This window comes from Marisediminitalea oceani, from assembly GCF_003731635.1.
In the GTDB taxonomy this organism is placed as follows: Bacteria; Pseudomonadota; Gammaproteobacteria; order Enterobacterales; family Alteromonadaceae; genus Alteromonas; species Alteromonas oceani.
The window spans coordinates 92671-150341 of record NZ_RCUA01000065.1; the positions used below are offsets into that span (position 1 = coordinate 92671).

Below are 57671 nucleotides of genomic sequence, written 5' to 3' on the forward strand. Positions count from 1 at the left end.
TAGTGTGGCCGAATCGCCTGTAAGGCTCATTTTGTGGTGCGTGTGTAATCGCGTTATCGATATCAGTACCACAGTGTTACTCGATTACGATACTGATCCGGTTACCGACAGCGACATTCATGCCCTGATCAAGCATTTTGGCAAGATCTTCGGCCCGGTACGGGTGAATGCCATTCCACGGGAAGCCCTGTTAAGCCCGATGCAAATAAAGGCCTGTATGGCGGTGGTCAATTTTACCTCCAGTCGCCTCAAGCCCACCGTGGATGAAGTGACCGTTATCTATACCACCACATGGGGTGAGACTTACGTGGTGCCCGGAAAAGAGTCGCTGGATAAGTTGTGGTTTGAGTTGCAGGAGTCTGTACCTCGTCCGCCTTGCTACATTTTTGTGCCGGAAAGTTCGCAGCGAAAACGTATTTATCAGGCCTTTATCGACGACGCTGAGCAGGATTTTGAGTTACTCAACTACTGGTAGTTACGAGTGCAAAAAAAGCTTACCCGGGCTTTAGCTATGCTGCCCGGGCTCACATATCGCTTTTATCAATGCGGAGCTATTTAACGGAAGTCAGGTGATCACGCACCAGCTGGGTAAATTCGCGACTCGACTCCAGCGAAGGCACATGGCCGGTTTGTTTAAGCTCGGCAACAGGTTGGTTGAGTGCTTTACCCAGCGCGATAAGATCTGAGGTTGGGGTCGCCACATCGTCTTCACCGGCAATCAGTAGTACCGGAATATCGGTGGCTTTCAGAGACTTGCTCATATCCTGTTCCCCCAACCAGGCACACAATAACCCGTAGGAATGATCGTCAGTCCTGGCCAGCAGGGAAGCCCATTGAGACAGCAGGTTAGGGTAACGTTCTGAACTTTGTGGGCTGAACCAGCGGGTTACCAGGCTCGGGGCCAGGGTGCTAAGACTTTGCTGCATCACCTTGGCCTGGCGGTCCAGCCAGCCCTCCCGGCTACCAATTTTCATACCCGTGTTAGTTAACGTGGCGCTAAGCAGGCGTTCACTGGCCGACGCCAATAGCTGCTGACCTAACATGCCGCCAATAGAGGTTCCCACAAAGTGAAAGGTTGCTATGCCCAGCTCATCGCAAAGCTGTAGCAGATCATCAACCAGGCGTGAGTCTTCCAGACTGGTGGTATCGGCACTGTATGGCGTGCTGTCACCGTGTCCGGCTAGGTCAAAGCGCAGAATGCTGAAATTGGTGGTCAGGTCGGGCACCAGGTAATCCCACACGTGCATATTCATGCCCAGCGGGTGGGCTAATACCACCGTTGGTTTGCCTGGATTGTCGATAAACTGGTAATGAATACCTTGTTGCGTTGATACTGGCATAACGATGTCCTAAACCCGTTTTAAAAGTGTGGCGATACCCTGACCCACGCCAATGCACATGCTGCATAAGGCGTACTCGGCAGATGATTCTTCAAACTGCAGCGCTGCCGTTTGCAGTAAACGTGCACCAGACATGCCCAGCGGATGGCCCAGAGCAATCGCACCGCCGTTAGGGTTTACGCGACTGTCATCAGCACTCAGCCCCAGCTCCTGCAAACAACCAAGCGCCTGTGCGGCAAACGCTTCGTTTAGTTCTATTATGCCGATATCGTCAAGGCTTAGCTGCTGTTTAGCAAGTAATTTCTGCACTGCCGGTACAGGGCCAATGCCCATCACCGACGGTTCAACACCGGCCGTCGCCATGCCCTTGATTTGCGCAACAGGCACCAGGTTGTAGCGTTTTACTGCACTTTCACTGGCGACCAGCATAGCCGCAGCACCATCGTTGATGCCGGAGGCATTGCCCGCGGTTACACTGCCATTTTCCCGGAAGGGCGCTTTCAGTTTTGCCAGCGCTTCCAGTGTGGTTTGCGGACGCAGGTGTTCATCTTTATCGATGATGACCGGATCACCTTTTCGTGGCTGATAGCTTACCGGCACAATCTCTTTGGCAAAACGCCCGGATTCCTGAGCGGCAGCGGCCTTTTGCTGAGACTGACTGGCAAACACATCCTGGGCTTCACGACTTATCCCATAACGTTCTGCCACATTCTCTGCGGTTTCCGGCATGGTCTCGGTACCATATTGCTTTTTAAGGGCCGGGTTAATGAAGCGCCAGCCCATGGTGGTATCTTCCAATTTCTGGCTACGGTCGTACGGCCCGCTGGATTTGCCCATTACAAACGGCGCCCGTGACATGGATTCAACACCACCGGCTAAAATCAGATCGGAATCACCCGTCACAATACTGCGATAAGCCAGGCCTACGGCATCCATGCCGGAACCGCACAAGCGGTTAATGGTTGTGGCTGGTACCGAATGGGGCAGTCCGGCCAGCAGTGTAGCCATTCTGGCTACGTTACGGTTATCCTCACCGGCCTGGTTGGCACAACCAAAAAAGGCATCATCAATGGCGTCAGCAGGCAGGTCCGGGCACTGCGTTAGCACCGCCTGAATAACCTGTGCTAACAGATCATCGGGTCGAATCGGTGCCAGTGCGCCGCCATAGCGACCAATTGCTGAACGTCTTGGATGACAAAGATATACATTCATTACGCGCTCTCCGTTTTATTGTGAGCTTCGGCGGTAACCCGTTTAAGTTCCCGCAATACTTCAATTTCTCGTTGGCTCGGCAGATCGGTAGTTTGCAAGGCATCGGCGAAACGTACGTCCCAGCCGGTTGCCTCGGTAACCTGTTCTCTCGTTACGCCAGGGTGCAAACTCACCACAATCAGCTCGTTGGTTTCAGGTTCCGGGCGCAGAATACACAAGTCGGTGATCACCATAACCGGCCCTTTGCCGATGGTTTTTCTGCCTCGTCGCGCCTGACCATCACGGCCAAAGCCCAACGTAGTGACAAAGTCCACGTCTTTAACAAAGGTGCGTACCGAATGCTTAAGAGTAACAATCACCTCTTTGGCATTGGTTGAGATTTCCGGTGCACCACCGCCACCCGGTAAGCGTACTTTCGGGTTTGCGTAACTGTGCGCGCCGTCGGCACCCTCTGCCGGGTGATTCGCTGCGATAACAGTGGTATTGAGGTTGGCGTAACGGTCAATTTGCGCCGTGCCTAAAAAGCCAACATCAATATGGCCACCTTGCAGCCAGTAGCGGAACATTTCCGGCACGGAAACGGTGGTTAAGGCCGACTCACACAGCTCACCGTCACCAATGGATAAAGGCAGTACGCGGGGTTTGGTTTCGATTGTGCCTGACTCGTAAATTAAGGTGATGTCCGGTGCGTGGCTCAGCCGCGCCAGGTTGGCCGCTTCGCTGGGCAAACCAATGCCAACAAAACAGGTGGAGCCGTTATGCAGCGCACGGGCGGCGGTAATGGTCATCATTTCAGCGGCGCTATATTGCTCAGTACTCATAGTGCGTCTCCGTTAAATACTTGTTCATCCAGCCATTTGTTAAAGGTTTCGCGGCTACGGCTAATGCCGTCCCACTCTTTGTAGTAGCTGTTATTGCGCGGATAGTAGCCCTGGGCATAAGACGGGGATGCACCGCCGGGAACGGTAGCTATAGCATCGACAGACCAGGCAGGCAGAACGCAGCTGTTCGGGCCGGCGCCGAGGTCATCGACAATTTCTTCAACGGTGACAATGCAGTGGCGGGAAGACAGTGCAACTTCTTTTTGTACGCCAACAATGCCTTCTAGCAGCACGTTGCCGGCTTTGTCAGCTTTCTGCGCGTGGATAATGCCAATATCGGGCTTAATGGCCGGTACCGCGGCAAGCTCTTCGCCGGTGAACGGGCAAAAAATCGTTTTAATATTCGGATTGACATCTTTTAAGTCGCTGCCGACATAACCGCGAAATACCGCCATAGGCAGGCCTGAAGCGCCGGCCTCGTAGGCGTTAGCCATAGCTGCATGGCTGTGTTCCTCAATTTCCACCGGGCGGGGATAGCTGTGTTCAATGGCATCGCGAACCCGGTGTAACGAACCTACTCCCGGGTTGCCGCCCCAGGAAAATACCAGCTTACTGACACAACCTGCGCCAACCAGCTGATCGTAAATCAGATCCGGAGTCATGCGGATAAGGGTCAGGTTGCGGCGTTGCTGACGGATGATCTCGTGTCCTGCAGCAAAGGGAATTAAATGAGTAAAGCCTTCAAGTGCAATGGTATGCCCGTCGCGCACACCATCTGCAATGGCTTGTGAAAGAGTAGTAAAAACTGCCATAATAAAAGTTCGCTGTACGAATTAAAATTCACAATGCAAACAAAATAAATGATCTATTCAGTGCTGGTCAAGAATTAATTGTTAAAAAAATGCGCAGTGCGCGGACTTTTTCCGATTATGTGGCTGAAAAAAATAGAGAACTGGTACTTAACAGCGGAATAAGAAATAATTGCGCAGACGAAAATGAGAATGACACCATGAGTGATGACAAAATCGCCCCTGATCACAGGGATTACATAAGCGCCCTGGCCACCGGGCTGGAAGTGTTGGCAGCTTTCGACGCTGAGCATCAGCAGATGACACTGACTCAGGTTGCCGAGCGGATGGGCATCGACCGCGCCAAGGCGCGCCGGTTTTTACTTACTCTGCATGCCCTGGGTTTTATCCGCCGCGACGGCAGGGTGTTTGCGCTCACTCCTAAAGTACTGACGCTGGGGCAGGCGTATACCGCCAGTAATAACTATCTGGCCGTGGTTGAACATTACCTGAAAGACATCACGCTGAGTCTTGGCGAGTCTGCCTCGCTGGGAAAACTCGACGGCCAGTACGTGGTTTATGTTGCCCGGTCGCCAGCTTCACACCGGCTGATGTCAATTAACATCACCACCGGCACCCGGTTGCCTGCGCCTTATACCTCCATGGGACGGGTGCTGGCGGCCTGGCTCGACAGTGCTGAGCAAAAAGTATGGCTTAGTGAAGCGCAGTTAACGGCCCATACCCGCCGCAGTGTCACCACCCCTGAAGCACTCAAAGAAATTTTAGATGTCACTCGCGAGCAGGGCTACAACATTGTTGATCAGGAACTTGAAGAGGGCCTGCGCTCAGTAGCGGTGCCGGTGTTCAGTGGCAAGGGCGGTTTGATTGGGGCAATGAACGTGAGTACCAATGCCTCGCGGGTGAGCCTTGAGACGCTGACTAACGAGTGTTTACCGGTGTTGCAGCAGGCGGCACAGAATATACGCGCTGATACCCGCTAAGTAACTTTATACACAATATCAAAGACTCGCCCGGCAACCCTGTGTACCGGGCAGACCCTGTGTTATCAGGGGTATTTTCCATCAATGCGGTTTTGTACTAATTCATTAACAATGGTCATAGCGGCCATCATCATTTCATCTGATGCTTCTGCTCGCTGACTGCAGATCACCGGGCTGGTAATGCCTTCCTCTTCCAGCGATACAAACGCCACGCCGTCGCGATTCATTCGCTTTACCTGCTCCGGCACCAGGGTAAAGCCCATTTCGGAGGCGACCAGGCCGAGTGCGGTCTGAATATCATTTACCTGTTGGGCTACCTTCACTTTTAGTCCCCGGCTGGTGAACAGATCGCGGCAGATATTGGCAAAGGTCGGCGGCGGGCCTGCCGGATAAAGTATTAATGGCAACTCGGCAAGTTGCGCCATCGACAACTTTGAGCCGGCCAGAGGATGATTGATAGGTAACGCCGCCAGCATGGGCTCACGAAACAGCAGTGTTTGCGTGACATCTTCGTCGGCACTGGGCATTAATACCCGGCCAAAACCGATGTCCAGTCTGCCAGCTTTTAGTGCCTCTACCTGCTCGCCGGTTTTGAGTTCGTGAAGTTCAACCTCGGCTCGGGTTGTCTGACGCAGCCGTCTGATCAGCAGCGGTAACTGACCATAAAATACCGACGGCACGAAGCCAATTCGAAACAGGCGCTTCTCGCCGGTATAAATACGCTGGGTTTCCTCAATGCTTGATTCTAACTTTTCGAGTATTAGTTGGGCCTGCTTCCAAAAGTGTTCACCTGCCTTGGTTAGCGTGATGCCGCGAGCCTGGCGCTCAAATAAATCAACGCCCATTTCTTCTTCTAACTGTTTGATCTGCCTTGTTAAAGGTGGCTGAGCCATAAACAGTTTCTCGGCTGCACGAGTCATATTTTTTGCTTCTGCAACGGCACAAAAGTAACGCAGGTGTCGTAACTCCACCATACCTCCCGGGTATCAGTCCCAACTAAATCAATATTGGTTGTTAATAAAAAATATAGGTAGGTTTACATCCAGATATTTTATGGCAACACAAATTTAACAAGCGAAATGATAACACAAATTCAAACTTACATCGTCGATATTCCAACGATACGACCGCACAAGTTGTCGATGACTTCCATGGCTGTGCAATCCATGGTGATTGTCCGCATCACCGACAGCGAAGGCCGTCAGGGCATTGGCGAAGGCACCACCATTGGTGGTTTGGCTTATGGGCCTGAGAGCCCCGAAAGTATCAAAACCAACATCGACAGTTACTTCGCGCCTTACCTTAAAGGTAATTCTGTCGACAATCCCAGAGCGCTGATGAACCAACTGAATACGCTGTTCCGTGGCAATGGTCTGGCTAAATCGGCTGTACAAACTGCGCTGCTCGATTTACGCGGTCAGCAACTTGGTGTACCGGTTTCAAGCCTGCTTGGCGGCGCCTGCCATGCTCACTTACCGTGCTTATGGGTACTGGCATCCGGTAATACCGACAAAGACATTTATGAAGCCAAGAAGATGATTGCTGAGCGTCGTCACAACATTTTCAAACTTAAAATTGGCTCGCGCAGTGTACGGGACGATGTCGCTCACGTTGCCGCCATCAAAGCCGCATTAGGTGATTCGGTAAGCATTCGCGTGGATGTCAATCAGGCGTGGACCGAGTCTCAGGCTGCGCTGGGGATGGCAGCACTGCAGGAAGCCGGTATCGATTGGGTAGAACAGCCTACGCCGGCAAAAGATTACGCCAGCCTGGTAAGACTGGCGAACAAATTCAATATCGGCGTGATGGCTGATGAATCAGTGGCCGATAGTGCCGATTGTTTTGATTTGGCGGCCCGCGGCTTCACTGGTTCGGTGGCGCTGAAAATAGGTAAGGCCGGTGGCTTGTTTGGTGCGCTGGATGCAGCGGCAGTGTGTTCTGCCGCGGGTGTCGGACTTTACGGCGGTACCTTACTAGAAGGCACCATTGGTACTGTTGCGGCGCTACATGCGTGGTCGACCCTGCCAGCCATCGAAGCCAGCACCGAAATGTTCGGGCCGTTATTACAGCGCGACGACATTGTAAAAACTCCTCTTAATTATCATGAATTTGGCGTTGATATTCCTGCCACTCCAGGACTCGGAGTGGAGCTTGACGAAGACAAGCTGCGCGAATACGCCCGTAAAAACTAATAAGGATTAACCATGCTTTTTAAAGTTGAAATGACCGTCAACCCGCCGTCTCACCTGAGCGAAGAGGAATTCAACGCGATCAAACTCAAGGAAAAAAACTACGCAGAGGAACTGCAGCGCGAAGGAATTTGGGTACACCTTTGGCGGGTGGCCGGCTTATACGCAAATGTCAGCATTTTTGAGGTGCGGGATAACCAGCATCTGCACGATGTGCTGATGGCGTTACCGCTGTACCCCTACATGAACGTTTCGGTGACACCGCTGTGTCAGCATCCGTCATCAATTAAATAAACACCAACAGGCAAGCAATACCGCACCCGGTAGTTCGGAGATAACGACTATGACTAAAACTAATACCTTAAACACCGATCACGTACAAAAACTGCTCGAGCGAGCAGCTGGTTTAGACAAAGAAGGTGGTAACCCACGGGCTAAACAGATAATGCACCGGTTCCTTACCGATGTGTACCGTATGATTGAAGATCTTGATATTACTCAGGAAGAGTTTTGGCAAGGCGTTAATTATCTTAATGAATTGGGCGCTAACGGCGAAGCCGTGTTACTTGCACCTGGTCTGGGCTTCGACCATTTCCTGGATGTTCGTGAAGACGCTAAAGATGCCGCAGCCGGCGAACTGGGCGGCACACCTCGTACCATCGAAGGGCCGCTATACGTTGAAGGCGCACCGTTAACCGAAGGCGAAGCGCGCATGGACGACGGTCAGTCACCAGGTCAGGAAATGTGGCTACACGGTCAGGTACTCGACGAAAACGGCCAGCCGGTTGCGGGCGCTATCGTGGATATCTGGCATGCCGATGTCAAAGGGGCATATTCGCATTTTGACCCGTCGCAGAGCGAGTTTAATCTGCGCCGCCGGATCAGCACCGACGCTGAAGGACGCTATCGTGCCAAGAGTATCGTTCCCAGCGGTTACGGCTGTCCTCCGGGCGGTTCTACCATGAAAGTACTGGAGTCACTGGGCCGTCACGGCAACCGTCCTGCTCATATCCATTACTTCGTGTCGAAGCCGGGCTTTAAACACCTGACTACCCAAATCAACCTCGCCGGTGATGAATACACCTACGACGATTTTGCCTTTGCCACCCGCGATGAACTAGTAGTAGAAGCCACTACAGTCGCCGATAGCGACAAACTGAAAGAGCTGGGTTTCAAAGACAACTACCTGGACGTGGAATTTAACATTTCACTGGTAGCGACCAGCGATGATGACAAGCAATCCAAGCACGCTCGTGCCCGTGCAGCAGCGGAGCAGGCTTAAGCCTGCTCGCATTCGGGGGAATCAATATGACAAAGTTAGATCAACTGGAGCAGCGCGTACGCGGTGCTGTTGAAGTCGACGAGGCCAAAGGCCACTACCGTTGCGATCGGAGCATTTTTACCGATCAGGAACTGTTTGATTTAGAGCTCAAACATATCTTTGAGGGCAACTGGGTATTTCTGGCCCACGAGAGCCAGATCCCACAAGTGGGCGACTATTTTACCACCAGTATTGGCCGTCAGCCGGTGGTCATTACCCGCAATAAAGACGGTGAGCTGAACGCTATTCTGAATACCTGCTCACACCGTGGTGCTACCTTGTGCCGCCGTAAACGCGGTAATAAAACCTCGTTTACCTGCCCGTTCCACGGCTGGACGTTTAATAACTCGGGTAAGTTACTCAAAGCCCGCGATCAGAAAAAAGGCGGTTATCCTGAAACCTTTAACACCGACGGTTCCCACGATCTGAAACATGTTGCGCGTTTTGAATCGTACCGTGGTTTCCTGTTCGGCAGCTTAAATGCCGACGTTTTGCCGCTGGAAACTTACCTGGGTGAAACCACTAAAGTCATCGACAACATTGTTGACCAGGATCCGGAAGGTATCGAAGTATTGCGCGGTACTTCCTCTTACACCTATGAGGGTAACTGGAAACTGACTGCCGAAAATGGTGCCGATGGCTACCACGTTGGCACAGTTCACTGGAACTATCTGTCGACCATGAGCCACCGTAATTATGACGAAGGCGGGACCGAAGCGGTTGATGCCAAAAGCTGGTCTGGTGAAGGTGGTTTTTACTCCTTTGAGAACGGCCACATGATGCTTTGGACCCGCCTGACTAACCCGTCGGCTCGCCCAGTATTCAGTGAATTTGAGCGACTGATTGGCGAAGTGGGTGAAGCCCGTGCCGATACCATTGTAAACCAGACCCGTAACCTGTGTCTGTATCCGAATGTGTATATCATGGATCAGTTCTCTACCCAGATCCGGGTATTGCGACCTATCTCAGTAAACAAAACCGAAGTGACGATTTACTGCTTTGCACCTAAGAGCGAATCAGCCGAAAACCGCCAGAAGCGTCTGCGTCAGTATGAAGACTTCTTTAATGTGTCGGGCATGGGTACACCGGACGACCTTGAAGAGTTCCGTGGTTGTCAGCAGGGCTATGAAGCCCGCGCGATGCGCTGGAACGATATGAGCCGGGGCGCTGCACACTGGCTGAATGGCCCTGATAAGTATGCTGAATCGGTTGGCATGGACACCGTAGCTACCGGGATCAAGCCGGAAGATGAAGGTCTGTATGTGCATCACCATCAGCATTGGGTAAACGAAATGCTGTCTGCCATTGAGCAGGAAAAAGCCAATCAAATCCCCGTTGTGCAGAAAGACTAAGAGGCAGTAATCATGACTTATCAGGAAATACAGGCATTTATTTTTCGTGAAGCGCGTTTGCTCGACGATCGTCAGTGGGATGAGTGGTTAAGCTGTTATCACCCTAAGTGTGAATACTGGATGCCAGCCTGGGATGACGACGATCAGCTGACTGCCGATCCGCATAAAGAGATCTCGCTGATCTACTATCCGAACCGTAATGGTCTGGAAGATCGGGTGTATCGCATTAAAACTGAGCGCTCCGGTGCGAGTATGCCAGAGCCGCGGACTACCCATCAGAACTCGAACCTGGAGATCTTGAGTCACCAGGGTGACGTGATGGATATTCGCTACAACTTTAACACCTTGAGCCATCGCTATCGCGAGACCTCGCAGTTTTTCGGTACCGCGCACTGCACGCTGGATGTAAGCGGTGATACACCGGTAATCACGCGCAAGAAAATCGTCCTCAACAACGATTATATCAATCAGGTTATCGACGTTTATCACCTTTAAAGACGGGGAGTATTACTATGTCTTTTAAAGTCGCACTTAATTTTGAAGACGGGGTTACCCGGGTTATCGACTGCAACGATGGCGAAACCGTACTGGATGCCGCTTACCGGCATCAGGTTAAATTGCCTATGGATTGCTCCGATGGCGTTTGCGGCACGTGTAAAGGCACGTGTCGGCAGGGCAAGTACGATCTGGGCGATGAATATATCGACGAGGCGCTTACCGACGATGAAGCCGAAGACGGTATTATTCTGACCTGTCAGATGTTGCCAGAGTCGGATGTGGTGGTATATATCCCCGCCGCGTCTTCGCTTTGTGCATCTGGCCCGCAGGCTATCACCAGTACCGTTACTGGTGTCCAGGCGCTGTCTGATACCACCATTGAGCTGAATGTGAAGCTGTCTGAACCACTGGCGTTTTTGCCGGGGCAGTATATCAACCTCGGCTTTCCGGGTGATAACGACTCACGGGCATACTCGTTCAGCTCATTACCGGGCAGTGATGAGGCAAGCTTTCTGATCCGCAATGTGCCGGGCGGCAAAATGAGCAGCTACCTGAGCAACACAGCGGTCGAAGGTGATGAACTGCCGGTAACCGGCCCGCTGGGTAGCTTTTATCTGCGCACGGTTGAACGGCCGGTGCTGATGCTGGCCGGAGGTACCGGTCTGGCGCCCATTTTATCAATGCTGGAATATATGCAGGCCGAGGGCCTTCAGCAGCCGGTATTTTTACTGTACGGCGTGACTAATGTCAGCGACCTGGTCAAACTGGATGCGCTGGAAGCCTTTGCCGAGGCTATGCCGCAGTTTAGCTATGCTACGGTTGTGGTAAACAGCGAAAGCGGCCATGAACGTCAGGGCTTCGTGACTGACCACATGGATGCAGTGCCATTTGCCCTGGTTGAAGCGGATACTTATTTATGTGGTCCGCCGCCTATGGTGGATGCCGTACGCCAGTATTTTAAAGACTCAGGTACCGAGCCGCATTCATTCCACTATGAGAAATTTAATCCCAGCACGCCGAAAGAGGAAGCGGCATGAGTCATCGTTTTGATGGTCAGGTGCTGGTGGTTACCGGGGCAGGTCAGGGGATTGGCCTGCGCGCGGCACAGCGCGCGGCTAGCGAGGGTGCTAAACTGGCGCTGGTCGACCGGGCTGAGCATATCCACGATATCGCCGCCGAGCTGGTTAAATCCGGCTGTGATGCCATTGCTATTAACGCAGATCTCGAAACCTACGAGGGTGCAGTAAATGCCATGGATGCCGCGCTGCTGCAGTTTGGTCGCATAGATAAGCTAATCAATAATGTGGGCGGTACTATCTGGGCAAAACCTTATGCCCATTACGCGCCGCAGGAAATTGAAAAGGAAGTACGTCGTTCGCTATTCCCAACCCTGTGGTGTTGCCGGGCAGTTCTGCCGGCAATGCTGGAGAGCGGTAATGGCGCCATCGTTAACGTGTCTTCAGTGGCAACCCGTGGTATCAATCGTGTACCTTATGCCGCGGCCAAAGGCGGCGTGAATGCTTTAACGGTGTCGCTGGCTTTTGAATACGCTGAATATAACATTCGCGTTAATGCTACGGCGCCCGGTGGTACCGAAGCGCCGCAGCGCATTGTGCCGCGCAACGAAAGCAGCCAGTCGGACGAAGAGAAGGTGTGGTACCAGCAAATTGTTGACCAGACCAAAGATACCAGTTTTATGGGCCGTTACGGTACGCTGGATGAACAGGCTTCGGCCATTTTGTATCTGGCCAGTGATGAGGCCAGCTATATTACCGGTACGATCCTGCCTGTAGCGGGAGGCGACTGCGGTTAGTGGCCGTAAGCTGTCTGAAATTTTTTTACATAACTTAAAATGCTGCGAATAAATCATGTTCTTTGGTTTCCGCAGCATTTTTTTTGGGGTCTTACTATGCAACCAACACGCTTCCGAATCGCCTTGCCTGGTATGGGGGATTGGTCACTGTCTGCGGCCGTGGCCGGTATACTGGCTTCGACCATGGGCTATGCCGGGCCTCTGGTGATCCTGTTTCAGGTTGCCGATGCAGCCGGGTTAAACGATGCGGTACTGATCTCCTGGATCTGGGGCATGTCGATTGCCAGTGGCTTATTATGCGGCTGGTTTAGCCTGCGTTACAAAATGCCGGTACTGTTTGCCTGGAATGCGCCGGGCTCGGCCTTATTAGTGACGTTGGTGCCGGGGATGCCGTGGGGAGATGTCATCGGGGCGTACCTGATGTCTGGTGCAATGCTGTTGATACTTGGACTAAGCGGCGGGTTTGAGAAGCTAATTAAGCGTCTGCCGTTATCACTGGCCGCGGCGTTGCTGGCGGGGATATTAGTTAATTTCAGCCTGGCGTTGTTTTCGAAGATGACCGGCGCACCGCTGCTGGGTTTAGTGATGTTTGGCGCCTATATTGTGTTACGTCAGGTATTGCCGCGCTATGCGATTATGTTAACCGTAGTGGCTGGTGTTGCGGTGCTGATGGCAACCGAGGGGTTGTCCTTCGCTGCGGTTGACTGGCAGCTATCTGTGCCCCAGTTGTACAGCCCTTCCTTTTCTTTATCGGCGTTATTTAGTGTGTCTGTGCCTTTGGTGTTGGTGGCCTTAAGCGGGCAGTTTATTACCGGCATCGCTATTTTACGTCAGGATGGCTTTGCGCCGCCAGCCAATCAAATTGTTGCGGGCAGCGGTTTTATGAGCATTTTGTTTGCGCCAACCGGCTGTCACGGCGTGAATTTGTCGGCCATTACAGCCGCTATTTGTACCGGTAGTGATGCGCATCCCAACCCTACTAAGCGCTATTTCGGGCCATTTGTTGCCATGTTCTGGTATGCCATGTTTGGTTTGTTCAGTGCGGCGCTGGTGAGTGTGATTCAGGCCTTTCCTGCGGCCTTTATTGCTATGGTTGCCGGTATTGCTTTGCTCGGCGCGCTGGAGGGCTCCCTGGCCGCTGCGCTGTCTCAGGCCAAAGAACGTGAAGCTGCCTTATGTACCTTTTTGATCACGGCTTCGGATTTGTCGTTACTGGGTTTGTCGTCGGCCTTTTGGGCACTGATAATAGGCGGCGCTATTTTTGCGTTACAGCAGCGGCTGGCTAAATAGCACGCATAAAAAAACAGGGCCTAGGGCCCTGCTTTTCAGGAAGGAGAGTGCGGTTAAAACGGGTACTGAATACCTTTGTTCATTACGCTAATCCACTTATTGTGGGTAAACTCTTCAAGGTTTACCGGACCGCCAATGCGTCCAGCATCACCAGAGTCTTTCAGACCACCAAATGGAATGTGATACTCATTATTTACGGTCTGATCGTTTACATGCACCATGCCAGCGTCAATTAGTCCGGCCAGGTATTCACCTTTCGCACTGTCACCGGTATGAATCGATGCAGACAGGCCAAGATCAGTCGCGTTGGCCAGAGCGATGGCTTCCTGCTCGGTTCTAAAGGTTACAACCGGTGCGACCGGACCAAAGATTTCCTGCTTAAATACCGGCATCTCTGGTGTGACATTTTTAAGCACTGTAGGTCTGACTAACCGGCCATCCACTGTTCCGCCGGCCACGATTTCAGCGCCCATGGCAACCGAGTCATCAATCAGTGATTTGACTTTATCGGCCTGGGTCTGGTTAATCAACGGGCCGAGGTGGCATTGCTCTGAAAAGGGGTTACCGGCATATAGGTTGTTGGCGCGCTCGGCCAGTGCATTAATATAGGCACCAGCAATATCTTCATGAACGATATGACGGCCTGACTGCATGCAAATCTGACCCTGATGCAAAAACGCGCCCCAGGCAGCACATGATGATGCGGAGTCAATGTCGGCATCGTCGAGTACGATAAAGGCATTGTTGCCGCCCAGTTCCAGTGATGTTTTCTTAAAGGTTTCGGCACAATGGCGGGCAATTGAGCGGCCAACTGCCGTTGAACCGGTAAATGCGATCATTCCGGTTGCCGGATGTTCCACAACCGCCTGGCCTGGCTCAGCGCCTCCGGGCAGTAAACCGAGTACGCCCTCGGGTAAACCGGCAGCGTCCATTAACACTTTGATGATAACACCACCAGTAAAGAAGCTCTGCGGATCCGGTTTTAATACAACAGCGTTACCCATGGCCAGCGCTGGTAGCACCGCACGTAACGACAGCAGTAACGGGAAGTTCCAAGGTGCAATAACACCCACCACTCCTACCGGAATGCGTACGCGCATATTTTTACGTCCCGGCATGGTCGAAGGGTAGATTTCGCCATTAGGTGCCTGGGCCTGGCTGGCCGCCATGTACGTTTGCTCAATACAGGCTTGTAACTCCCATTCGCTTTTCGGGCGAATAGAGCCGCACTCTCTGGCATTCCAGGTATGGATGAGCTCTGCGTTGTCTTCCAGCGCCTGAGCAAAGCGGCGTAAAATAACCGCCCGCTGTTCAAACGTGCTGGCAGCCCACTCTGGCTGCGCAGCTTTGCAGCGTTCGATAACGGTGCTGGCTTCGTCGGCTGTGGCAGCGTTAACGCTGCCGAAAACAGTGCCGGTGGCAGGTTCGACAATGTCGAACGCTGCACCAGAAAAACCAGATGTGTAGTCGAGGGAAAAGTCACTCTGGCTGATAGCTTTGTAATTCATGTTAATACCTTAACTTGGATTCGCTTCGTTAATGTGATCGGCAATGTAACTGGCCAGTGCATACACCGTCTCTGATGGGTTGTAACCAATCGAGGTGGGCAGCAAACTGGCATCTACTACATACAAGCGCTTGATATCATGAGTTTCACCATAGGGGTTAACCACGGTTTTGCGCTTATCGGCACCCATTCGGCAGGTTCCCTGCGGGTGGAACGACGTATAACGATAACGCGCTGGTTGATTTTCAAGGGCATCAATCACGCTGTCTATTTCATCCACGGAGTGAATACGCTGCTTGTCTGAGGTGGGCAGATACAGGTATTTTGCGCCCGAGGCAAACAGGATCCGCGCATTGTCTTTAAGGCCCTTCTTCATGGCTTCAAAGTCTTCATCGTCAACCTGATAGCGAATTTCTTTGTAGCCGTTTTCCAGGGTTACTTCACCGACGTTCTTATCGTGGATCAGGGTGATCAGGCGCGTTGAATTAGGGTAATTCTGCATGTAGCGTACATAGGGTTTACCGGTGCCGGGTTCAGCCATAAACGACGCTTCTACCGGGTCCTGTACTGCGTTCAGCTGGATCCAACCGCCGTCTTCCGGCAGAGTGTGGCTATCATCGAACAGGCTGTGGGTAGCACCGTGAAAATCGTTAAGCTTTTTATCAAACATCGCAGTGACCGACAGCGATGGGTGACAGGCAAAGTTTTTACCTACCTGACCGCTTGAATTCGCCAGGCCGGATTGTTGCAGCAGCAGAGGTGAACCGGTTGGACCCGCAGCCAGCACAACGATTGGCGCTTTAACGCTCATGCGGGTTTTTACCTTGCCGGTTTTAGGGTCAACCACTTCGGCGTTTACACCACTGGCGGCACCGTTTTGCGTATTAATTTTAGTTACCCGGGTGTCGGCATAAATCACCGCACCGTGGTTACAGGCCCAGGGCAGATACGTCACCATCATTGACTGTTTGCGGTCGGTTTTACAGCCGGCAAAGCAAAAGCCGGTCATCGCGCAGTCGCGAATATTACGGCGGGCAAGACCCAGGGGAATATCCAGCGCCTTCATGCCTTTTTTTATGTACTCTGCACCCACACTGGTTTCGTGGCCTTTTACCTCGGTGATGCCAAGGTTTTCTTCAACCTTTTCAAAATAGGGCAGCATGACTTCTGGTGTGAGGTTAGTCAGGCCGAATTCCTTACCCCATTTTTTAAGGTAATAATCAGGGGTACGGAAACACAATGCCGCATTGACCACGGTAGAACCGCCCACGCAGCGGCCCTGCAATACAGTAATATCACCGTCGGTGTTGCTTTGTGCGCCTTCACCTTCGTAAAGGGTTGCCATCGACACCGCCATCATTTCGGTAAACTTCTCAGAAGGCACATAAGGGCCAGCTTCCAGCACAACGACTTTTTTACCGGCTTTCGCCAGCTCGTAAGCGTTGATCCCGCCGCCTGCGCCGGAACCGATAATCACGACATCGGCGTCAAGGTCGAGTTGAGCCGCCGTCATATCGGCAGCAGTGATTACATTTAACTGATTTTTATTTGTAGACATTTTTGTACTCCTACCGATGATTAGGCTTGTGGCTCTGGTGTGATACCGCGTTTAGCGAGTCCCCATTTCTCAGACACGGGGCCGTCATAGCCAAGTGGTGCCCAGGTATTAGGAATTGCCCAGTAGGCGAGTACGGTGAGTTTTTTTATGCCCATCGCAAGTGCGCGATGCGGCGCTACGTCGGAAGCTGCCCACTGATCGACAAATTTAGTTGCCTCTTCGTCAGACAGCTTGGTAAACCGCTTACCAAATGCTTTTTCTGCGCTTTGGTTAAAGTAATGGATCCCCTGATTCAGACCTTTACGAATATGGTGGGGCATACTCGCCAACAAGGCTCCCTCGATAGTTGAAATCACCGGTAACGTGGCCGGGTCAACCAGATTGCTGCCCTCGGTGGGCAGTGAGATAGCCAGCATTTTGTTAAATACGGCCTGCTCGGTAGCATCCATCTTGTTGTCATCAGTCAGGATCCCAGCCATGACCTGCATCGATGAGCAGCTCATCACCGTTGCGCTGATAGCGGTTGCGAGTTTCAGAAACTGCCTGCGTTGATTATTAATTTGTGACATTTGATTGCCCTTTATCATTGTTATAGTGATTAAAACTACGTACACCATGACTACGCAGGGAGCATGCCAAAAGTTAATTAAAAGTTAATTTATTGAATTGTATGTAGTTTTATATTTGAGGTGTGCGGAGTGTTGCAAAATGAAACACTCCGCTAGTGTTACCCGTCTCAGTTTAAGGCAGTGCCTGAGCGGTCTTTAGCCAGTTTGCGATACAAGGTCGCCCGGGAAATGCCGAGTTTTTTGGCTGCCAGGCTCATGTTGCCACTGCAATCTTCTACTACACGGTTGATGAGATCCTGACTAGCCTGATCAAGCAGTCGTCCTGAGTCAGCTGGGGTTGATGTGTTGGCTATGGCAGTCGATGCAACACAGCTTTGGCAGGTTTGATATTCTTCCGGCAATTCATCCATCTGGACAGTCTGACTATCGTCTCCAATGGCATCGGCGTAGAGCAACACATTACGCAACTCGCGGATATTACCCGGCCAGTTGTAGCATTCGATAAAGCGGCTGACCTCGGCGCTGAGCTGTTGTTTATACTGGCAATCGGCGGCCAGAATGGTTTGTGCGATGGCCAGTTTATCGTCCCGCTCGCGTAAGGGTTTGATGGGGATCGCAAAGCCTTTTAGGCGGAAGTACAGATCCTGGCGGAATCGGCCTTCTTCAATGGCCTGTTCCAGATTAACGTTGGTGGCGCATATTAGCTGAAAATCTACTTTGTGCTCTTTTGATGAACCCAGCGGGCTTACCTCGCGGGTCTCCAGTACACGCAGTAACCGGCTTTGCAAAGCCAGCGGCATGTCGCCAATTTCATCTAAAAACAATGTGCCTTTGTCGGCTTCGGCAATACGGCCTTTAAAACCCTTTTTATCGGCGCCGGTAAAGGCTCCGGCCTGATAACCAAACAGTTCACTTTCGATCAGGTTTTCTGGAATTGAAGCGCAGTTAATTGAGATAAACTTGCCCTGACACTGACTGGCATCGTGCAGGTGGCGGGCAGTAACTTCCTTACCCACGCCGGACTCGCCATACAGCATCACCGGCAAACGATTAAGCACTCTCGCACCGCGTTCCACTGACCGGGCTAACTGTTCATCACCAAAGGTGGTATTGGGTACCGATGCAATGACCGGGGCAGGGCGGATCTCTTCGCTACCGCGATCCTCTGTGGTGGGTGAGGAAGGAGTACTAATGACCCTTGAAGCCAGTGTTACACCTGAATGCAGCGTCAGATAGAAAGGTTCACCACTGGCAGCACGGCGGTTTTGAATGATGCCGATATCGGAACTGAACAGACCGTCAAACCAGGTATCAAAGAAACGACGCTGATCGGAAATAAAGGTCGACGCGGCTTCGTTACAGCCAGTCATCTTGCCGTTGGGCGATATGGCCAGCAGCAGGTTGGTAATATCACCAAATTGACCTGACGAGGGGATAATTTCAATCACATAGGTATCGCTGAGATTCAAAATTAAAGACTTTTGAATATTGCGCGCACAGGTTTCCAGCATATAAAACACGGCCATATCATTAATGGAGTGTTCGTTGGTAATGTCCAGCGACGCACACAGGCGGCCCATGTGATCGAACACCGGCGCCGCGGCACAGTGAAAGGTATTATGCTGTTCTTTGTAGTGTTCACCACCAAACACACGGGTAAATTGCTTGGTGTTAACCGCACAGGACATTGCCGTGGTGCCGACATTTTCTTCGTTGAGCATCACGCCATCGCGAAATGCCGAAGCGATACGCGCATTGCTCAGGCGATTTGCCTGACGGACCTGCAGTGCATTACAGTTCTTGTCGGTAAGCAGTACCGACCAGCCTGCACCTGCGACAGCCCGATATAGCTGCTCGACGTGCCGATTTGAGACGGTCAGCAGTTCTTCGTTCTGGTACTTGAGTTGTTCGAGTTTGTCAGGATGCACGTAGCTGTATTCAAGCTTTCCGGACATTCTGACGGTTTGATCTGCGCAGCGAAGCCATGATTCCCGAATGGCACCCGGTAGCATATTAGCTACCTGAATATCTCCCTCATTAAAACGCTGTCGGATTACACTGAGTTCATTGTTCATTACTACAACCTATCGGGAATACTGCCAGGCCTCTATAGACGTTTTGCAGTATATTTTGGGGTAACCGATTAACGAACGCAGAGTCTACCACAAGTTGTAAATTATTTGTAATATGTTTTTACTGTGAACTATAATTCGCATTGCGAACTTTGGGTGGGAGAGCTGTAATGATCGCGGGCTGAGATGCGGCCCTTAAAAAGTGAAGAAAGGTGTAAGTGACGCGCACCACTTACACCCTTATGAATTAAAAGACTTTTACAAATCGCAGGTTGATACGGTCATTTTCGAAAAAGCCATTTTCTACTGAAATGCTGCGGCCATACTGTACCTGAACCTGCAGATCAGGCTGTACAAAGTGTTGTACAGTAAACTGCCAGCGGTTGTTATTCAGTTCGTCCTGTTGGTCCACTCCCGCTACTTCAGATTCGGCACCGAAATCGTGGTAGTAGTTCACCGATGCCGTGGTGGTATCAGAAATATGGTAATTCAGGTGTACCTGATAGCCGTACTGGTCGTCCTGTTCGCGAGTGATTCCCGAAGCACCGAAGTCATCATTATCGCCGAAGAAGGTGTACTCACCTATCAGATGAACTGAAAACTGCTCGGTAATCGGCGTGACAAAAGCAGCCTGGGTAATGAACTTGGTGCGATTCTCACCGAGGTTAACCGGGCCTTTCTCGGTGTCGTAGCTACCTAATGGCAGGGACACAAGACCCGTTACACCAAAAGCCTGCTTGGTATCGGGGTTATTGTATAACCAGATGGTTGCGCCTAGGATCGGGTCGCCAATACCCGAAGCTTCAACTTCAGCGCCACCGGCATTCAGCTTTAGCTGACCAACAGGTAAAATAACCTGCGGATCAACGATAAACCCGCCAACCTCGATGTAGTGAACCCAGCGGAGTAAGCCAATGTCGGCACTCAGTGTAGGGCCGTTTTCAACCTGCTGGCCGTTAACATAGAACTCATCGTTATCAAAAGATTGCAGATATAAAATACCCAAATCAATGCCTGCTGGCAGCGGTGAGTAATCACCCGGATCGGTAGCAACCTGAGCAGCTTGGGTTAGGGGGCTCACTGCAGCACATGAAAGGCCGAGTGACAGCAAGGCAGGTTTAAGTAGTGTGTTTTTCATCTGGTTATCCTTATTAAAAAGTAACGTATCACGTTGCCCTACCTTCTGCATTTAACATTCCATAAACAAAAGTGCTTTATAAAAACAGGTGCTTATGTGAATGTTGTTAAAAAGTATCGAGTTTCAGTGTTTTAAAAAATAACACCTGTATGTGAAGGGGCGTCTCAAAATGAAACAGTTTCTCAACGCAGACGCTTAGTCTGACTAGACACTATTTGTTACGGATAAACCGGGTTATCTGGCTGGTGGTTCCAGATTATGCGGTAAATGTAAGAGAGGTGTTAATTTTGCAGTGGTCCTGCTTTTGTTAAGCAGCCTGCGACGGTTGTACAAAGCAGTGGAGTAAGCGAATTGAATAAAAGAGCAGAGGTTGAGCAGCAAGCTCGAGCAAGAAAAGTCAGAATACTGGCTGCCGGCGGACTGGCCATAGCCGGACTATGGTTGGTGACAGGGTTAGCAGCGTTGTGGAATTTACCGTTAATTGGTTCGCTGGTGGCTGTAATGACAACCTTAGTGATTGGGTGGCTGATACTATATTGCCAACAATTCACTGAGTCATCAGTGATCACCGAATACGTGGAGGTACCGGTTGAAAGCAAAGCTCAGTCACAGCCAACAGCAAGTGATAAAGACGAATCGTTACTAACAGTCATCACAGATAACCATGCACTCTGTGAACAGGTAGCTATGCATACGCAACAAGGGGCACACAGGTTATCCGAAGTGTTACTGGGCATGGAGAAAGCCCGCGAACTGGCCGGTTACTCCGGGCAAAGAGTCGAACAGAGTTACGAAAGCACGCAAAACAGTCAGAAGGCCATAGGATTTCTGGCGGAGCATATCCACAGCGTAGGCGAGGTATTCAGCCAGTTGGCCCGGCAGTCTGATGAGATAGCCTCCATTGTGGTTAAAATTCAGGATATCGCTAAATAAACCAATTTGCTGGCACTCAATGCGTCGATTGAAGCGGCCAGAGCGGGGGATCACGGTAAGGGGTTTGCGGTAGTCGCCAACGAAGTGCGGCAATTGGCGGGGAGTGCCAATGCATCCAGCGAGGAGATCGCAATAATTGTCAGACAGTTAAAGCAAACCTCGGCCGATGCCGGCATGGGGATGCAGTCTGCGGTGGTGTCATGTGAAGATTGCATGACTCAATCCACTATCGCTCTGGATGCCATGGAAGAAATTAAACAAGGGGCTAAAGAGAGAACGTCTATTGTCGCTGATATCTTTCAGAAGCTGCTCGGGCAGCAGCGTATTCTGAGTGATATCGACTCAATATTACGGCAGCAACAAACTGGTATAAACGCGGTTGCCGGTGAGTTTGATGATGGCCAGGCGAATGGGGGGGATGCGCCTGGCGGGTTAACTCAATCGCGCCCGGGGGCGTTTTTTTCGAATTGTTTGGGCCAGTCGCGATAATTAAATACCTGCCCCTCATTGCGAATTCGGGCAATTTCCCCCAGGTCGACGGTGGCATACACCCAGGCTGGGTCGCTGTTCTCACCCTCGGCTAAAATCCCGTTCGCCGGAAAACCATAATCGACCGGGCTATAAACGCTGGCGCGGCCAGTGTTGGCGTCGACGGCTGGTGACCAGTTGGCATCGCCAACCGTAGGTGACTGAACCACATAGCACTGATTTTCTAATGCGCGCGCCTGACAACCAATGCGAACACGGTGGAAGCCCGCCTGGGTATCCGTACAACTGGGTACCAGCAACAAATCGGCGCCTGCCGCTACCTGATGGTTGGCGATCATGGGAAATTCTGAGTCGTAACAAATGTGAATGCCGATTCGGCCAAGTGTTGTATCAATTACTTTAATGTCGGTGCCCGGGCTGATGTGCCATTGTTCGTTCTCAAACCGGGTCATGATGAGCTTATCCTGATAGCCGAGCAGACCCTCAGGGCCGAACAGGTTTGCGCGATTTACAAAACTGCCATCTTCCTGCGCGGTAGGAAAAGAACTGGCCAGAATATGCACGTCGTATTCAGCCGCTAACGATTTATGCAGGGCAACCCAACGGGGTAACAGGCTTTGCATAGCGTGGAGTTGCTTAGCTAAATCACTATACACCGCTTCACCAAACAGTGAGGTGAGCTCCATACTGCCATACTCAGGAAAAACCAGCAGCCTGGCCCCTTGTCTGGCCGCGCGGCTTACCCAGTCATCAAGCTTTCTGGCAAACTCATCCCAGTGTTCAAAAAAACCGATGTCATACTGAGCCGAGGCCAGTTTAAATGTATGCATTGCTACTCCTAAGTGAGTGCTTTCATCCAGAATGTCATGGGTTTGGCAGACTCCTCAGACTCTCCCACTTCCTTCCAACTGAAGGTGGTCGTCAGGTCGGCACATTTCTGATAGCCGCGATGCTGCCAGAATGTATCAAGCGGCTGAAAATCTGCCGGGCGAGCCGGGTGATCGGCCGGGCGCTCAACCGCACAAAAGCATGAGTGGGTAATGCCTGCGATGGACATGGCGTGCGCCTCACGGTATTCAAAAAAGGCAACGCCCGCGCCCTGACCACGATATTGTGGCAGCAGCACCGACTCGCCACAATAAAATATGCGCTCAGTATCAAACCCGGCCTCAACAAAAGGCTGCTTTACTTCCGTAGTTTCATGTTTCAGCGGTACGCCGGTAGATGCGCCTACGGCTTTAGCGCCATCGAATGCCAGTACGATAATACTGTCTGGCGCCTCAATATAGGTGCTCAGATACCGGGCTTCGTAAGCGGCATCGCCATCATACAAATAGGGAAAGTCGCGAAACACCTGCATGCGCAGTTGGGCGAGCTCATCTATATATTGATGTAGCGCTGCACCGGATAAACATTTAAAAGTAAGCATAATAAGTGTTGTGTAGCAATCAGGCCGAAACCTGTGCTATCCAGTCTTCAAGGTTGTAATAGTTGGTTACCCGGGCAACCAGGCCATCGCGAATATCAAAAAACGCACCGGCCGGCAGTTTATACGTTTGCCCGTTTGCTTCGGGCAAACCCTCATCGGTGGCCAGGTATTCGCCTAATACGGTGAACTCTACAGCGGCGCGATCGCCTGCGGTATTGGTCATTACCTCAATATCTACAATGGTTTCTTTGTAGTTATTGTTCATGCGCTCCATAAACGCTACAAACGCATCCTTACCCACTTCGCGAACGCCCTGATTGATGTCATGAATAACATCATCAGTGAGCAGCGACAAAAAGGTGTCCATATCCTGCTTGTTAAAAGCAGCGTAGTAATCCTGAAGTAATTTAACAGTTGCCTGACTCACAAAAAAATCCTTCCTAAATGGCTAAGAAGCGAATGATAGTCCGCTGGGTTAAGAGTTTAAATACCCGCTGGCGGTGATTGACCGATTTATGTCGCAGGTTTAACTATCAGCCTGTTATTCAGGGGGATTGCCAGCGAGGTTCCGACGGCAGCAAAAATCACCCGGCAAGCCCTGTTAGCGCTATGCTGGTATTAGTGCTGATAGCTATGGGGTATAAAAACTATTTACAAGCTCATTAACGAATTTGCTACATTAATAAGTAATATTGTATTAATATATGGGCAAAAGAGCAGTCGATGCCACCGGTGGCAATTGGTGTTATCGAAAAATTTTCAAACTCGTGGAGGAATAACGGGATGATAAATGGCTATTTTAGCGGCCTGAATACCCTTTTTGCGCCGACTGGTAAAAAGGTTATCAGCACGGACACACCGGTCAGGACCAGCCTTTGGCGGGCCGGTATGGTCGGCGCGCTGGCGCTCATTATGGGCGCCTGTTCCAGTCAGTCAGATGTAGCGTCTGACACCGCAGCAACCAATACTATGATGCTTAGCGGCACTGGCAGCGACGACGCAGTGGAATGGGATTTCTACTGTGACAAAGGACGCAACTGTGGCGAGTGGAGTAAAATCGCCGTGCCGTCTAACTGGGAACTCGAAGGGTTTGGTGGTTACGACTACGGCCATATTCGTGAAAAACATGATGAGCAGGGCACCTATCGTCGCGATTTTGATGTGCCGGCGAGCTGGCAGGGCCGCACCGTTAAAGTGGTGTTCGATGGCGTAATGACCGATACCACGGTGTTCGTTAACGACCAGCAGGTGGGGCCTACTCACCAGGGCGGATTTTATCGGTTTAGTTACGACATCACGCCTTATCTTAACTTTGGCGAGTCCAACCAGATTAAAGTGGTAGTCGATAAAATTTCGGCCGATAAGAGCATCGAAGCTGCGGAACGTCAGGCTGATTACTGGGTGTTTGGTGGTATCTTCCGTCAGGTTTTCCTGCAGGCATTACCTGCATCACATATCGACTGGGTAAGCCTGGATGCCAAGGCCAGCGGCCAGTTCGACGCTGAAGTATATTTTGAAGGTCTGACCGGTGCTGAAACCGGCGTTGAAGCACAGATTCTGGACATGGATGGTAAGCCAGTAGGCAAACCATTTAGTGCGCCATTGCAAGAGAATAAGGCCGTGGTGAGCACAGCCATTGCTAATCCAAAGTTATGGTCTGCGGAATATCCTAATCTTTATCAGGTTCGTTTTACCCTGAAAGCTGGTACCGACCCCCTGCATACGCTGAATAAAACCTTTGGTTTCAGAACGTTTGAATTGCGCCCTCATGATGGATTGTATCTGAATGGCGAAAAAATCATTTTAAAAGGGGTTAACCGTCATAGTTTCCGTCCGGAAACTGGCCGTACAACGTCTAAACAAATCAGTGTCGATGATATTGAACTGATCAAAAGCATGAATATGAATGCGGTGCGTATGTCGCATTACCCGCCGGATGTGCACTTCTTGGAAGCTGCCGACCGTATGGGGATTTATGTGATCAACGAACTGACCACCTGGCAGCAGCCTATCCTGGATACAGAGCCGGCTCGTCGCCTGGTAGCACAGTTAGTTAAACGCGATCAGGCACACCCCAGTATTCTGATGTGGGCCAATGGTAACGAAGGCGGCTGGAATACCGAAGTTGATGACGACTACGCTATTTACGACCTGCAAAACCGTCCGGTACTGCATCCCTGGGAGCTGTTCCGCAATATCGATACCGATCATTATCCAACCTACGCTGAGCTGCTATCGAAAGGTCCGCAAAACGAGGTTTTCTTCCCCACTGAGTTTTTACACGGGTTATACGACGGTGGCCATGGTGCCGGTTTACGCGACTTCTGGAATTTCATTACCTCGCAGCCTTTTGGCGCCGGCGGTTTCCTCTGGGTACTGGCTGATGAAGGACTGGTTCGAACCGACGAGAACAACCGAATCGATACCGATGGCAACCATGCTCCCGACGGTATTGTAGGGCCACACGGCGAAAAAGAAGGCAGCTTCTTTACCATTAAGGAAATCTGGGCGCCGGTTCAGGTAGAAAACCTGCCAAACGGTGAGTTATTACCAGCCGACTTTAACGGCGAGCTGCAAGTCAGCAACCTGTATGACTTCACTAACCTGTCAGAAACCAGTCTGCAGTGGCGTTTATATGCGCCAGCGACGGCCTTCTCACCCGAGAAGCAGCTCATTGCCAGCGGCAGCCAGTTGTTACCGGCTATCGCGCCTAACGCTACCGGTACGGTTAAACTGGAGCTACCCGCCAACTGGCAGCAACAAGGCTGGCTGGAAGTCGAATTCTTTAACAAGCATAAGGAATCTGTCTGGACTGATACATGGCCGGTACAGGATGCTGCCGCAAACGATTCGCTGACCACTGCTGAGTTTGCCAGCCAGGTCGAGAAACAGCGCCCAGAAATCATTGTGGAAAACGATAATGAACTGGTGATCAGGGTAGCTGATAAATTTCTGGCCCTCGACGCCTCCACCGGCTTACTGAAATCCTTCGCCAGGCCCGGCAAGACGGCGCTGTCAAACGGTCCGCGACTACTACGTTCCGATAATAGCCGGTACGAGGGGCAGTACAACGGTGTTGGAAGCTGGAAGCTGCACGATCCAAATGCCTCCGAACAGGCGTCTGATGCTTCAATAACAACGCAATACGAAGGTGACGATTTGCTGATCTCAGTGGCTAATCCGCCAGCCGGGTTTACTCAACTGCAGTGGATTGTGCGCGCTGAGGGTTACTTATCACTGGATGTGGAATACGAGCTGAACGGTAACTATATTCTGCATGGCATCGCGTTTAACTATCCGCCACAGAGCATTACCCGCAAGCGCTGGTTAGGCGATGGTCCTTACCGGGTATGGGCAAACCGTATGGAAGGGGTTTCTTATTCCGTGTGGGAAAACGAGTATAACGAAGGTGTAGCGGGTGAGCACTGGGAGCTACCGGAGTTTAAAGGTTACTTCTCTGATATTCAGTGGTTGACCTTGGGCGCGTACGACCAGGAGGTTCATTTCTCTGTTGCTACGCCGGACATTTTTGCCCGGGTTATGCAACCGGAAGATGGCGTTCGTCCGGATAATACCGTGGGGTTAACCTACAACGGTGAAATTAGTTTCCTGCACCGGATTAATGCCATTGGTACTAAGTTTCATGCTGCGCATAACATGGGCCCACAAGGTGAGGAAGTTGCTGAACAAGGTACCCGCAGAATTAAACTGAATATTTTCTAACAGATACCACAGCCAGGCTGTGGTCATAATCTGCACTATAAAAGCATGATCCATTGGGTCATGCTTTTTTTTAGGCAGGGATTCGGATCGCCTATATAATTAATCAGAGGAACGGTGCATATTTTCAGAGCTGGTTTTGTATACTGGTGCATCCTGAGTATTGAATTTTGTTGAGTATAAATCGATGTCGGTGAAAGACTTAAGGCGTGCATCCATCCAGAGCAGTATCAGCAAGTCTGTGTGGTTACCACTGATAGTCCTGGTCATCGGCTACCTCTATGCCACCGAAGTGGGTAAAAGTTACGAAGCGCAGCGAGGCCAACTGATCACCGATGCCCTGGAACGGCGTCTGGCGCAAATCAGCGAAGCGGTAAATGATCGGGTATCACTTTATGCGTACGGGCTGTCGAGCTTAAAAGCATCGATTGTGGCAGTAGGTATAGATAACCTGCATTACGATTATGTACAAACCTATGCCAGAAGCCAGAATTACAGCCAGCAATACCCGGGCGCACGGGGCTTTGGCTTTATCCGCAGGGTCGAGGTAACAGACTTTGCCGAATTCATGGCCAGGGCAAGGCTGGACAGGCCGGATAAGCAATTTGAACTACGCACGTTAACGCCTCATACCAACAGTTATTTTATCATCCAATACATAATGCCCGAGCACGCAAACCTGCAGGCAATCGGGCTGGATATTGGCTCTGAAACCATGCGTCGGCGCTCTGCAGAGAAAGCCGCAAAATCCAATTCTACTCAGTTAACGGCGCCCATCACCCTGGTGCAGGCAAATAAAAAGCGCTTGCAGGGCTTCTTAATTATGCAGCCGGTGTACAATACTCTCAACGTGCCTGAGGGGGATGATCCGCGGATGGATGCGTTGGTGGGCTGGAGCTACGCACCACTGCTGATTGATGAAGTGTTGTCCTCGGTAAGTGGTTTACGCGATGATGTAATGCTTACCATCGATGATATCTCTGCCGGTGAAGCCCTGACGTTCTTCGGGCGTCATCAGGATGGCAGTCTTGACGCTCTGAAAATTCAGCAAACCTTACAACTGTTCGGCCGTGACTGGCGTTTATCGTTAACGCCAAACCAGGCCTTTATTGATGGTTTGCGTTTACCCTCCAGACAACAGGCGTTCAATAATACGCTGGCCATTGTTACCAGCCTGGCGCTGGTGATTTTCAGCCTCCACATTGTGTTAAGCCGCCGCGCCGATGCAAAACGTTACGAACGGGAGCTGGCTGAGGCTAACCAGCGCGCTCTGGAGTTAAACAACGAAAAGCTGGAAGGTGAAGTGGCCGCCCGCACCTATGAGATAGCCCAGGCGAATATCTTACAGCGGCGGATTTTGGAAAGCGCCGGTTATGCGCTGATTGCTACCGACAATGAGGGCCTGATAACAGCATTTAACCCGGCAGCAGAAAAACTGATTGGCTATCGCACGGAAGAAATGGTTGGTAAGCAGACTCCGGCTGTTTTTCACTTATATGAAGAGATGGAAGCCCGGGCCGCAGAGCTCTCTGAAGAACTCGGCCGGCCGATTGAACCCGGCTTCGATGTGTTCGTGGAAAAAGTCATAGACGGCAACACAGACATCAACAACTGGACCTATGTGCGCAAAGATGGCTCCAGGGTCCCGGTGCGACTCAGTGCTACCAGTTTATTCGATGAGGACGGCAAACTATTTGGTTTCCTGGGGATAGCTTACGACCTCACTCCGCAGTTAAAACGCGAGCAGGAATTAAAAGAGGCGCGGCTTCAGGCTGAGCAGGCCAATGAGGCCAAGTCGAGCTTCCTGGCCAATATGAGTCATGAAATCCGTACGCCGTTAAACGGTATTTACGGTGCCCTGCAACTGATCCGTCGCTCCGATGCGGGTGAGCAACACGGTGGTTTGCTGGATAAGGCAATTTACTCCACTCGCAATCTGAGCCGGATTATTAACGATATCCTCGACTTCTCAAAAATCGAAGCGGGTAAGATAAGTATCGACCCGCATCGTTTTAGTTTGTCGACCATGCTTGATGGACTGCAATCGGATATGTCGATGTTAGCAGGTAATAAGCCGGTAGCGTTGATCTTTGAGAATCTGGCAAATCATGATGTCTGGATTGGTGATGCGGTGCGAATACGGCAGGTGCTGCTGAACATTGGCACTAACGCCATAAAATTCACCGAGCAGGGAAAAGTGACTATATCGGCCCGTAATACCGCCAGTGACGAGTTACTGTTCAGTATTACCGATACCGGCCAGGGTATGACCAAAGATGCCCTGGACCGGCTGTTTGATCGCTTTGAACAAGCTGATTCTTCAACCACTCGTAAATACGGCGGCACGGGGCTGGGAATGGCCATCACCCAGTCACTGGTGCATTTAATGCACGGCAAGATCCGGGTGGTCAGTACCCCGGGTGAAGGGTCCAGGTTTATTGTTACCTTACCAGTAGTTAAGGCTGCAGGAGACGTGCTTGACGCTGCGCCGGATACAAATGATAAAGAACCTGATTTAAGCCACTCAATGATTCTGGTGGCCGAAGATAATGAAATTAATCGCTCAGTAATGGAAGCCATGCTGGCAGACACCAGAGCCACCATTTATTTTGCTGAAAACGGCCTGGAAGCCGTTGAATTTGTAAATAAAAAATGCCCGGGTTTGGTGTTAATGGATATTCAGATGCCGGTGATGGATGGCGTTGAGGCTTGCAAAAAAATTAAGCTTCATCACCCGGATTTGCCGGTGATTGCGGTAACCGCCAATGCCATGGCTGCTGATGTGGAGCTTTACCATGAAGAAGGCTTTGATGGTTATTTGTCGAAGCCAGTGGACGTTGGGCAACTGAATGCCGTACTGGCGCAATATCTTACTGTGGAGACAGAGTGAATCGGGCAGTCCGTTGCCCGTCTGAGGATTATTGAATGTCGATAGTGGTTTGTTCGGTTGCTGTTACCGATGTTTCGACAACGGCCTGGAAGCTGAATACCTCGGCATTCTCATCAGTTTCAGGCTCGTCGTTCAACGCCAGGCAGCTGAAGCCTACCGTATAAGGGCCGGCAGGCAGATAGCCAGCAACAAATTCATAGCTCTCACTCTCTTCATTGTAATTGACGTTAGCCACAGTGTAGGGCGAGATTTCATCGGCATTGGCTGGCTCGTCGGCATCATCGCCCAGCAGCGTTTCGTCCAGCGTGTCGCCTTCATATATGTAAACGGCATTACCGCTGTTCATATCTATCTTTTCGGCACAAGCCGCGCTTTCAATTAACGCTGGTGAAACCGTGCCGAGTAACGTGCCCACTGAGTTGTTTGCGACTAACCGCACGCCACGGGGTTTTAAGAATATAGTGTTAGGCTGACCCACCGGGTCTACCAGGCTCTTACGCAAATCAAATTCTACGGTATAAGCGGCTTCTACTCCCGGCAGGGCTTCAATACCGTCGAGCTTCAACTCGTTGCTGGGCACTTTGAGTTCAAAGGTGCCGCTGTCCATTTCAATGTAAGAGTCTTCGGTGACTTCAAGGCGCAACTGGGTATAAGTCCCAATAGGGATTTCGGTGGCATCCACTATGGTAACAAAGGCTTCGCCCTGATAATTGAGCAGGTCGATGGCCTGCGGATCGTTGTTTTCATCGCGCACATCGAAGGTAATCGGACCGTCGGGACCAATAAGCTCCACGGTATTAAAGTACACCACAACAGCGTTAGCCTGATCTACCGGGGCATCTGATACGGCAAGACTGAAAGAGGCTGTGTCTGGTTCAGGGGTGGGATTATCACTGCCACCACCGCCACAGGCGACCATGGCGGACGACAGGGCAACAACAGAAAGTGTTCTCGTGGTTTGCTTTTTTAAAGCGTTTGAAACGAAGTTTAACGGCTTTTTCATTTTTCGACTCCTACATCAATGCATGGCATTGAACATCTTTTTTCATTTTCTCAATAAGTATAGTGCCATTATGCTCTATCAAGCGTTGTGCCAGGCCGGTAAGGCGTATGTTTATCAATGCTTTAGTTTTAATTATTGTAAGTAATCAAACTTGCACAGTCGGTAAATGTTGCAATTTTGCTACAGAATTTACTTAGGGTTCATGGGCATACGTTTAGGCAAGTAACCGGCAGCTTTATGTATTAATGTTTTGGCTGATTCGCATTAATCTCTCATTATCCAGAGCTGGCGCTCACAATTTAACCGGTTGAGCACTGCCTGACACATTCAGACAATACCTAAGGAGTTTTGTATGAGCGACGATGCTAACACCAATGAAGATATGAATATTCAGCGCGCCGACCAGCAGGAGCTGATTAAAGGCCCGGACGAATGCTTTGTCGGTGACGTGTATATCAGTAATCTGTTTAACGCGCCTGAGCCCGCCAGAGTGGGAGCGGCCATCGTTAATTTCGAACCCGGCGCCAGAACCAACTGGCATACCCATCCGCTGGGGCAAACTCTGGTAGTCACTAAAGGTGTTGGCTGGACCCAATGTGAGGGCGGCAAGAAGACCGAAATTCGCCCGGGAGACATTATTTGGTGCAACTGTGGCCGTCGCCACTGGCATGGCGCAACGGCTACCGAGTCCATGCAACATGTGGCGGTACAGGAAGCGCTGGACGGTAAAGCCGTTGACTGGCAGGAGCCGGTCACGGATGACATCTATCTGTCTGAAGACATCGTCAGAGACTAACTGACTATCTGAATGCAGGCTCCGCCCGGAGTCTGAACCTTTCTCATTGTTTATATCGGGCCCATGCCTGAGGAGTTTCTATGTGCAAAAATCATCATCAACACGATGCGGTAACCGCCGCAAAGATATCACCAGAAGGCGCTTCCCGACGTAAGTTTATTCAGTCTTCTTCAGCGGTTGGAGCGGGGATCATGCTATCTGGCCTGGTTCCGTCACTGTCGTCTGCTGCGCCGGTTTCCTCAAAGCCAGGGCAAAATATCAAGTCTAAAGGTTACGCGGCCTTTGATGAGTCCGGGGTGCTCAAACCCTGGGAGTTTGAGCGTCGCCCGGTTGGCGATGACGATATTCTGATTGATATTAAATTTGCCAGTATCTGCCATTCAGACATTCACCAGATGAAAGGGCACTGGGCGCCTCAGCAATACCCTCAGGTGCCTGGCCATGAAATTGTCGGTGTGGTGGCCGCGGTGGGTAAAAACGTGACTAAATTTAAAGTGGGCGATCGCGCTGGCGTTGGCTGTATGGTAGATGGTTGCTCAGATTGCGACACCAGTGAAAACCGCGGTGAACAATACAGCCCAAAAACCAAGTTTACCTATGGACACCCGGATGAAAGGGCTCCTACTGGCATTACTCAGGGCGGCTATGCCACCAATATTGTGGTGCGCGATCATTTCGCCGTACATATTCCTGAGGCCATTAGTTTTGAGGAAGCGGCACCGCTGTTATGTGCTGGCGTGACGACCTATTCGCCCATTCTTAAATTCGATTTAAAACCCGGTGACAAAGTAGGGGTGGCTGGCATTGGCGGGTTAGGCCACTTAGCCGTGAAACTGGCGGTAGCCAAGGGCGCAGACGTCTATGCCTTTACTACAACGCCGGATAAAGTTAACGATATTAAAGGCTTCGGTGCTAAGGAAGTGATAGTGCTTGAAGATAACGACAAGCTTAACGAGTACCGCGGTCAGCTCGATTATATGATCAATACGCTGCCCGTGGCCTATGATGTTGCGGCTTATGCAGCGGTAGTAAAACCCTTTGGTACTTACACCCAGGTGGGGATGCCCAATGGCTTTACCGTATCGGTTAATGCGTTAGCGTTGTCGGCGTCACAGGTTAACTTTAATGCGTCACTGATTGGCGATATGCAGGAAACCCAGGAGATAGTGGACTACTGTGTTGAACATAATATTCGTCCTGAGATCCAGGTGATCCCGGCCAGCGATGTGAATAAAGCGTGGGAGAGTGTGGTCAATAAAACCGCTCGCTACCGCTATGTGATTGACTCATCTACTATCTGAACCACAACAAAAAGGCGCTGACCGGGATGCGGGTAGCGCCTTTTTTGTGCCCGTAAAACTGTCGGTTAGTGCTCTAACCCCATCAGCAGTGTACCTGCCTCTTTACCGCCCATTTTCTGCCACTGATTTTCGATGTCACGTTTTGGTGATGCACCAAATAAACGGGAGTATTCACGGGAGAACTGTGACGGACTTTCATAACCCACCTGGTAAGCGGCGGTTGAGGCATCCATGTCTTCACCGAGCATCAGACGACGGGCTTCTAACAGACGCAGCCGTTTTTGATATTGCAGCGGGCTCATGGAAGTCAGCTGACGGAAATGATGATGAAAGGTAGATTTACTCATCTGCGCCATGTCGGCCAGCGACTCAACACTGTGGGCTTTATCGTAATTGGCTTTGAGCCATTCGATGGCTTTGGCCACGCGCAGCCCCTGGCTGCCAGCCGATACCACCTGACGTAGTCTGGCGCCTTGTTCGCTGGTGAGTACGCGCCAGAAAATTTCCCGCTTAATCAGCGGGGCCAATACCGGGATTGAGTCTGGCTCATCAAGCAGGTTTACCAGACGTTCGCAGGCGTTATACAGCTCTGGAGTAGTGTGCCCCAGCACCATGCCTTTATCCGATAAACTTTCGGTTGGCTTAACGTAAGGCGCCTGTAGGATCAGTTCACTCATCACCGCCAGATCAAACTTGATCACCAATCCCAGATAAGGGGTTTCTTTGTTTGCTTCCAGCACCTGCATCCGGGCCGGTAAGTCTAACGAAGTGATCAGAAAGCGGTTTTTGTCGTACTGAAAAGTGTCGTCACCCAGGGTCATACTTTTCATGCCTTGCACAACCATCGCAATACTTGGTTCCACAACACACAGTGAACAGGACGAGGCAGCCTCGTTCTGGCGGTAGAAAGAAAGCCCTTCAATCGCAGTATCGAGCATTGCTTTACCGGCAGTGCGTTTATCGATTTGAGCTGCCAGACGTGTTCTGGATACCTCTGCAAGTTGATTGTCAGTGATCATGAGTTTTCCTTCTGTTTTGTAACAGGTGTTGTATAAGCCAAGTTTACCCTATGTTTTACCGGGCAGTATGAATAAATCCTTTTGCTCGGATGAATGTGCAATAAATTTGCAGTAATTGCCTGTTTTTTTGACGGTGAGTCAGAAAAAATAGCATGTATAGCTAATAGTAAGTTTTAATCTGACAGGATCACTGTCAGTAAGGGATATTTATGCAGATCACTTTCACCACCGGCAATAAAACCTGTAGCGCTGAGCTGAACGACTCAGTAGCGGCAGAGGATTTCGCTGCCCGTTTACCGCTAACCCTGACCCTTAAGGATTACGCCGGCATAGAAAAAATCGCTTACCTGGATAAGCCTCTGGATACCCGTGATGCGCCCGCCGGCCATAAAGCCAGCGCCGGTGACATTACTTACTACGCGCCGTGGGGAAATCTGGCGTTGTTCAAAAAATCCTTTGGTTATGCCGATGGGTTGGTTAATCTGGGCAGGTTCACCGGTGACTACGCTGTACTTTTTCAGTCATCACAGACTGAGGTAGTGATTACGTTAGTGTAGGTGCAATCTTTTCTGTTAAGTAGACCACCTTCTCCGCGGAGCTGAATATTTTGAAACTTCAATCCAACGCCACTTTCTGGGTGGCGTCGTGTGCTTTTGTACTGGTGTTTATGACTTCCGGTACGCCTATTTCCCTATTTAACCTCTACCGTGTGGAAAATGGCCTAACCAATGCCGATCTCGGTGTGGTCTCGCTGGCCTATTTCATTTCTGCTGCTGTGGCATTACTGATGTTTGGCCGTTTATCCAACCATATCGGCCGCAAACCCATGGCACTTATTGCCATTGGCTGTTGCGCACTGTCGTGCATATTGCTGATGCTGATGACCGACGTAACCCTGTTGTTTGCCGCCCGCCTGTTACAAGGCTTTGCCTGTGGTGTGGCAACCAGCAGTATTGGCGCCTATGCTGTGGATGCCGGGGAACATCAGCCAAAGTGGCTGGTGGCAGCGGTTGCCAGTACCTCACCAATGGTGGGGATCCCACTGGGAGCGATTAGCAGTGGTGCCCTGGTAACCTGGGGGCCGTATCCTAAAATCACCATTTTTGCCCTGGTGTTAACGCTGCTGCTGGTGTGCCTGGCATTGCTGTTTAATTGCCGGGAAACCATTAACCGTCAGCCCGGGGCGCTGGCATCTTTGCGGCCAAGTCTGCACCTTCCCACAGGTAAAACGTTTATTTTTGTCGCCACTGCCGGGGTAGTCATTTCCACCTGGTCGGCGGGGGGCTTTTATCAGGCCTTTGGACCGTCGATAGTGGCAGAGCAACTGGCTATGGATAGTGCTATTGTAGCCGCGATTGCCTTTTCATCGATTATGGGCCTCACGCCGTTTGGCAGCTATTTATCCGGTCGGTTATCGCCGCGTCGGGCTGTGCAGTCTGGTATGGCGCTGTTTTGCGTGGCGGTAATGAGTATTACCCTGGCGTTGCAACAGGGCGGACTGGTGTTGTTTATCGTGGCCAGTTTGTCGGTAGGTATTGCTCAGGGGCTCGCGTCTACCGCGTGTATTAAGTTACTGCTGCAGGACGAACCACAACATTATCGGGCGGGTCTGTTATCCACCGTGTATATCATTTCTTATTCAGGTGCTGTGTTACCGGCTTTCGGAGCCAGTATTGCGGCCAACTGGTTTTCTGTTTTCACCGTTTGGTGCGGCTATGCTGTACTGGGTGTCGGGGCGGCCGCGATCGCGCTTATGGCCACAGTGCTGGTTCGCCGTTCCCGTCAGGCTGAGGTGGTGGGCAGTTAAGCGCCAGGCAGGTTGATTGCAGTTTACCGGGTGTTCTTTATACTGGCATTGGATAGCAGCAGGTTTGCTGTAATGAAGGAACAGGCAATGATTACAGACAGGAATAGAACAGGCAGGACAATCCGCGCATGGCTGTTAGGGTTAGCCGGCTTTATGGCGTTTGCCGTCGGCGCAGACGAACAACCACTGACCAGCCTTAAAAATTATCAGGTCAATACGCCACAGATGATGAGCTCCGGCTTACCTGATGCTGCCCATTTTGAAACCTTTAAATCCCTGGGCGTCACCCGGGTAATTGATCTTATCCCCGGAGACAGGGATGAGGAACAAACTTTAGTCAGCGATTTGGGCATGGATTACCACAATATTCAGGTGGAGTGGGAAAACCCAACGGTGGCCAATTTCGTCGACTATGTGGCGTTTATGGAAAGCCCGGCCCAACAGGGCGTAACGTTAACACACTGCAAGTTAAACTGGCGGGGCGCGGTATTCACCTATTTATATCGTGTTATCCGCCTGCAGGAAGACGAAACCGTCGCGCGGGAAGGTATGCTGGCTATCTGGCAGCCCAATGAAACCTGGCAGCAGTTTATCGAAAAGGTAAAGCAGCATTACCAGGCGGAGTCGTTTTCGGGTTAATAGTTAATTTTTACAGGAGGCAAGGATGCGTTTAACTAACAAAATAGCACTGGTGACCGGCGCAGCCAGAGGGATTGGTCAGGCAATCGCTGAAGAGTTTGCCCGACAGGGGGCTGCGGTCATTGTTACTGATGTAGACGAACAGGCCGGCCAGCAGGTTGCCAGTGATATTGGTGACTCAGCGCAATTTTTGCCGCTGGATGTGGGCTCCGAGGACGCATGGGCAGCTATTTCCGAGCGCGTGCGCGACGACTTCGGAAGACTCGATATTCTGGTGAATAATGCGGGAATTACCGGCTTTATGAGCCATCCCGGCCCGTTTGATCCTGAACACTTTAATTTAGACAGCTGGCATGCCGTGCACCGGGTAAATCTGGATGGTGTTGCGCTGGGCTGTAAATATGCCATAGGCTTAATGAAGCACAGTCCGGCAGCCAGTATCGTTAATATCTCCTCACGTTCCGGCATGGTGGGGATCCCGGCGGCAGCGGCTTACGCATCGAGTAAGGCGGCAGTGCGAAATCACACCAAATCAGTTGCGCTTTACTGCGCCGAAAAAAGCTACCCTATTCGGTGTAATTCCATTCATCCCGGGGCGATCCTGACGCCCATCTGGGAGGCCATGCTTGGTGAGGGCGAAGCACGGCAACAAGCCATCGCAGCTATCGCCGCAGACATTCCGCTGCAACATATGGGATCGCCACAAGATGTGGCCTTTGCTGCGGTTTATCTTGCCTGCGATGAGTCAAAATATGTTACCGGTACTGAGCTAACCATAGACGGTGGGATTCTGGCAGGTTCGTCAGCCCGGCCTCCCACCAGTGACGAGGAATAATCTCAAGTTTTTCGCGGTCATAAATCAAAGAGCCAAAAAAATAGATGTAGATCAAATTTTAATCAGTTAGCCCTGCTATACTTTAGTTTAGATAAAGCGAGTCGTTGTGCTTTGCCGGTTTACGGAGGCTGGCCTGTTTTATTTTAACCTCATACCATACATTTATTCTTTCGGTTGTCGTATTGCGAAAGACATAGCGACGGAGTTACCTATGACAGTGCATGCAATAAAATCGAAGTTACCTTCGAAGGCCGATCAGGCTCTGATGGTGGAAAAAGGGCATCTTTGGCTTCACTGCTTCAGAACCTGTAAAAGTTGTAAGTCTTTATCGAAGAATTTAACTCAGTATGAGTTCGGTGATGGCAGTTCACTGATCCTCGACTCCAGCGCCGATTTTCCTGCGCCGGTGGCCCCTGAGTTAGTGATCCCCAAACTGCGCTATAGCGGCGTAACCAGCCACTAACGCGTTTAGTTTTAATTTTTATTTCAGGGCATTACGTAAAATGTAATGCCTTGTTTATTTGGCCAGCTAAAAATCTTGTCTTCTTCATTAGGTTTCTAAACGCCTCTCACGGCAACATCTTTATCGCATAAAATTTACACTATAATTACTTCGAATGGTGAATATAGTTGCTATTGGGCAAGGATAGCTCATACTTTAGTTGAGTATATGCGATTAAGTTTATGTATCTGGAGTAGCCCGTGAACCTGTCAATTAAGCAAAAGTTGTTGCTCATTTCCATTGTGCCTGTGCTGATCCTGGGAGGTGTGATGACCTTCTTTTCGGTGTTTCAGGTAAATCAGCAAGCGCAGGACCGACTGATTAGCAGTCGCGAAGTCATGATTAACGATCGCGAGAAAGAAGTAAAAGCCCTGCTCGAAATGGCTGTCAGTCTGGTGCAACCCATTTATGAAAACGGCGGTAGCATAGAGGAAGCGGCAAGCTTACTGCGTCAGTTCCAGTTTGGTGAGTCGGGCTATATATTCGGCTACACCGATGAGGGAATACGGGTATTAAATGGTCAGAGTCCGGATCGGATTGGCGATAGCTTCTGGGATTTGCAGGACAGTAACGGCGTATACCTCGTACGCGAGCTGGTGGCGGCAGGCAAGAAGAATGGCCTTGCTACGGGTAATCACTATGTTACCTACCACTTTCCTAAACCTGGCGAGCGCGACCCTCATCCCAAGTTATCCTATTCAGCATACTTTCCTGACTGGCAATTAATGATTGGTACCGGCTTTTATATCGATGAAGTCGACCGTGAGCTGGCGGTGATAGAAGATGCCGTTTACCGCAGTCGGAATCATCTGGTTACGCTACTTATTGTCAGCTGTATCCTGCTCGGCGCAGTATCCTTTGTGATTGGGTTACTGGTTCGTCGCAGTATTACCCGGCCGCTGGATGAAGTGAATTCGTCAATTAAAAAGCTGGCTCAGGGCAATGGCGATCTTACCCGCAAGGTGGCGGTTGATGATCAGTTTGAAATAGGCACGCTGGCTGACAATGTCAACCAGTTGCTGGCCAATTTGCACGAGATGATGTGCATGATAAGAGACGTGACCAAAGACATTGAACAGGAAACCACGCATCTGGACGGGCGCGCGTCAGACCTTAACGTTATTGCCGAAGAGCAACAAAGTAATACCGATCAGATTGCTACGGCCGTTACCGAACTTTCTCACTCGTCGCAAAATGTCACCCAACATGCTTCTGCTGCGGCAGAGGCAGCGCAGCAAGCTGAGCAGCAAAGTGAACTGGCCGATAAAACAGTGGACGAAACGGTTAGCAGTATGAATCAGCTGGCCGAAGAAATTAGCCGTGCCAGCAGCGTAGTGCAGCGCGTTGGGGGCGATGTAGACGGCATTGTTAATTTGCTGCATGTGATTGAAAACATAGCGGCACAGACCAATCTGCTGGCCCTTAACGCCGCCATCGAGGCGGCTCGTGCCGGCGAGCAGGGACGCGGATTTGCGGTGGTTGCTGATGAAGTGCGTAGCCTGGCCAGCAAGACTCAGGATAGTACCGAGCAAATTCAGGATATGATCCAGCGGCTACAGAGTGGTTCGCAATCGGCGCTGGAAACCATGCAAAGCAGCCTGGATAAGAGTCAGGAGACTCAGCAAAGGGTAGAAGCTACCCGTGAAGCGCTGCTGGCAATAATTACCGCCACCCAGACGATTAATCAAATGAATGCCGAAATTGCTGCGGCTGCTCATGAGCAAAGCGAAGTCTCGGCAGATATCAGCGTGCGGGTGAACGAGGTGAATGAGCATACCGGCCAGCTGGCTCAGGCCTCATCGGATAATAAGCAGGGCTGTAAAATTCTGAATGATAAAACCGATCGGTTGGAAAAGCTGGTGGGTCAGTTCAGGCTCTGACAGACTTCAATAAGCTGGTGCCGGATAAGACATTCGGCGCTGACGCCTGTGTTTGGTCAGTTTGCAGATGCAAGCTGACCGTGATTTCGCTACTATGACATTGACGTAAAATCATCATAATAACAACAGGACGACAATGAAGAATCTCGCTTGGTTACTTACCACCATTCCTTTATTCACCGCTTGTTCACCGGCGCCTGAAACCGATAGTTCAGTGCCCGCGGCCGAAGCAACTGCTGCTGATAACAGCGGTATTCAGGCCGGGGTGGATTACCACTCCTTCTCTAATCCTGCTGAAGTCACCGTGACTCATCTGGATTTGGATCTCACGGCTGACTTTGCTGCCAGCGTATTAAGCGGCAGTGCCACGCTGACGTATCAGAAACAGACTGCTCAGGCAGATACGCTGATAGTGGATACCCGAGACCTTAACATTCAGAGCGTGACCGCCAACGGTGAAACGCTGGATTACCAGCTACAGCCTGCCGATCCGGAGCTGGGCGCAGCACTGGAAATTGACCTGCCTGAGCGGGGTAATAAGGTGACTATCGAATATGCTACCTCGCCACAGGCATCCGGGGTACAGTGGCTTACGCCGTCACAGACAGCCGGCAAAGAGCACCCGTTTTTGTTTACTCAGGCCCAGGCAGTTCACGCCCGTAGCTTTATTCCGTTACAGGACTCGCCACAGGTACGGGTGACTTACAATGCCACCATTCACACGCCCGAGGCACTACTGGCTGTAATGAGCGCAGCCAACGACCCCGACACCGAGCGTGACGGCGAGTACGATTTCACTATGCCGCAGCCGGTACCTTCTTATCTGATTGCACTGGCCATTGGTGATTTACAGTTTAAACCTATGGGGGAGCGCACCGGGGTTTACGCTGAACCGGCATTACTGGACGCCGCGGCAGAAGAATTTGCCGATACCGAAAGTATGCTGGAAGCTACCGAAGAAACCTACGGCCCTTATGGCTGGGACCGCTACGATCTGTTGATACTGCCGCCCTCATTTCCTTTCGGCGGGATGGAAAATCCTCGTCTGTCGTTTATCACGCCAACTGTGATTGCCGGTGATAAAAGTCTGGTATCACTGATTGCCCACGAACTGGCTCACAGCTGGTCAGGGAACACAGTTACCAATGCAACCTGGCGCGACCTGTGGCTGAACGAAGGATTCACCACCTATCTGACCTACCGCATTATGGAAATGATTTATGGCCACGACCGTTACCGTATGGAAGCTGTGTTGGGCTATCAGGATTTGCAGGAAGATATCGCTGCGTTGCCAGCGAATGATCAGATCCTGGCGATTGATTTACGCGGCCGTAATCCGGACGACGTGTTCTCAGATATACCCTATGAAAAAGGTGCACTGTTTTTACGCGAGCTGGAACAAAAGGTCGGGCGTGAAAACTTCGATCAGTTCCTGTTGAATTACTTTAAGCACTTTGCCTTTAAGAGCATCACTACCGATGAGTTTATCGCTTATCTCAACGATACACTGCTAGCCGAGTACCCGGATAAACTCGACAGCGAGCGTATTGATCAGTGGATCTTCAAGCCAGGCATTCCGGCCGATGCGCCAATGCCAACCTCAGATGCTTTCTCGATTGTCGATCAGGCACGTCAGGACTGGTTGTCGGGCGAAAAATCGGCCACCAACATTGATACTGCCCAATGGACCGTTCACCAGTGGCTGTACTTCTTAAATAACATGCCTGAAGAGTTGTCTGATAAGCAACTCGCAGAACTGGATGATGCTTTTGGCCTTACCACCAGCAGCAATAACGAGATAGCTCACAGCTGGCTGATGATTGCCGTGCATAATGAATACCAGCCGGCCTATGACAGACTCTATGACTATCTGGTCTCTATCGGTCGCAACAAACTGGTTAAACCCTTGTACCGTGAATTGTCGAAAACCCCGCAGGGTAAAGCTTTTGCGCAGAAAGCTTTTGCCGAAGCTAAGCCGGGCTATCATCCGCTCACCATTAAAGCCAACGAAGGCTTTGTAAACTAGCCTCTGCTACCGCAAGCGCGAGGCCTCAGCCGCCTCGCGCAATTTCCTACTACACCCGGCCGCCGGCACTGTTTTATTGTTTATTTTATGTTAATTTGTCATACAAAATAACAGAGGAATAAACCGTGAAACTATCTACACTGGTAACCAGCTTGTTGCTGGTTGTGAGTTTTTCTGCGCAATCAGCCATTCGCAAACTCGACCTTGAACTCTATCCGCAAGGCATACCCGGTGCGATTGACACCAGCAATGAGGGGAGGCTTTTTGATGAGCGCTTTAATGACCGTTTTATCACCGCAATAAGTAAGCCTTCACTTACTCTTTACCTCCCTGAAAATAAGTCAGTTGATAAAACGGTTATTATCTGTCCGGGCGGCGGCTATTTTGGCGTGTCTTCCATTAAGGAAGGCCAGGAAGTGGCTGAGCGGTTTGCTGAACACGGTGTCGCGGCGGCGGTTTTATGGTATCGAATGCCCAATCCTGCCAACATGGAGGTACCCTATCAAGGGCCACTACAGGATTTGCAACAGGCCTTTTACCGGCTTCAACAAGGCGGCGAGCAGTGGCAGCTTAACCAGAGTCAGTTTGGCGTGATGGGCTTTTCTGCTGGCGGACATCTGGCAGCAACTGGCGCGACCCATTTTACGCAGCCGGTGATTGACAGTTATGACCCTGAAGTGCTCAGACCCGCTTTCCAAATCCTGATCTATCCGGTGATCAGTATGCAGGCAAATATTACCCATGAGGGCTCACGTAATCTGCTGTTGGGTGAACAGCCCGACGCTGCATTGGTAACCGCTTATTCCAATGAATTACAGGCTACTGAACAAACACCGCCGGCCTACATCGTGCATGCTAACGACGACAGTGTGGTGGTGGTTGATAATGCTCTGGAGTACTACGCTGCCTTGCGGGAGCAAAACGTGGCGGTGCGCATGTTATTGTTGGAAGAGGGGGGACATGGCTTTGGCATGCGCCATCAGGTGGACTGGTTTGCCGGTGTGCTTGATTGGGTAAAAGCCCAATAAAGCGTTTATAAAAAAGGGGCGCTTGTAGCGCCCCTTCGAAGTTATGTTTACTGGCAGGTGAGATTACTGAATCTGACCTCGCAGCTCGCCGTTAGGGTACGCTGGCGTGTGCACATTTACATAATGGCCGCCTGCAGCCAGAACGCCAAAGATAGTAGCATCAAGCATCGCGTTAGCGGGTGCCATCCAGCGGTTTACATCATCACCATCCTGCTCAAGGCCTAACAGCACCGGACCATCAATGCCAGCTGCACCGGTATGAATGTGCGCGGCCGTTGCATCGGCTACGCCACTGGTAACCACCTGCAATTCCAGACTGTAATCATCGGTATTGACCAGCGCATAACCGCTGCCTGTGGCCGTGGTGGTAACCGCGTGGGTTTCCTGATCGCCGCTTAATCCAAATGCGACCATCACAAAGTTGTCGGTAAGGATTTGGCCACGAAGTTCACCGCCGGGGTTAGCCGGTGTATGAACATTCACATAATGACCTCCGGAGGCCAGCACCTCGAAGATCGCCGGCGTCAGCATGGAGTCGTCGGCTGTCATCCACATGCCTGCATCATCAGCAGACTGTTCAAGCGCAACCAGTACGTCACCGTTCATGCCCACACGACCGGTGTGAATATGCGCTGCGGTGGCATCATCCACACCATCGGTGTGAACCACTAAATCCAGGTCATAGGTGAGCGAATTGACCAACGCATAACCGTTACCTGAGGCCATAGTAGTGACCGCCGGGACTTCCTGAGCACCGCTCAAGCCGAAGGTCGCAATGACATATTGAGGCGTAACAATCTGGCCACGAATTTCCCCGTCAGGGAAGGCCGGAGTGTGAACGTTAACGTAATGGCCACCGCCAGCAAGTACGGCCAGAATATCTGCATTAATGGCGGTATCGGCGGGTGTCATCCACATGCCCGGATCGCTCGTTGACTGTTCCAACGCAACCAGTACATCGCCATTTGTACCAATATTACCGGTATGGATATGGGCGCCGGTGGCGTTATCTACGCCGGTGGTGTCGATGACCAGTTCGAGGTCGAAGGTTGAAGTGTTAACCAACGCATAACCATTGCCCATGGCACTGGTTGACGCCACTGGCACCTGTTGATCACCACTCAGGCCGAATGTTGCCAGCGCGAAGTTGCTGGTTAAAATCTGGCCTCTTAACTCGCCGCTGCCGTTAGCCGGAGTATGCACGTTAACGTAATGGCCGCCTGATGCCAGCACCTCAAATGTGGCAGCATCAATAGCAAGATCGTCTGGTGTAACCCATTTACCCATGTCGTCTGCCGATTGCTCGAGCGCCACCAGTACATCACCGTTCATGCCTACCCGGCCAGTGTGAATGTGCGCCGCGGTGGCATCGTCTACACCCTCGGTAACAACGGTTAGCTCTATGGCGTAAGAAGACGTATCAACCAACGCATAGCCACTGCCGTAGGCGGCGGTATCGACTACCGGTACTTCCTGTTCACCAGTTAGTGCAAAGGTGGCGAGGGCAAAGTTATCGGTCAGGATCTGGCCGCGGATTTCACCACTTGGGAACGCATCGGAATGGACATTAACATAGTGACCACCTGATGCCAGAACACCAAAGATTTCTTCGTTAATCATGGTATCTTCCGGCGTCATCCACATGCTGGTATCTTCCATCGATTGCTCAAGGGCCACCAGCACATCACCGTTATTACCAACCCGACCGGTATGGATGTGCGCTGCCGTTGCCTCGACATCTTCTGTGTACACTACCAGGTCCAAATCGTAGGTTGCCGTTGATACCAGCGCATAACCATAGCCATCGGCCAGGGTGGTCACCGCAGGAACTTCCTGCTTACCGTCGAGTATAAAAGTAACCACAGCCATATCGTCGGTCACAATCTGGCCGCGCAGTTCACCGTCCTCGAAAGTGTCGGTATGGACGTTGATGTACCATTCACCTTCCAGTAAGTCAGTGATCAACTCACTGCTGACACTGGTTTCATCCAGGGTGTAGGTACCGGCCGTTGACCCTTCAGTAAATTCAAAGGCCACTTCTCCGTTACGCCCGATGTCACCATCGTGAATGTGAATTGCCTGTACACCTTCCACATTACTTACGTCCACCGACGCACGCATTAAGCCCAACGTTTCGTCAAGCTCAACGGTGGCTGAAGCCATTTGCGCAGACATGTTTGCCGGGACCTGTTGTTTACCGGTTAAGTCAATTTCAATGGTAGTGCTGGCGCTGAAAGTGGGTGGGGGAGGTGGTGTTTCTTCTGTTTTATCGTCATCGTCCATACACGCGGTTAGCAGTGCGGTACAAGCAATGATTGCGAGCCCTCTGTACTTCATCATGATCTCCGTTGCTACAGGTAAATTTACAACCTTTTAACGTTTTATGTACATGTGGGGATCATAGAAAATAATAAAATTTTATTTTAGATGGATAATGCTTTATTAATAATCTTGGCACTAAGAAACTTTTAACAGCTGTACGGGCATTGCTGAGAGTGGACTCTGGAAGCATTGATAGACCATCACAGCACTGCCAGAGTTGCTTCAACGTAGTTGCGCTCGGGAGTGCAGGCGGGGTGGTTAAATATTCAGCAAAACGGTGAACTAACCAGTTATAAGGTTCAGTTTACAGTGAACAACAGTTGGTTACACTTTATCGACTAAATCTTAGTAACAATAAATGTTACTATTTCCCGGTTATTTCAGCTCTAAATAATAAAAAATTCCAATCCCAAACGACAGTGAGGACTCGTTCATGAAAAGACTCTTATCCTGGGTCTCCTGCATGTTCATGCTGGTGGCAAATGTTGCCTCGGCAGAAGATGTGGACTATCGGCTACCTGGCGCCGTTAAGCCAACTTTTCAACAAATTCACCTGAATATCGACCCCGACCAGCCTGACTATTCCGGGGAAACCGTTATCGAGCTTAATATTACTGAGCCGGTAACCAAAGTCGGCTTTTATCAAATGGATATTCAGGTTACTAACGCCGAACTTCGCCAGGGCAACCGAATTTATCCGCTTCGTATTACCGAAGGCGATTACAACATCAACTGGGGCCACAGCTCTGCTACCGTGCCGGTAGGTACTTATGAGCTGGCCATCAGCTTTGAAGGCAAGGTAAATACCTCTTCAGACGGTATGTACCTGTCGAGCTTCGAAGGCCGTAACTACATCTTCACGCAGTTTGAAGACATGCATGCCCGTAAAGCATTTCCGAGCTTTGATGAGCCGGCATTTAAAATTCCTTACCAAATGACCATCACCACACCTGAAAAACAGGTTGTGGCGTCAAATACACCGGTGGAAAAGCGCACGGTAGAAGACGGTATGCAAACCGTTACCTTTATGAAAACCAAGCCTATGCCAACCTATCTGATTGCTTACACGGTAGGCCCGTTCGACAGTGTTGAAATGGAAGGCCTGTCAGTGCCTGGTAAGCTGTATGTGCCTAAAGGTTACGCCGATAAAACCAAATTTATTGTTAAGCACACACCAGAAATTCTCGAATCACTGGAGAACTTCTTCGGGATTGATTACCCGTACCGTAAGCTGGATTTTGTGGCGGTACCTAACTTTACCCACGGCGCCATGGAAAATGCCGGTCTGATCACTTATCGCGACAGCCTTTTATTACTCGAAGACGAGCCGGGTCTGGCGGAGCGTTCTGCACCATTAAATGTGGTCGCTCACGAACTTGCTCACCAATGGTACGGCAATCTGGTCACCATGGCCTGGTGGGATGACTTATGGCTGAACGAAGCTTTTGCCTCGTGGATGGCCAGCTATGTGATGATGGAACTTTATCCGGAACTGAACTTTAAGGATCGCATCATTCAGGAAGGCGCGTTTGGTGCCGATGCCAGCCCAACCGTTAAGCCGGTTAAGAAGATTGTTCGCAGCCAGCCTGATGTCATGGACGGTCTGGGCCTTAACTACTCTAAAGGTGAATCGATCCTGCAAATGATTGAGTCACTGATTGGTACGGAAAACTTCCAGCAAGGCGTTCAGGCGTACATGAAAAAGCATGCCTGGGGCAATACACAGGCCGATGATTTATGGGCAGCGCTGGATGAAGTGTCAGACTTCAACCTGAGCAAAATGATGAAAGCCTACCTTGAACAGCCGGGCTACCCGCTGCTGGACATCGACAGCGACGGCACTATTGCACAAAAACGTTTCCACCTGGCTGGTGCCGACGTGAAAGAGCAAACCTGGGCCGTACCGCTGAACATCAGTTACAAAAAAGACGGCAAGATCCACCGTGAGATTGTTTTTGTCGATAAGAAGTCTACCCGTTTACCACAGCTGGCTGAAGCGGAGTGGGTTTTCCCTAACGATAATGCTACCGGCTATTTCCGCTGGAATATTCCGGCTGCGCAGATGGACAACCTGCTGGCTGATTTGGATGTGCTGAACAACCGTGAAAAGAAAAATGTGCTGTATAACATGCAGGCACTGTTAAACGGTGGTGAAGCAGGTATCGACAGCGTAATGAAAGTACTGAATGCAATGGCCGCGGATGAAGATCCGGTAGTTATTCGTGCATCAGTGGGTACGCTGGCTGGATTCCTGTATCTGGTCAATGATGACAACGAAGCGCAATTTGCCGAGCTGCTCAACGAAAAATACATGCCGCTGCTGGAGAAGCTCACGCTGACTCAGTCAGACGATGATGATGAAAGTGTTATCAGACTGCGTACTCAGTTGTATAGCTTACTGGGCCGTCACAGCGACAACGCAGAGCTGGTTAAGAAAAGCAAAGCGCTGGCTGAGCAGTATCTGGCCGATACCAGCAGTATGCCAAACGGTATAGCCAGAACCGCACTGAGCGTAACAACCATGGGGCCGGATGCTGACCCTGCCTGGTTTGATCGCATTATGAAAGTATTTGCCGACAGCAAATTACCAAACGTGAAAAACACACTGCTGTACTCCATGGGGTATGAAGATCCGGCAATGATCAACAAGCTGCTCGATCTGGCGCTGACCGATAATGTAACGCCGGCCAATACCATTAGCATGCTGGGCAGTGTGAGACGTAATCTGGACGACCAAACGCCTTATTACGCCTGGTTGTCTGATAATGCTGAGGCAGTACTTGAGAAAATGCCTGATTATCACGTATCGCGTATGCCGGAATTTATCGCTACCACCTGTGATGCCGATAACCTGGCACTGGCCATTGAATTCTACGGTCCAATCAAAGACCAGCACGAAGGGATGGCACGTAGCTACGATATAATGATGGATGAGTCTAATCAGTGCCTGCGCCTGAAAGAAACCTATCAGAGCAAATTTGATGCGTTCCTGAACGGACTGTAAAAGCACCTGCAGTTACCAAAAAGCCTCCATCCGGAGGCTTTTTTTTAGGCCTAAAAAGCACCGCGCCAGGCAGTGTTCTCTTTTTGAGGTAAAAGGTTTTATTCTTCCGCCGGCACTTCCTGCATGATCAAACGGCCAACAATGCGTTTTACCATGGGGGCGACAACCATGATGGTAGGGAAGGCAATAGCGAACGTCATCGGCCATGAAACGAGCCAGCGTAACAGCAGATCATCGACCAGGCCGATATTGATAGTGGTGACGACCAGCGACATGATCCCTGACATAAAAAATGCCATAAACAGGGCGAAGACAACAGGGGCAAAGCGAGGATGGATCATATTAATGGGTTCCTGTAGTGATCGGGATTAGTAAAATTACTCACCTGTTAAGTGTAATACGTTACAATAATGGTATAAATGCTTAATTTATTAATCTTAAATTACCAAAATGAAATCATCTCTCGACGATATTGCGCTCTTTGTGCAGGTAGTAAAGCACGGTAATCTGGCCGGCGCCGCGCGCTATGCCGGGTTGCCGCCGGCGACAGTGACGCGCAGATTACAAAAGCTGGAGCATGCGCTGGGTGTAAAGCTACTTCACCGGTCTGCGAGAAAGTGTGTGCTGACCCAGGACGGCGAAGCTTATTTTGATGCTTACGCGGAGTTGGTTGAGCGTTTTGAGGCGGCCCGGCAGCAGTTCAGTGATGAATCACAAAAGCTGGAAGGAAAGTTAAAGGTGCTTGCGCCGGTGAATATTTCCCATGGCATATTAGGGCCGATGTGGACCGCCTTTACCCGGGATTATCCAAAAATAGAACTTGAACTGCACCTGAGCAATCATCCCATGGACATGATAGAAACTCAGGCGGACCTGGCCATCCGTATCGGTAGACAGGATGATTCATCTTTGTATCAGCGTCGTCTGGGTCAGATTGAAAACGTGCTGGTTGCCAGCGAAGACTATATTGCCCGTTACGGCATGCCGGATACTCCCGCTGAGTTATCGGAGCATGAGTTAATAGGCCTGAGTATGCGCCCAAAATGGCAACTGCATAACGAAACGAACGGCCAGACATTTACCCTCTATCCGCGATGTCGGGCTCAGGTAAATGATCCATTAATGGTGAAGTATTTCGTTCGCGATGCCCAGGGCATAGCCCTGGCGCCGCTCACCGAAGTGAAAGATGAACTGGCCGGCGGTGAACTCATAAGAGTATTGCCGGAGTGGGGCGGAGAGGTCAGGGATATTTTTTTGCTCTGGCCGGGCGGCAAGCTGCTGAGTCAACGGGCAAAATGTTTAAGAGATTATGTTTACCAGTATGTTCAGCAGCACTTTTAAGTCGGTTCGGAACAGTTATTTAGCCTGATCCGGGCTTTGCTCTACCGTGGGTAATTCTTCTTCGGTGGGGTGCACGGGCTTGCCGACAATGTAAAGCACTATAAAGCCCACCACAGCAGAGACTGCCGAGCCAGCAAGAATGCCCACCCGTTCATCAAAGATCTGATTGATACCGGTTTCCTGAAATGCCAGTCCGCCAATAAACAAACTCATGGTAAAGCCAACGCCACACAGCAGTGAACAGCCATAAATATGTTTAAAGTTAAGATCAGACGGCAGAGACGCCAAACCGAGTTTGACAATCAGCCAGCAAAAAGCAAACACACCCACTTGTTTACCAACTACCAGACCTAAGAATATTCCCCAGGTGACCGGGTGGAAAATACCTTCGGGAGAAATATTACTGAAGTTGATACCCGCGTTAGCGAAGGCAAAAATGGGAATAATCGCAAAGCTTACCGCGGAATTCAGCTCATGTTCCAGGCGCACCACCGGTGAATTATCCGGGTTACTTTTTTCCCGCATGGGGATAAAGGCTGCCAGTAACACACCTGCCAGTGTGGCATGCACACCGGATTTCAACAAAGCCACCCAGAGGACTACCCCAACGATAATATAGCCAGGTAAGTCCACCACGTTACGCTTGTTCATTACCCATAAAATCAAAAAGCACACCGCGGCAATCATTAGAGCCACTTCAGTGATGTTCTCGGTATAAAACAATGCAATGATTACGATAGCGCCGATATCATCAATGATCGCCAGGGTAACCAGAAATACCTTGAGGCTGGCAGGCACTCGTTTACCCAGCAACGCCATTACCCCCAGGGCAAAAGCAATATCGGTAGCGGCGGGAATAGCCCAGCCAGACATAGCAGCGGGGTTACCCCAGTTAATTCCAACATAAATCAGCGCCGGAATGATCATGCCACCTATCGCACCACTGGCAGGAAGTACAATATTTTTGGGGTTAGCCAGTTCACCCTCGCAAACTTCGCGCTTGAGTTCCAGCCCGACATGGAAGAAAAACACGGCCATCAGACCATCGTTAATCCACAGCAACAGAGGTTTATCGATTCTGAAATCACCGGCGGCAATGATCACTGGCATGGAAACCAGTTTGTCGTAGTAGAGGTCGAGCGGGGTATTGGCTACCACTAATGCCAGCGCTGTAGCAATCATCAGCAGAATGCCGGCTGAGGACTCACGCTTAAGAAAATTTTCTACGACTTCGGTAATTTCATTTATCTTTTCCACACATGCTCCTGCTTTGCTAAATCAATAAGTTATTACGCTCCTTTGCTAAAGATAGATTACTCCACAGAAGATGAAAGTTTAAACATTAATCAAAGGTCTATAAAGCAAAGGACTGGAAGGAAACTGCTGATATGCACAATAACAAACTCGTATCGCGAACACGACAGGTTTACCTGGCGATTGTGTTACTCGGAGTATTGCTGGCCGTTGGCGTATATGGACTGGCCGCCAGCGTGCAGAGTAAAGCGCGTCAATATATGGAAACCGATCTGGCTATTTTTAGTCAGGTTCAGCAAATAGGCATGTTACTCAGTGAGCAGGAACGCTTGCTGTATGAGTACTACGCCACCGAAGAATCTTCTTTGTACGAAGAGGGGTACTTAGAAAACTTTAATCAGCTTAATAGTATCCTCAATGAAATGGCCGGCGCTGGTCGCTTTACCGCAACTATAACTGACGTCTCTACCCATCTGAAAGCGGCTTCAGAGGTGGCAGCAGCTCTGCATACAAACCTGATGTCACCGCAAACCCAATGGAATTTGTCGCGTTCCCAGCTTGAGCAAATTAGTCAGCATCGCCGTGCCGTGCTCCCCTTACTCAAAGAAATAGAAATGGCCACCAACCGGTCGGTGAACAATGGCTATCTGTCTATCATTCAGCTACTGGAAATTACCGTATGGGTGGTGGCGTTATTTTCGTTAGGTATTGCGGCTATAAGCTTGTATCTGGGCCGCTACGCAGCCCGGTATATCAGCCTAAGTACCGAAAACGAGACGTTGGCACTGTTTCCGAAAAGAAACCCGAATCCGGTGATCAGAATTGATGCGAAAGGCAAACTCTTGTACGCCAATCCGGCAGCGGATGACCTGATAGCCCAACTGTACCCGACAAGTCAGCATTCCATGGCCAGTTTTCCGGCCCCCTTGTCCGAAGCGCTGTCACTGGCCAGCAGTGGTGGGGAACTCTGCGCCCAGACGGTGCTTGAGATCGGGCAGCGTTATTATGCCATTCAGAGTCACTGGATAGCGGAACATAAAACCTATGATTTGCATGTGCGGGATATTACTCAGCGTCACCGTGCTGAGCAGGCTTTGGTGCATCAGGCCTATCATCATCCGGTCACCAGTATTGGTAATCGCAGTTATCTTGAAAAAACCGCCAATCAGTGGATAGCGCAACAGCAAACCTTTAATGCGGTGATGATTGATGTAACGGACTTTAAGCTACTGAGTGAGAATTTCGGCCTGGCAGATGCGCTGGCTTGTGTCTATTCGGTAGGCTATTTTTTACAAAGCAGTGTGCAGCAGTATGCCAGCGTCAACAGCGAGTCGGATGACGTGTGCTTATTTCATGTGGCCGATGCCTGTTTTATGGTGCTGGTAAAAACTCAGGGGCCGGCGCACCGCCTGGCCTCATTACTGAATATGTTACGCACTAAACTGGCCGATAGTATCGATACTCCTATAGGGGCAATGCGCTTCCATGTGACTTTTGGGGTAAGTGACTATCCGGTGCACAGTGTGGACTACAACACGCTGTTGCTGCATACCAATATCGCGGTGGAAATCGCCCTGAAAAATAATCAGGCAGTGCACTACTTTAATGCCGATGACGGCGCTTACCATCAGCGCAGACTGACCATTACCCGCCGCCTTGAGCAGGCGTTAGAACATGATGAACTGACTCTTTACTATCAGCCCAAGCAACAGCTGAGCGATGGCAAAGTGCAAAGTTGCGAATGTCTGTTGCGTTGGATTGATAACGGCGAATTTATCTCGCCTGGTGAATTTATTCCCATTGCTGAACGCAGTGGCCTAATTCTGGTGCTTGGGGAATGGGTTCTCGACAGTGCGTTTAATCAGGCCAGAGCGTGGTATGAAGAAGGCCGTCAGGTACAAATTGCGATAAATATTTCTGCCCGCCAGTTTTTACAACCGGGTTTTGCTGAGTCGATAGCGCGTCGCTTGCGTGAATACGATATTCCGGCTTCGTTAATTGAGCTTGAGCTCACCGAAACATCCATTATGGACAATCACCAACTGGCCAGTGCCGTGCTGGTGGAATTGCGAGCATTGGGCGTGAGTCTGTCGATTGATGATTTTGGTACCGGTTATTCGTCGCTCGCTTACCTGAGCGCTTTTCCGGTGGACAAAGTCAAAATTGACCGCTCTTTCGTTAGCCAGATGGTGGATGCGCCTAAACAGCAGGCGATAGTGTTAACCATTTGTCAGCTGGCGCATAACCTTGGCCTTAAAGTGATTGCCGAGGGCGTGGAAACCGATGTTCAGCGTGAGCTCTTGCATCAGTATGGTTGTGATTACCTGCAGGGCTATTTATTTGCCCGGCCGGTGCCGGCCAGTGAAGCTGTTACTCTGTTTAACTAAAAACGGCGCCTGTCGGCGCCGTTTGAAACTCACGTGTTAATGCTTAATACCTCAGGCAGCATCACTCACTTTCACGTCATCCCCTTTACCCTGGGCAAGACCAAGGTCAAAGTCGAATTCGTCAACGTTAACGACCTGTTTACGCAACTCGTCTGCGGCTGCGATCTGCTCGGCCTCGGCCTGGGTAATTACCTGCTCAGCCAGCGCTTTCTCGCGTAACTGGAAGATACTGCCTTTGCGCGGCAGGGTCTTAGCCTGTTGCGCGGCTTTGACTTTGGCTGCTAACGGCGCGAGCGCGTCGATGGCATCCATAGCCTGGTTCAGCACGGCAACGGCATCATCTTCATTTTTACCCACATAACACATGGGAGTAATAGCATCGCGCAGTGATTTATCCTGACACAGGTTAAGCGCCAATTGCGTTTTCAGCTTATCCTTAGGTGGATTGTAAGCACTGCCCCACGGGAAAATCAGGCGCTGTATCAACGCACCAACTACGGGGTTGGAGATATGGCGGCAGTAACCTTTGAGCGCAATCTCACAGTTACACAGAGACTGCTGAATAAGGTAATCAACAATCGGTTGCTCTTTAGGGTTCGCACCACGGCTGTAAAAGTGTTTGAGTACCGCTGAAGACAGATACAGTTCACTTAATACATCACCTAACCGGGCTGATAACATCTCACGGCGTTTAAGTTCACCACCTAGCATCAGCATGGCAATATCAGAACAGATCGCAAGGGCTTTACTCATGCGCTGAATTTGCTGGGTGTGGCGTTTGTTGGCATCGTCTTTGGGGGCCGAGGCAAAGCGTGCGCCGGTTAAACCATGGCCAAAAGCTGCGAAAGCATTACCCAGTGCAAACTTGATATGTTTGTACAGTAACGGCTCAAACTGCGCCAGTCCGGTTTTAAAGTCAGGCTCGGCGGCAGCCACCATCTCGTCGAATACATAGGGATGACAGCGAGTCGCACCCTGGCCAAATATCATCAGGTTTCGGGTCAGGATATTGGCCCCTTCGACCGTGATAGAAACCGGCATGGCCATATACAGCGAGGCCAGATAATTGTTCGGGCCCATCTGAATACCCTTACCACCGTGAATATCCATGGCGATATTAATACTCTGGCGGGCAACTTCCGTCATGTGAAATTTCGCAATGGCCGTCACTACCGCGGGTTTCTGGCCTAAGTCGATTGCGCCTGCGGTCAGGTGACGTACCGCTTCGGCCTGATAAGCATTGGCGGAGAGCTGAGCCAGGCCTTCCTGAACCCCTTCAAACTCGTAAAGTGAGCAACCAAATTGCTGGCGAATGCTGGCATAAATGGCCGTGGTCTGTGCGCTGAGCTGAGCATTACCGGTAGACAAGGCTGGCAACGAAATGCCGCGGCCGGCTGATAAACATTCCATCAGCATGCGCCAGCCTTTGCCCGCATAATCCGGTCCGCCGATAATCCAGTCAATCGGAATAAATACGTCTTTACCGCGGGTAGTACCGTTCATAAACGCCTGCTCAAGCGGTAAATGACGGTTGCCCACTTCTACACCCGGATGGCTGGTGGGAATAAGCGCACAGGTAATACCAATGCTTTCCTTTTCACCTAACAGTTTATCCGGATCGTAGAGTTTAAACGCCAGTCCTAAAACGGTGGCTACCGGGGCAAGGGTAATATAGCGCTTATCCCAATTAAGGCGGATCCCGAGGGTTTCCTTACCGTCGTACTCGCCCATAGTGACTACGCCTGTATCTGGAATGCCGCCCGCATCAGAGCCGGCCTCGGGGCCGGTTAACGCAAAACAGGGAATATCCGTACCATCAGCCAGACGGGGGAGCCAGTAATCTTTCTGTTGCTGCGTACCATAGTGGCTTAGCAATTCACCGGGGCCCAATGAGTTAGGCACCATAACGGTCACGCCGGCACTTACTGAACGGCTGGCAATTTTCGATACGATGGTTGAATTAGCCAGCGCAGAGAAAGCTTTGCCGCCATACTCTTTAGGTATGATCATAGCGAAAAAGCCTTTTTCCCGCATATAACGCCAGGCATCTTCGCTGAAGTCTTTGTCTTTGTGGATCACGTCGAAATCATCAATCATGCCCATCAGTTCATTCACTTCATTATCTAAAAACGACTGCTCTTCATCGGTTAACTGAGGCAATGACATGGAATACAGGCGCTCCCAGTCGGGTTTACCGGAAAATAAATCGCCTTCTACCCACACTGAGCCGGCTTCCATGGCTTCCCGCTCGGTTTGACTTAGCGGTGGTAATACCTTCTTGAAAAGTTTAAATGCGGGGCCGGTGACCCACTGTTGACGCAATGATTTAACCTGAAACAGGACGAAAATCAGTGCCGCGACCATAATCCAAAAGAGCATAATGTATCCCCTGAGTTTATTTATGAGGCAAATCCCGATTTAAACACATGAATTAAACGGGCGTTTGAATTTTGCAAATTTAAACACTTGTTTTAATTGTCGTCAATCAACAAATTTGTCGGATCACACAAAAACGCAACGGGGTCAGATTGTCTCAACTACGCCACAACTTACTAATACATAATATAAAATGACTTAAACCGGTGGCTGGCAACAGGAAGGCGTAAGGACTTTTACAGCTCATCCGATGAGCTGAGTGTCATTCTCTGGCGGCAGAGAATGACGTGTGATGGTTCAACTGACTTTTGTATTCGTGAACCACTGCTAAAAAGGCGCTGAGTAGCGGTGAGTGATCGTCTTTGAGGTAAATACAGCTTAAATCTACGGTGGCGTTATCCGGTAAACCGCCAAGGGGAATGTATTTAACCCCGGGCAATTGCAACACGCTGGCAGAACTGGGGATTAAACAAAAACCAAAACCGCCTGAAACTAACGCGATACCGGTGACGGCATCAATGACCGTTTGGGTGATATTCATGGTCACCCCGGCTTCCTGAAATACCCGCGAGACCAGGTCAACAAAGTTAGGCCGAGCCCCTTTGGGGAATACCACAATGGGCTCATTATCCAGCTCTTTAAGGTTGATGAGGGATTTAGTGGCCAGCGGGTGATCATCACGCACGGCCACCATCAGCTTATCCTGCAAAATCATGGTGGAATCAATATCTGGCAGTGGCGCAAGCAGGCGGTTAAAGCCCACCGAAATGCGTTTTTGCCGCAGCGCTTCAATTTGTTCTGCCTTGCTCATTTGATGTAGAACAATATTTACGCCCGGGTAAGCGGTCTTAAACCGCTTAAGAATATCCGGAATGGTGTTGAGAATTCCGGAGCCAAAAATGGCCACATCGAGTCGGCCCAGCTGGCCTTTGCCTGCCCGTTGCGTACGCTCCTGCGCCTGCTCAATCAAACTCAGAATATTGCGTGATTCGTTAAGGAATAACTGGCCGGCCGAAGTCAGCTCTACGCCTTTAGCGGTGCGCTCAAACAGCTTTACCTGCAGCTCATCCTCGAGCTGTTGGATCTGCCTTGTCAGGGGAGGCTGAGAGATAAATAACCGCTTCGCTGCGCGGCCAATATTGCGCTCTTCAGCAACGGCAACAAAGTAACGGATCTGACGAATATCCATGGCAGGGATCCCGGCTCGGTAAAATTGGTAATACCTTAAAGGTATCAAGCAGGGCCGTCAATAGTATTGGAAGGTAATTAACAGCAAATATACATTTCGTTCACAACGCGTGATTTAACAGTATCCAACCTATTTGCTGCGACAGAGGTTCGCTGTCGCAACAGGCTGTGAGGTGAGGTATCCGGGTCGCGCAACTCAGCATAGTGAAACATTCGAGGAGGAACGCTATGAATGAAGTGTGGGTGAAACAAAACAACAATAAGTTGCCTCGCAACGCACTCGCCGCAGCCGTTGCCCTGGGCCTTCTGGCCTCAGCGCAATCTCAGGCTGCAACCATTGACACGGGCAACCGCGACCTGCGAATTCGTTGGGATAATACTGTGAAATACAGTGCTATGTTCCGCGTAGCGCCGGCCGAGAGAGACGTCGCCGATGCATCAATTGGCCCGCAGGCTAATACCAACGACGGTGACCTCAACTTTGATAAAGGGTTGGTCTCCAGTCGTCTGGATCTGTTTTCAGAGTTTGATCTGCGTTACAAGCGTCGCTACGGCATGCGTATCAGTGCCGCTACCTGGTACGACTCGGTTTATCACGAGAGCAATGATAATCCGGGCTACTACGATGGCGCGCTGGTTAATACGCAGTCTGTACCAGCCGGTGAGTTCGCCGAGGAGACGCAGGATTTACACGGCCAGTATGGCGAAATTCTGGATGCCTTTGTGTACGGTGGTTTTAACGTCGGTAAGAAGTCAATTAACCTCAAAGCCGGTCGTTTTGCTCAGCTTTACGGTGAGAGTCTGTTCTTTGGTTCAAACGCGGTCGCCGGTGCCATGACCGGGCTGGATTTAGCCCGCGCGTTATCGGTTCCCCAGTCTGAGTTCAAGGAAGTCGCCCGTCCCACCGGTCAGTTCGCTGCTCAGTTGCAGGTAAACTCCAAGTTGACCCTGGCTGCTTACTATCAGTTTGAATGGCGTAAGTCACGTTTGCCTGCAGCGGGCAGTTATTTTGCGTTTGCCGATTTTGTCGATA

Annotated in this window: 47 protein-coding genes and 1 pseudogene (2 of these 48 only partly in view); 28 read left to right on the forward strand and 20 right to left on the reverse strand. The window is 50.7% G+C overall.

Features of this window, described 5'->3' with window-relative positions; all coding sequences use genetic code 11:
• Window positions 1–475 carry the 3' end of a class I adenylate cyclase gene (locus D9T21_RS16540; protein WP_123326120.1) on the forward strand. The gene continues 1505 nt to the left of window position 1, outside the view, so the window shows 475 of its 1980 coding nt (coding positions 1506–1980); the start codon falls outside the window, past its left edge; it ends in the stop codon at window positions 473–475.
• Window positions 476–551: 76 nt separating this feature from the next.
• Here the strand turns inward: D9T21_RS16540 and D9T21_RS16545 are convergent, their stop codons facing one another.
• Genes D9T21_RS16545 through D9T21_RS16560 form a run of 4 tightly spaced genes read right to left on the reverse strand, consistent with a single transcriptional unit; the run spans window position 552 to window position 4185 of the window.
• On the reverse strand, window positions 552–1340 hold the full coding sequence (locus D9T21_RS16545) for an alpha/beta fold hydrolase (RefSeq protein WP_123326122.1): 789 nt from the start codon (window positions 1338–1340) through the stop codon (window positions 552–554).
• Window positions 1341–1349: 9 nt separating this feature from the next.
• On the reverse strand, window positions 1350–2552 hold the full coding sequence (gene pcaF / locus D9T21_RS16550) for a 3-oxoadipyl-CoA thiolase (protein WP_123326124.1): 1203 nt from the start codon (window positions 2550–2552) through the stop codon (window positions 1350–1352).
• Window positions 2552–3373: a CoA-transferase subunit beta gene (locus D9T21_RS16555; protein WP_123326126.1), complete on the reverse strand. Its 822-nt coding sequence runs from the start codon at window positions 3371–3373 to the stop codon at window positions 2552–2554. The genes pcaF and D9T21_RS16555 overlap by 1 nt, the downstream gene beginning before the upstream one ends.
• Window positions 3370–4185 (reverse strand): CoA transferase subunit A, encoded by an 816-nt coding sequence (locus D9T21_RS16560; RefSeq protein WP_123326128.1) that lies wholly within the window; start codon window positions 4183–4185, stop codon window positions 3370–3372. Before D9T21_RS16560 ends, D9T21_RS16555 begins: the two co-directional genes overlap by 4 nt.
• Window positions 4186–4382: 197 nt before the next feature.
• On the opposite strand from D9T21_RS16560, the gene D9T21_RS16565 reads away from it, so the two are divergent.
• A complete protein-coding gene (locus tag D9T21_RS16565; protein WP_123326224.1) occupies window positions 4383–5162 on the forward strand; it encodes an IclR family transcriptional regulator domain-containing protein in 780 nt (259 codons plus the stop codon).
• 65 nt (window positions 5163–5227) lie between these two features.
• On the opposite strand, the gene D9T21_RS16570 is transcribed toward D9T21_RS16565, so the two are convergent.
• The gene (locus tag D9T21_RS16570) at window positions 5228–6136 is read right to left on the reverse strand and encodes a LysR family transcriptional regulator (RefSeq protein WP_277423861.1); all 909 of its coding nucleotides are present in this window, start codon (window positions 6134–6136) and stop codon (window positions 5228–5230) included.
• Window positions 6137–6241: 105 nt separating this feature from the next.
• Here D9T21_RS16570 and D9T21_RS16575 point away from each other — a divergent pair, with 105 nt between their 5' ends.
• The 8 genes from D9T21_RS16575 to D9T21_RS16610 all read left to right on the forward strand — a co-directional run bounded on the left by D9T21_RS16575 (window position 6242) and on the right by D9T21_RS16610 (window position 13625).
• Window positions 6242–7354: a muconate/chloromuconate family cycloisomerase gene (locus D9T21_RS16575; protein ID WP_123326130.1), complete on the forward strand. Its 1113-nt coding sequence runs from the start codon at window positions 6242–6244 to the stop codon at window positions 7352–7354.
• A gap of 12 nt (window positions 7355–7366) precedes the next feature.
• Window positions 7367–7645: a muconolactone Delta-isomerase gene (catC, locus tag D9T21_RS16580; protein WP_123326132.1), complete on the forward strand. Its 279-nt coding sequence runs from the start codon at window positions 7367–7369 to the stop codon at window positions 7643–7645.
• A 49-nt stretch (window positions 7646–7694) separates the two neighbouring features.
• On the forward strand, window positions 7695–8633 hold the full coding sequence (catA, locus tag D9T21_RS16585) for a catechol 1,2-dioxygenase (protein WP_123326134.1): 939 nt from the start codon (window positions 7695–7697) through the stop codon (window positions 8631–8633).
• Window positions 8634–8659: 26 nt separating this feature from the next.
• Entirely contained in the window at window positions 8660–10024 is a 1365-nt protein-coding gene (locus D9T21_RS16590; RefSeq protein WP_123326136.1) for an SRPBCC family protein, read from the forward strand.
• Window positions 10025–10036: 12 nt separating this feature from the next.
• Window positions 10037–10519 (forward strand): benzoate 1,2-dioxygenase small subunit, encoded by a 483-nt coding sequence (gene benB / locus D9T21_RS16595; RefSeq protein WP_123326138.1) that lies wholly within the window; start codon window positions 10037–10039, stop codon window positions 10517–10519.
• A gap of 17 nt (window positions 10520–10536) precedes the next feature.
• Window positions 10537–11559, forward strand: a complete 1023-nt coding sequence (gene benC / locus D9T21_RS16600; protein ID WP_123326140.1) for a benzoate 1,2-dioxygenase electron transfer component BenC — start codon at window positions 10537–10539, stop codon at window positions 11557–11559.
• Entirely contained in the window at window positions 11556–12335 is a 780-nt protein-coding gene (locus D9T21_RS16605; protein WP_123326142.1) for a 1,6-dihydroxycyclohexa-2,4-diene-1-carboxylate dehydrogenase, read from the forward strand. Before benC ends, D9T21_RS16605 begins: the two co-directional genes overlap by 4 nt.
• Window positions 12336–12431: 96 nt before the next feature.
• Complete coding sequence (locus D9T21_RS16610) at window positions 12432–13625, forward strand: benzoate/H(+) symporter BenE family transporter (protein ID WP_241155740.1); 1194 nt, start codon at window positions 12432–12434, stop codon at window positions 13623–13625.
• Between the two features lie 53 nt (window positions 13626–13678).
• Here D9T21_RS16610 and D9T21_RS16615 read toward each other — a convergent pair whose 3' ends face one another.
• From D9T21_RS16615 to D9T21_RS16635, 5 genes are all read right to left on the reverse strand, one after another.
• The gene (locus D9T21_RS16615) at window positions 13679–15133 is read right to left on the reverse strand and encodes an aldehyde dehydrogenase family protein (protein ID WP_123326146.1); all 1455 of its coding nucleotides are present in this window, start codon (window positions 15131–15133) and stop codon (window positions 13679–13681) included.
• A gap of 9 nt (window positions 15134–15142) precedes the next feature.
• Window positions 15143–16690, reverse strand: coding sequence for an FAD-dependent oxidoreductase (locus tag D9T21_RS16620; protein ID WP_123326148.1), 1548 nt, complete (start codon window positions 16688–16690; stop codon window positions 15143–15145).
• 20 nt (window positions 16691–16710) lie between these two features.
• On the reverse strand, window positions 16711–17259 hold the full coding sequence (locus D9T21_RS16625) for a gluconate 2-dehydrogenase subunit 3 family protein (protein ID WP_164464723.1): 549 nt from the start codon (window positions 17257–17259) through the stop codon (window positions 16711–16713).
• Window positions 17260–17426: 167 nt separating this feature from the next.
• On the reverse strand, window positions 17427–19334 hold the full coding sequence (locus tag D9T21_RS16630; protein WP_123326151.1) for a sigma-54-dependent Fis family transcriptional regulator: 1908 nt from the start codon (window positions 19332–19334) through the stop codon (window positions 17427–17429).
• 244 nt (window positions 19335–19578) lie between these two features.
• On the reverse strand, window positions 19579–20469 hold the full coding sequence (locus D9T21_RS16635; RefSeq protein WP_164464724.1) for a transporter: 891 nt from the start codon (window positions 20467–20469) through the stop codon (window positions 19579–19581).
• A 351-nt stretch (window positions 20470–20820) separates the two neighbouring features.
• Between D9T21_RS16635 and D9T21_RS23150 the strand changes: the two genes are divergently transcribed.
• Together D9T21_RS23150 and D9T21_RS23000 are read left to right on the forward strand one after the other, a co-directional pair.
• On the forward strand, window positions 20821–21402 hold the full coding sequence (locus tag D9T21_RS23150) for a methyl-accepting chemotaxis domain-containing protein (RefSeq protein ID WP_277423862.1): 582 nt from the start codon (window positions 20821–20823) through the stop codon (window positions 21400–21402).
• A pseudogene (locus D9T21_RS23000) lies at window positions 21397–21891 on the forward strand (methyl-accepting chemotaxis protein); the annotation flags it as partial. The gene D9T21_RS23150 and the pseudogene D9T21_RS23000, both read left to right, overlap by 6 nt.
• On the opposite strand, the gene D9T21_RS16645 reads toward D9T21_RS23000, so the two are convergent.
• Genes D9T21_RS16645 through D9T21_RS16655 form a run of 3 tightly spaced genes read right to left on the reverse strand, consistent with a single transcriptional unit; the run spans window position 21840 to window position 23747 of the window.
• Window positions 21840–22721: a carbon-nitrogen hydrolase family protein gene (locus D9T21_RS16645; RefSeq protein WP_123326155.1), complete on the reverse strand. Its 882-nt coding sequence runs from the start codon at window positions 22719–22721 to the stop codon at window positions 21840–21842. The pseudogene D9T21_RS23000 and the gene D9T21_RS16645 overlap by 52 nt on opposite strands.
• Window positions 22722–22729: 8 nt before the next feature.
• Window positions 22730–23320, reverse strand: coding sequence for a GNAT family N-acetyltransferase (locus tag D9T21_RS16650; protein WP_241155741.1), 591 nt, complete (start codon window positions 23318–23320; stop codon window positions 22730–22732).
• A 19-nt stretch (window positions 23321–23339) separates the two neighbouring features.
• Entirely contained in the window at window positions 23340–23747 is a 408-nt protein-coding gene (locus D9T21_RS16655; RefSeq protein WP_123326159.1) for a ketosteroid isomerase-related protein, read from the reverse strand.
• 356 nt (window positions 23748–24103) lie between these two features.
• Between D9T21_RS16655 and D9T21_RS16660 the strand changes: the two genes are divergently transcribed.
• Both D9T21_RS16660 and D9T21_RS16665 read left to right on the forward strand, forming a co-directional pair.
• A complete protein-coding gene (locus D9T21_RS16660) occupies window positions 24104–27043 on the forward strand; it encodes a glycoside hydrolase family 2 TIM barrel-domain containing protein (protein ID WP_164464725.1) in 2940 nt (979 codons plus the stop codon).
• Between the two features lie 160 nt (window positions 27044–27203).
• Window positions 27204–29930, forward strand: coding sequence for a CHASE domain-containing protein (locus D9T21_RS16665; RefSeq protein ID WP_241155742.1), 2727 nt, complete (start codon window positions 27204–27206; stop codon window positions 29928–29930).
• 28 nt (window positions 29931–29958) lie between these two features.
• Here the strand turns inward: D9T21_RS16665 and D9T21_RS16670 are convergent, their stop codons facing one another.
• Window positions 29959–30933, reverse strand: a complete 975-nt coding sequence (locus D9T21_RS16670) for a DUF4382 domain-containing protein (protein WP_123326163.1) — start codon at window positions 30931–30933, stop codon at window positions 29959–29961.
• A 352-nt stretch (window positions 30934–31285) separates the two neighbouring features.
• On the opposite strand from D9T21_RS16670, the gene D9T21_RS16675 reads away from it, so the two are divergent.
• Together D9T21_RS16675 and D9T21_RS16680 are read left to right on the forward strand one after the other, a co-directional pair.
• Complete coding sequence (locus tag D9T21_RS16675; RefSeq protein ID WP_123326165.1) at window positions 31286–31729, forward strand: (R)-mandelonitrile lyase; 444 nt, start codon at window positions 31286–31288, stop codon at window positions 31727–31729.
• An 80-nt stretch (window positions 31730–31809) separates the two neighbouring features.
• Window positions 31810–33030 (forward strand): NAD(P)-dependent alcohol dehydrogenase, encoded by a 1221-nt coding sequence (locus D9T21_RS16680; RefSeq protein ID WP_206427292.1) that lies wholly within the window; start codon window positions 31810–31812, stop codon window positions 33028–33030.
• Window positions 33031–33095: 65 nt separating this feature from the next.
• On the opposite strand, the gene D9T21_RS16685 is transcribed toward D9T21_RS16680, so the two are convergent.
• Window positions 33096–34049, reverse strand: coding sequence for an AraC family transcriptional regulator (locus tag D9T21_RS16685; RefSeq protein ID WP_123326167.1), 954 nt, complete (start codon window positions 34047–34049; stop codon window positions 33096–33098).
• Window positions 34050–34258: 209 nt separating this feature from the next.
• Between D9T21_RS16685 and D9T21_RS16690 the strand changes: the two genes are divergently transcribed.
• The 8 genes from D9T21_RS16690 to D9T21_RS16725 all read left to right on the forward strand — a co-directional run bounded on the left by D9T21_RS16690 (window position 34259) and on the right by D9T21_RS16725 (window position 42766).
• Window positions 34259–34606 (forward strand): cyclophilin-like fold protein, encoded by a 348-nt coding sequence (locus tag D9T21_RS16690; protein WP_123326169.1) that lies wholly within the window; start codon window positions 34259–34261, stop codon window positions 34604–34606.
• 50 nt (window positions 34607–34656) lie between these two features.
• Entirely contained in the window at window positions 34657–35856 is a 1200-nt protein-coding gene (locus tag D9T21_RS16695) for an MFS transporter (protein WP_123326171.1), read from the forward strand.
• 87 nt (window positions 35857–35943) lie between these two features.
• Window positions 35944–36495 (forward strand): protein tyrosine phosphatase family protein, encoded by a 552-nt coding sequence (locus tag D9T21_RS16700; protein WP_164464726.1) that lies wholly within the window; start codon window positions 35944–35946, stop codon window positions 36493–36495.
• Between the two features lie 25 nt (window positions 36496–36520).
• A complete protein-coding gene (locus tag D9T21_RS16705) occupies window positions 36521–37330 on the forward strand; it encodes a glucose 1-dehydrogenase (protein ID WP_123326175.1) in 810 nt (269 codons plus the stop codon).
• Between the two features lie 211 nt (window positions 37331–37541).
• Complete coding sequence (locus tag D9T21_RS16710) at window positions 37542–37793, forward strand: hypothetical protein (protein WP_123326177.1); 252 nt, start codon at window positions 37542–37544, stop codon at window positions 37791–37793.
• A 239-nt stretch (window positions 37794–38032) separates the two neighbouring features.
• Window positions 38033–39712, forward strand: a complete 1680-nt coding sequence (locus D9T21_RS16715; protein ID WP_123326179.1) for a methyl-accepting chemotaxis protein — start codon at window positions 38033–38035, stop codon at window positions 39710–39712.
• 136 nt (window positions 39713–39848) lie between these two features.
• Entirely contained in the window at window positions 39849–41738 is a 1890-nt protein-coding gene (locus D9T21_RS16720) for a M1 family metallopeptidase (RefSeq protein WP_123326181.1), read from the forward strand.
• A gap of 125 nt (window positions 41739–41863) precedes the next feature.
• Window positions 41864–42766, forward strand: coding sequence for an alpha/beta hydrolase (locus D9T21_RS16725; RefSeq protein ID WP_123326182.1), 903 nt, complete (start codon window positions 41864–41866; stop codon window positions 42764–42766).
• 63 nt (window positions 42767–42829) lie between these two features.
• Here the strand turns inward: D9T21_RS16725 and D9T21_RS16730 are convergent, their stop codons facing one another.
• Entirely contained in the window at window positions 42830–45106 is a 2277-nt protein-coding gene (locus D9T21_RS16730) for a CHRD domain-containing protein (protein WP_241155743.1), read from the reverse strand.
• Window positions 45107–45551: 445 nt separating this feature from the next.
• On the opposite strand from D9T21_RS16730, the gene D9T21_RS16735 reads away from it, so the two are divergent.
• Window positions 45552–48092, forward strand: coding sequence for a M1 family metallopeptidase (locus D9T21_RS16735; protein WP_377907566.1), 2541 nt, complete (start codon window positions 45552–45554; stop codon window positions 48090–48092).
• Between the two features lie 98 nt (window positions 48093–48190).
• Here D9T21_RS16735 and D9T21_RS16740 read toward each other — a convergent pair whose 3' ends face one another.
• Window positions 48191–48433, reverse strand: coding sequence for a DUF2798 domain-containing protein (locus D9T21_RS16740; protein WP_123326186.1), 243 nt, complete (start codon window positions 48431–48433; stop codon window positions 48191–48193).
• A gap of 109 nt (window positions 48434–48542) precedes the next feature.
• Between D9T21_RS16740 and D9T21_RS16745 the strand changes: the two genes are divergently transcribed.
• A complete protein-coding gene (locus D9T21_RS16745) occupies window positions 48543–49433 on the forward strand; it encodes a LysR family transcriptional regulator (RefSeq protein ID WP_123326187.1) in 891 nt (296 codons plus the stop codon).
• 15 nt (window positions 49434–49448) lie between these two features.
• Here D9T21_RS16745 and nhaA read toward each other — a convergent pair whose 3' ends face one another.
• Entirely contained in the window at window positions 49449–50690 is a 1242-nt protein-coding gene (gene nhaA, locus D9T21_RS16750) for a Na+/H+ antiporter NhaA (protein WP_241155744.1), read from the reverse strand.
• Window positions 50691–50821: 131 nt separating this feature from the next.
• On the opposite strand from nhaA, the gene D9T21_RS16755 reads away from it, so the two are divergent.
• The gene (locus tag D9T21_RS16755) at window positions 50822–53074 is read left to right on the forward strand and encodes a putative bifunctional diguanylate cyclase/phosphodiesterase (RefSeq protein WP_123326189.1); all 2253 of its coding nucleotides are present in this window, start codon (window positions 50822–50824) and stop codon (window positions 53072–53074) included.
• 51 nt (window positions 53075–53125) lie between these two features.
• On the opposite strand, the gene D9T21_RS16760 is transcribed toward D9T21_RS16755, so the two are convergent.
• On the reverse strand, window positions 53126–55453 hold the full coding sequence (locus tag D9T21_RS16760) for an acyl-CoA dehydrogenase (protein WP_123326191.1): 2328 nt from the start codon (window positions 55451–55453) through the stop codon (window positions 53126–53128).
• 259 nt (window positions 55454–55712) lie between these two features.
• Window positions 55713–56639: a LysR family transcriptional regulator gene (locus tag D9T21_RS16765; RefSeq protein ID WP_123326193.1), complete on the reverse strand. Its 927-nt coding sequence runs from the start codon at window positions 56637–56639 to the stop codon at window positions 55713–55715.
• A 227-nt stretch (window positions 56640–56866) separates the two neighbouring features.
• Between D9T21_RS16765 and D9T21_RS16770 the strand changes: the two genes are divergently transcribed.
• Window positions 56867–57671, forward strand: partial view of a DUF1302 domain-containing protein gene (locus D9T21_RS16770; protein ID WP_123326195.1) — the 5' end (the start) only. 875 nt of this gene lie beyond the right edge of the window; 805 of the gene's 1680 nt are visible here — the first part of the coding sequence; it begins with the start codon at window positions 56867–56869; its stop codon lies beyond the right edge, outside the window.

Coding starts and splice junctions, on each gene's coding strand:
- D9T21_RS16545 (WP_123326122.1), bottom strand. CDS start 1,340: ATGCCAGTATCAACGCAACAAGGTATTCATTACCAGTTTATCGACAAT.
- pcaF (WP_123326124.1), bottom strand. CDS start 2,552: ATGAATGTATATCTTTGTCATCCAAGACGTTCAGCAATTGGTCGCTAT.
- D9T21_RS16555 (WP_123326126.1), bottom strand. CDS start 3,373: ATGAGTACTGAGCAATATAGCGCCGCTGAAATGATGACCATTACCGCC.
- D9T21_RS16560 (WP_123326128.1), bottom strand. CDS start 4,185: ATGGCAGTTTTTACTACTCTTTCACAAGCCATTGCAGATGGTGTGCGC.
- D9T21_RS16565 (WP_123326224.1), top strand. CDS start 4,383: ATGAGTGATGACAAAATCGCCCCTGATCACAGGGATTACATAAGCGCC.
- D9T21_RS16570 (WP_277423861.1), bottom strand. CDS start 6,136: ATGGTGGAGTTACGACACCTGCGTTACTTTTGTGCCGTTGCAGAAGCA.
- D9T21_RS16575 (WP_123326130.1), top strand. CDS start 6,242: ATGATAACACAAATTCAAACTTACATCGTCGATATTCCAACGATACGA.
- catC (WP_123326132.1), top strand. CDS start 7,367: ATGCTTTTTAAAGTTGAAATGACCGTCAACCCGCCGTCTCACCTGAGC.
- catA (WP_123326134.1), top strand. CDS start 7,695: ATGACTAAAACTAATACCTTAAACACCGATCACGTACAAAAACTGCTC.
- D9T21_RS16590 (WP_123326136.1), top strand. CDS start 8,660: ATGACAAAGTTAGATCAACTGGAGCAGCGCGTACGCGGTGCTGTTGAA.
- benB (WP_123326138.1), top strand. CDS start 10,037: ATGACTTATCAGGAAATACAGGCATTTATTTTTCGTGAAGCGCGTTTG.
- benC (WP_123326140.1), top strand. CDS start 10,537: ATGTCTTTTAAAGTCGCACTTAATTTTGAAGACGGGGTTACCCGGGTT.
- D9T21_RS16605 (WP_123326142.1), top strand. CDS start 11,556: ATGAGTCATCGTTTTGATGGTCAGGTGCTGGTGGTTACCGGGGCAGGT.
- D9T21_RS16610 (WP_241155740.1), top strand. CDS start 12,432: ATGCAACCAACACGCTTCCGAATCGCCTTGCCTGGTATGGGGGATTGG.
- D9T21_RS16615 (WP_123326146.1), bottom strand. CDS start 15,133: ATGAATTACAAAGCTATCAGCCAGAGTGACTTTTCCCTCGACTACACA.
- D9T21_RS16620 (WP_123326148.1), bottom strand. CDS start 16,690: ATGTCTACAAATAAAAATCAGTTAAATGTAATCACTGCTGCCGATATG.
- D9T21_RS16625 (WP_164464723.1), bottom strand. CDS start 17,259: ATGTCACAAATTAATAATCAACGCAGGCAGTTTCTGAAACTCGCAACC.
- D9T21_RS16630 (WP_123326151.1), bottom strand. CDS start 19,334: ATGAACAATGAACTCAGTGTAATCCGACAGCGTTTTAATGAGGGAGAT.
- D9T21_RS16635 (WP_164464724.1), bottom strand. CDS start 20,469: ATGAAAAACACACTACTTAAACCTGCCTTGCTGTCACTCGGCCTTTCA.
- D9T21_RS16645 (WP_123326155.1), bottom strand. CDS start 22,721: ATGCATACATTTAAACTGGCCTCGGCTCAGTATGACATCGGTTTTTTT.
- D9T21_RS16650 (WP_241155741.1), bottom strand. CDS start 23,320: ATGCTTACTTTTAAATGTTTATCCGGTGCAGCGCTACATCAATATATA.
- D9T21_RS16660 (WP_164464725.1), top strand. CDS start 24,104: ATGATAAATGGCTATTTTAGCGGCCTGAATACCCTTTTTGCGCCGACT.
- D9T21_RS16670 (WP_123326163.1), bottom strand. CDS start 30,933: ATGAAAAAGCCGTTAAACTTCGTTTCAAACGCTTTAAAAAAGCAAACC.
- D9T21_RS16675 (WP_123326165.1), top strand. CDS start 31,286: ATGAGCGACGATGCTAACACCAATGAAGATATGAATATTCAGCGCGCC.
- D9T21_RS16680 (WP_206427292.1), top strand. CDS start 31,810: ATGTGCAAAAATCATCATCAACACGATGCGGTAACCGCCGCAAAGATA.
- D9T21_RS16685 (WP_123326167.1), bottom strand. CDS start 34,049: ATGATCACTGACAATCAACTTGCAGAGGTATCCAGAACACGTCTGGCA.
- D9T21_RS16690 (WP_123326169.1), top strand. CDS start 34,259: ATGCAGATCACTTTCACCACCGGCAATAAAACCTGTAGCGCTGAGCTG.
- D9T21_RS16700 (WP_164464726.1), top strand. CDS start 35,944: ATGATTACAGACAGGAATAGAACAGGCAGGACAATCCGCGCATGGCTG.
- D9T21_RS16705 (WP_123326175.1), top strand. CDS start 36,521: ATGCGTTTAACTAACAAAATAGCACTGGTGACCGGCGCAGCCAGAGGG.
- D9T21_RS16710 (WP_123326177.1), top strand. CDS start 37,542: ATGACAGTGCATGCAATAAAATCGAAGTTACCTTCGAAGGCCGATCAG.
- D9T21_RS16720 (WP_123326181.1), top strand. CDS start 39,849: ATGAAGAATCTCGCTTGGTTACTTACCACCATTCCTTTATTCACCGCT.
- D9T21_RS16730 (WP_241155743.1), bottom strand. CDS start 45,106: ATGATGAAGTACAGAGGGCTCGCAATCATTGCTTGTACCGCACTGCTA.
- D9T21_RS16735 (WP_377907566.1), top strand. CDS start 45,552: ATGTTCATGCTGGTGGCAAATGTTGCCTCGGCAGAAGATGTGGACTAT.
- D9T21_RS16740 (WP_123326186.1), bottom strand. CDS start 48,433: ATGATCCATCCTCGCTTTGCCCCTGTTGTCTTCGCCCTGTTTATGGCA.
- D9T21_RS16745 (WP_123326187.1), top strand. CDS start 48,543: ATGAAATCATCTCTCGACGATATTGCGCTCTTTGTGCAGGTAGTAAAG.
- D9T21_RS16755 (WP_123326189.1), top strand. CDS start 50,822: ATGCACAATAACAAACTCGTATCGCGAACACGACAGGTTTACCTGGCG.
- D9T21_RS16760 (WP_123326191.1), bottom strand. CDS start 55,453: ATGCTCTTTTGGATTATGGTCGCGGCACTGATTTTCGTCCTGTTTCAG.
- D9T21_RS16765 (WP_123326193.1), bottom strand. CDS start 56,639: ATGGATATTCGTCAGATCCGTTACTTTGTTGCCGTTGCTGAAGAGCGC.